The 57,384-nt window shown below is 72.8% G+C and carries 48 protein-coding genes (1 of these 48 cut by a window edge); 17 read left to right on the forward strand and 31 right to left on the reverse strand.

Translation table 11 applies throughout. The features are described from left to right. Window positions 1–11 precede the first annotated feature (11 nt). The 5 genes from ABT160_RS02090 to ABT160_RS02110 are packed head-to-tail and all read right to left on the reverse strand — an operon-like array spanning window position 12 to window position 4,688. Window positions 12–677 carry a potassium-transporting ATPase subunit C gene (locus ABT160_RS02090; RefSeq protein ID WP_351642351.1) on the reverse strand — a complete coding sequence of 222 codons (666 nt, stop codon included), beginning with the start codon at window positions 675–677 and terminating at the stop codon, window positions 12–14. Window positions 678–683: 6 nt separating this feature from the next. Further along, window positions 684–2,783 carry a potassium-transporting ATPase subunit KdpB gene (gene kdpB / locus ABT160_RS02095; RefSeq protein ID WP_351642353.1) on the reverse strand — a complete coding sequence of 700 codons (2,100 nt, stop codon included), beginning with the start codon at window positions 2,781–2,783 and terminating at the stop codon, window positions 684–686. Then, the gene (gene kdpA / locus ABT160_RS02100) at window positions 2,780–4,444 is read right to left on the reverse strand and encodes a potassium-transporting ATPase subunit KdpA (RefSeq protein WP_351642356.1); all 1,665 of its coding nucleotides are present in this window, start codon (window positions 4,442–4,444) and stop codon (window positions 2,780–2,782) included. The genes kdpB and kdpA overlap by 4 nt, the downstream gene beginning before the upstream one ends. An 8-nt stretch (window positions 4,445–4,452) precedes the next feature. Next, the gene (kdpF, locus tag ABT160_RS02105) at window positions 4,453–4,542 is read right to left on the reverse strand and encodes a K(+)-transporting ATPase subunit F (RefSeq protein ID WP_290111396.1); all 90 of its coding nucleotides are present in this window, start codon (window positions 4,540–4,542) and stop codon (window positions 4,453–4,455) included. Beyond that, window positions 4,539–4,688: a hypothetical protein gene (locus tag ABT160_RS02110; RefSeq protein ID WP_351642359.1), complete on the reverse strand. Its 150-nt coding sequence runs from the start codon at window positions 4,686–4,688 to the stop codon at window positions 4,539–4,541. The genes kdpF and ABT160_RS02110 overlap by 4 nt, the downstream gene beginning before the upstream one ends. 258 nt (window positions 4,689–4,946) lie before the next feature. On the opposite strand from ABT160_RS02110, the gene ABT160_RS02115 reads away from it, so the two are divergent. Further along, window positions 4,947–5,408, forward strand: coding sequence for an anthrone oxygenase family protein (locus tag ABT160_RS02115; protein WP_351642360.1), 462 nt, complete (start codon window positions 4,947–4,949; stop codon window positions 5,406–5,408). An 86-nt stretch (window positions 5,409–5,494) separates the two neighbouring features. Here the strand turns inward: ABT160_RS02115 and ABT160_RS02120 are convergent, their stop codons facing one another. Beyond that, complete coding sequence (locus ABT160_RS02120) at window positions 5,495–7,048, reverse strand: vWA domain-containing protein (RefSeq protein WP_351642363.1); 1,554 nt, start codon at window positions 7,046–7,048, stop codon at window positions 5,495–5,497. Window positions 7,049–7,446: 398 nt separating this feature from the next. Between ABT160_RS02120 and ABT160_RS02125 the strand changes: the two genes are divergently transcribed. Then, the gene (locus ABT160_RS02125; protein WP_351642366.1) at window positions 7,447–8,058 is read left to right on the forward strand and encodes a helix-turn-helix domain-containing protein; all 612 of its coding nucleotides are present in this window, start codon (window positions 7,447–7,449) and stop codon (window positions 8,056–8,058) included. A 29-nt stretch (window positions 8,059–8,087) separates the two neighbouring features. Here the strand turns inward: ABT160_RS02125 and ABT160_RS02130 are convergent, their stop codons facing one another. Both ABT160_RS02130 and ABT160_RS02135 read right to left on the reverse strand, forming a co-directional pair. Continuing rightward, window positions 8,088–8,945, reverse strand: coding sequence for an ABC transporter permease (locus ABT160_RS02130; protein ID WP_351642367.1), 858 nt, complete (start codon window positions 8,943–8,945; stop codon window positions 8,088–8,090). Further along, a complete protein-coding gene (locus tag ABT160_RS02135; protein WP_351642370.1) occupies window positions 8,942–11,734 on the reverse strand; it encodes an alpha/beta fold hydrolase in 2,793 nt (930 codons plus the stop codon). The genes ABT160_RS02130 and ABT160_RS02135 overlap by 4 nt, the downstream gene beginning before the upstream one ends. 132 nt (window positions 11,735–11,866) lie before the next feature. On the opposite strand from ABT160_RS02135, the gene ABT160_RS02140 reads away from it, so the two are divergent. After that, window positions 11,867–12,286: a GNAT family N-acetyltransferase gene (locus ABT160_RS02140; RefSeq protein ID WP_351642372.1), complete on the forward strand. Its 420-nt coding sequence runs from the start codon at window positions 11,867–11,869 to the stop codon at window positions 12,284–12,286. On the opposite strand, the gene ABT160_RS02145 is transcribed toward ABT160_RS02140, so the two are convergent. Then, complete coding sequence (locus ABT160_RS02145) at window positions 12,270–12,887, reverse strand: DUF4291 domain-containing protein (protein ID WP_351642373.1); 618 nt, start codon at window positions 12,885–12,887, stop codon at window positions 12,270–12,272. The genes ABT160_RS02140 and ABT160_RS02145 overlap by 17 nt on opposite strands. Window positions 12,888–13,051: 164 nt before the next feature. On the opposite strand from ABT160_RS02145, the gene ABT160_RS02150 reads away from it, so the two are divergent. After that, window positions 13,052–15,118 carry a restriction endonuclease gene (locus ABT160_RS02150; protein ID WP_351642375.1) on the forward strand — a complete coding sequence of 689 codons (2,067 nt, stop codon included), beginning with the start codon at window positions 13,052–13,054 and terminating at the stop codon, window positions 15,116–15,118. Here the strand turns inward: ABT160_RS02150 and ABT160_RS02155 are convergent. The 10 genes from ABT160_RS02155 to iolC all read right to left on the reverse strand — a co-directional run bounded on the left by ABT160_RS02155 (window position 15,097) and on the right by iolC (window position 23,712). Further along, complete coding sequence (locus tag ABT160_RS02155) at window positions 15,097–15,336, reverse strand: hypothetical protein (protein WP_351642376.1); 240 nt, start codon at window positions 15,334–15,336, stop codon at window positions 15,097–15,099. The genes ABT160_RS02150 and ABT160_RS02155 overlap by 22 nt on opposite strands. Next, on the reverse strand, window positions 15,336–15,524 hold the full coding sequence (locus tag ABT160_RS02160) for a hypothetical protein (protein ID WP_351642377.1): 189 nt from the start codon (window positions 15,522–15,524) through the stop codon (window positions 15,336–15,338). Before ABT160_RS02160 ends, ABT160_RS02155 begins: the two co-directional genes overlap by 1 nt. Window positions 15,525–15,596: 72 nt before the next feature. Continuing rightward, window positions 15,597–16,445, reverse strand: a complete 849-nt coding sequence (locus ABT160_RS02165; protein WP_351642379.1) for a helix-turn-helix domain-containing protein — start codon at window positions 16,443–16,445, stop codon at window positions 15,597–15,599. After that, a complete protein-coding gene (locus tag ABT160_RS02170; protein WP_351642380.1) occupies window positions 16,435–16,956 on the reverse strand; it encodes a DUF6879 family protein in 522 nt (173 codons plus the stop codon). Before ABT160_RS02170 ends, ABT160_RS02165 begins: the two co-directional genes overlap by 11 nt. Continuing rightward, window positions 16,940–17,146, reverse strand: a complete 207-nt coding sequence (locus ABT160_RS02175; RefSeq protein WP_351642383.1) for a hypothetical protein — start codon at window positions 17,144–17,146, stop codon at window positions 16,940–16,942. The genes ABT160_RS02170 and ABT160_RS02175 overlap by 17 nt, the downstream gene beginning before the upstream one ends. A 208-nt stretch (window positions 17,147–17,354) precedes the next feature. Then, window positions 17,355–18,857, reverse strand: coding sequence for a CoA-acylating methylmalonate-semialdehyde dehydrogenase (gene mmsA / locus ABT160_RS02180; RefSeq protein WP_351642384.1), 1,503 nt, complete (start codon window positions 18,855–18,857; stop codon window positions 17,355–17,357). Between the two features lie 73 nt (window positions 18,858–18,930). Beyond that, window positions 18,931–20,871, reverse strand: a complete 1,941-nt coding sequence (gene iolD / locus ABT160_RS02185) for a 3D-(3,5/4)-trihydroxycyclohexane-1,2-dione acylhydrolase (decyclizing) (protein ID WP_351642387.1) — start codon at window positions 20,869–20,871, stop codon at window positions 18,931–18,933. Then, on the reverse strand, window positions 20,868–21,731 hold the full coding sequence (iolB, locus tag ABT160_RS02190; protein ID WP_351643020.1) for a 5-deoxy-glucuronate isomerase: 864 nt from the start codon (window positions 21,729–21,731) through the stop codon (window positions 20,868–20,870). Before iolB ends, iolD begins: the two co-directional genes overlap by 4 nt. Window positions 21,732–21,802: 71 nt before the next feature. Continuing rightward, window positions 21,803–22,684 (reverse strand): Cgl0159 family (beta/alpha)8-fold protein, encoded by an 882-nt coding sequence (locus ABT160_RS02195; protein ID WP_351642389.1) that lies wholly within the window; start codon window positions 22,682–22,684, stop codon window positions 21,803–21,805. Further along, window positions 22,681–23,712, reverse strand: coding sequence for a 5-dehydro-2-deoxygluconokinase (gene iolC / locus ABT160_RS02200; RefSeq protein WP_351642390.1), 1,032 nt, complete (start codon window positions 23,710–23,712; stop codon window positions 22,681–22,683). The genes ABT160_RS02195 and iolC overlap by 4 nt, the downstream gene beginning before the upstream one ends. A 387-nt stretch (window positions 23,713–24,099) precedes the next feature. Here iolC and ABT160_RS02205 point away from each other — a divergent pair, with 387 nt between their 5' ends. The 5 genes from ABT160_RS02205 (at window position 24,100) to ABT160_RS02225 (ending at window position 29,504) form a co-directional block, all read left to right on the forward strand. Continuing rightward, entirely contained in the window at window positions 24,100–25,002 is a 903-nt protein-coding gene (locus tag ABT160_RS02205) for a sugar phosphate isomerase/epimerase family protein (protein ID WP_351642394.1), read from the forward strand. A 315-nt stretch (window positions 25,003–25,317) separates the two neighbouring features. Continuing rightward, a complete protein-coding gene (locus ABT160_RS02210; RefSeq protein WP_351642396.1) occupies window positions 25,318–25,518 on the forward strand; it encodes a helix-turn-helix transcriptional regulator in 201 nt (66 codons plus the stop codon). A 150-nt stretch (window positions 25,519–25,668) separates the two neighbouring features. Next, window positions 25,669–26,679 (forward strand): PrsW family intramembrane metalloprotease, encoded by a 1,011-nt coding sequence (locus ABT160_RS02215; RefSeq protein WP_351642398.1) that lies wholly within the window; start codon window positions 25,669–25,671, stop codon window positions 26,677–26,679. Between the two features lie 87 nt (window positions 26,680–26,766). Beyond that, complete coding sequence (locus ABT160_RS02220; RefSeq protein WP_351643022.1) at window positions 26,767–27,069, forward strand: heavy-metal-associated domain-containing protein; 303 nt, start codon at window positions 26,767–26,769, stop codon at window positions 27,067–27,069. A gap of 245 nt (window positions 27,070–27,314) precedes the next feature. Then, window positions 27,315–29,504, forward strand: coding sequence for a heavy metal translocating P-type ATPase (locus ABT160_RS02225; RefSeq protein WP_351643024.1), 2,190 nt, complete (start codon window positions 27,315–27,317; stop codon window positions 29,502–29,504). Window positions 29,505–30,059: 555 nt separating this feature from the next. On the opposite strand, the gene ABT160_RS02230 is transcribed toward ABT160_RS02225, so the two are convergent. Next, the gene (locus ABT160_RS02230; protein WP_351642399.1) at window positions 30,060–31,349 is read right to left on the reverse strand and encodes a citrate synthase; all 1,290 of its coding nucleotides are present in this window, start codon (window positions 31,347–31,349) and stop codon (window positions 30,060–30,062) included. Between the two features lie 180 nt (window positions 31,350–31,529). Continuing rightward, entirely contained in the window at window positions 31,530–33,746 is a 2,217-nt protein-coding gene (gene recD2, locus ABT160_RS02235) for an SF1B family DNA helicase RecD2 (RefSeq protein WP_351642402.1), read from the reverse strand. A gap of 308 nt (window positions 33,747–34,054) precedes the next feature. On the opposite strand from recD2, the gene ABT160_RS02240 reads away from it, so the two are divergent. Next, window positions 34,055–34,603, forward strand: coding sequence for a DUF937 domain-containing protein (locus ABT160_RS02240; protein WP_351642404.1), 549 nt, complete (start codon window positions 34,055–34,057; stop codon window positions 34,601–34,603). A gap of 57 nt (window positions 34,604–34,660) precedes the next feature. On the opposite strand, the gene ABT160_RS02245 is transcribed toward ABT160_RS02240, so the two are convergent. The 3 genes from ABT160_RS02245 to ABT160_RS02255 are packed head-to-tail and all read right to left on the reverse strand — an operon-like array spanning window position 34,661 to window position 37,745. Beyond that, window positions 34,661–35,443 carry a sugar phosphate isomerase/epimerase family protein gene (locus tag ABT160_RS02245; protein WP_351643027.1) on the reverse strand — a complete coding sequence of 261 codons (783 nt, stop codon included), beginning with the start codon at window positions 35,441–35,443 and terminating at the stop codon, window positions 34,661–34,663. Between the two features lie 41 nt (window positions 35,444–35,484). Further along, the gene (locus tag ABT160_RS02250; protein ID WP_351642405.1) at window positions 35,485–36,624 is read right to left on the reverse strand and encodes a dihydrodipicolinate synthase family protein; all 1,140 of its coding nucleotides are present in this window, start codon (window positions 36,622–36,624) and stop codon (window positions 35,485–35,487) included. Further along, complete coding sequence (locus ABT160_RS02255; protein WP_351643030.1) at window positions 36,621–37,745, reverse strand: Gfo/Idh/MocA family protein; 1,125 nt, start codon at window positions 37,743–37,745, stop codon at window positions 36,621–36,623. Before ABT160_RS02255 ends, ABT160_RS02250 begins: the two co-directional genes overlap by 4 nt. 165 nt (window positions 37,746–37,910) lie before the next feature. Between ABT160_RS02255 and ABT160_RS02260 the strand changes: the two genes are divergently transcribed. The 5 genes from ABT160_RS02260 (at window position 37,911) to ABT160_RS02280 (ending at window position 44,260) form a co-directional block, all read left to right on the forward strand. After that, complete coding sequence (locus tag ABT160_RS02260) at window positions 37,911–38,975, forward strand: LacI family DNA-binding transcriptional regulator (RefSeq protein WP_351642407.1); 1,065 nt, start codon at window positions 37,911–37,913, stop codon at window positions 38,973–38,975. Between the two features lie 238 nt (window positions 38,976–39,213). After that, the gene (locus ABT160_RS02265) at window positions 39,214–40,155 is read left to right on the forward strand and encodes a bifunctional helix-turn-helix transcriptional regulator/GNAT family N-acetyltransferase (RefSeq protein ID WP_351642409.1); all 942 of its coding nucleotides are present in this window, start codon (window positions 39,214–39,216) and stop codon (window positions 40,153–40,155) included. Further along, window positions 40,152–40,937, forward strand: coding sequence for a sugar phosphate isomerase/epimerase family protein (locus ABT160_RS02270; protein ID WP_351642411.1), 786 nt, complete (start codon window positions 40,152–40,154; stop codon window positions 40,935–40,937). Before ABT160_RS02265 ends, ABT160_RS02270 begins: the two co-directional genes overlap by 4 nt. Window positions 40,938–41,625: 688 nt before the next feature. Then, the gene (locus ABT160_RS02275; RefSeq protein ID WP_351642414.1) at window positions 41,626–43,443 is read left to right on the forward strand and encodes a glycoside hydrolase family 3 protein; all 1,818 of its coding nucleotides are present in this window, start codon (window positions 41,626–41,628) and stop codon (window positions 43,441–43,443) included. 211 nt (window positions 43,444–43,654) lie between these two features. Then, window positions 43,655–44,260 carry a hypothetical protein gene (locus ABT160_RS02280; protein ID WP_351642416.1) on the forward strand — a complete coding sequence of 202 codons (606 nt, stop codon included), beginning with the start codon at window positions 43,655–43,657 and terminating at the stop codon, window positions 44,258–44,260. Between the two features lie 40 nt (window positions 44,261–44,300). Here ABT160_RS02280 and ABT160_RS02285 read toward each other — a convergent pair whose 3' ends face one another. The 7 genes from ABT160_RS02285 to speB form a co-directional block, all read right to left on the reverse strand. Then, entirely contained in the window at window positions 44,301–45,770 is a 1,470-nt protein-coding gene (locus ABT160_RS02285) for a serine protease (RefSeq protein ID WP_351642419.1), read from the reverse strand. 201 nt (window positions 45,771–45,971) lie between these two features. Continuing rightward, window positions 45,972–46,376, reverse strand: coding sequence for a hypothetical protein (locus ABT160_RS02290; protein WP_351642421.1), 405 nt, complete (start codon window positions 46,374–46,376; stop codon window positions 45,972–45,974). A gap of 135 nt (window positions 46,377–46,511) precedes the next feature. Then, on the reverse strand, window positions 46,512–50,252 hold the full coding sequence (locus ABT160_RS02295; protein ID WP_351642423.1) for an ABC transporter ATP-binding protein: 3,741 nt from the start codon (window positions 50,250–50,252) through the stop codon (window positions 46,512–46,514). Window positions 50,253–50,366: 114 nt separating this feature from the next. Next, entirely contained in the window at window positions 50,367–51,341 is a 975-nt protein-coding gene (locus ABT160_RS02300) for a serine hydrolase (protein WP_502984149.1), read from the reverse strand. A 99-nt stretch (window positions 51,342–51,440) separates the two neighbouring features. After that, a complete protein-coding gene (locus tag ABT160_RS02305) occupies window positions 51,441–52,475 on the reverse strand; it encodes an esterase-like activity of phytase family protein (RefSeq protein WP_351642426.1) in 1,035 nt (344 codons plus the stop codon). Window positions 52,476–52,588: 113 nt separating this feature from the next. Continuing rightward, window positions 52,589–54,271, reverse strand: a complete 1,683-nt coding sequence (locus tag ABT160_RS02310; protein WP_351642429.1) for a thiamine pyrophosphate-binding protein — start codon at window positions 54,269–54,271, stop codon at window positions 52,589–52,591. Further along, window positions 54,268–55,239, reverse strand: coding sequence for an agmatinase (speB, locus tag ABT160_RS02315; protein WP_351642432.1), 972 nt, complete (start codon window positions 55,237–55,239; stop codon window positions 54,268–54,270). The genes ABT160_RS02310 and speB overlap by 4 nt, the downstream gene beginning before the upstream one ends. 270 nt (window positions 55,240–55,509) lie before the next feature. On the opposite strand from speB, the gene ABT160_RS02320 reads away from it, so the two are divergent. Both ABT160_RS02320 and ABT160_RS02325 read left to right on the forward strand, forming a co-directional pair. After that, on the forward strand, window positions 55,510–56,667 hold the full coding sequence (locus ABT160_RS02320) for an acyl-CoA dehydrogenase family protein (protein WP_351642434.1): 1,158 nt from the start codon (window positions 55,510–55,512) through the stop codon (window positions 56,665–56,667). Beyond that, on the forward strand, window positions 56,664–57,384 hold the 5' portion of the coding sequence (locus tag ABT160_RS02325; protein WP_351642436.1) for an acyl-CoA thioesterase. 149 nt of this gene lie beyond the right edge of the window; 721 of the gene's 870 nt are visible here — the first part of the coding sequence; it begins with the start codon at window positions 56,664–56,666; its stop codon lies beyond the right edge, outside the window. The genes ABT160_RS02320 and ABT160_RS02325 overlap by 4 nt, the downstream gene beginning before the upstream one ends.

Below are 57,384 nucleotides of genomic sequence, written 5' to 3' on the forward strand. Positions count from 1 at the left end.
CCCCCGCCGGCCTATCGGGCGAGCAGCGCCTTGAGGGCGATGTTCAGTTCCAGCACGTTGACCCGCGGTTCGCCGACGAAGCCGAGGGCGCGCCCTTCGGTGTGCTCCCGTACGAGCCGTTCGACCCGCGCCACGGGCAGTGCGTTGCGCTCGGCGACCCGGTGCACCTGGAGTTCGGCGTACCGCGGGGAGATGTGCGGGTCGAGGCCGGAGCCGGAGGAGGTGACGGCGTCGGCGGGGATCTCGGAGGGCCGTACGGTGAAGCCCTTGGTGGAGTTGTCCTTCACCACGGCCGTCCGGGCGTCGGTGACCCACTTGACGAGTTCTTCGTTGTCGCCCGCACGGTTGGTGGCGCCGGAGAGGATCAGCTTGTACCGCGTGTTGACGCTGTTGGCGCCCAGGCCGTTGGAGGGGCGGGGCTGGAACCACTTCAGGTCCGGCTCGGGCGTCTCCTGTCCGGCCTTGAGGGGCAGGTCGTAGCGCTGTCCGATGAGGGAGGAGCCGACGACCCTGCCGTCGGACTCCACCTCGGAGCCGTTGGCCTTGTCGTGGAAGAGTGCCTGGGCCGCGCCGGTGACGACGAGCGGGTAGAGCACGCCGCAGACGAGGGTCAGTACGAGCAGTGCGCGCAGTCCGGCGCCGATCAGCCGGGCGGTGCCCGCTACGGAGTTGTTCATCGTGGATCAGCCGATTCCGGGGATGAGGGAGAGGAGGAGGTCGATGACCTTGATGCCGACGAAGGGGGCCACCAGGCCGCCCAGGCCGTAGATCCCGAGGTTGCGGCGCAGCATCTTGTCGGCGCTGGTGGGCCGGTAGCGCACGCCCTTGAGGGCGAGCGGCACCAGGGCCACGATGATCAGCGCGTTGAAGATGACCGCGGAGAGGATCGCGGACTCGGGGGACGCGAGCCGCATGACGTTGAGCTTGTCCAGGGAGGGGTACGCGACCGCGAACATCGCCGGGATGATGGCGAAGTACTTGGCGACGTCGTTGGCGATCGAGAAGGTGGTCAGCGCGCCCCGGGTGATGAGCAGCTGCTTGCCGATCTCGACGATCTCGATGAGCTTGGTGGGGTTGGAGTCCAGGTCCACCATGTTCCCGGCCTCCTTGGCGGCCGAGGTGCCGGTGTTCATGGCGACGCCGACGTCCGCCTGGGCCAGCGCGGGCGCGTCGTTGGTGCCGTCGCCGGTCATCGCGACCAGCTTGCCGCCGGCCTGTTCCCGCTTGATGAGGGCCATCTTGTCCTCGGGGGTGGCCTCGGCGAGGAAGTCGTCGACGCCCGCCTCCTCGGCGATCGCCTTCGCGGTCAGCGGGTTGTCACCCGTGATCATGACGGTCTTGATGCCCATGCGGCGCAGTTCGTCGAACCGCTCGCGCATGCCCTCCTTGACGACGTCCTTGAGGTGGATCACGCCGAGGACCCGCGCGCCGTCCACGTCCTCCACGGCCACGAGCAGCGGAGTGCCGCCGGCCTGGGAGATCCGGTCGGTGAGCGCCTGGGCCTCCTCGGAGACGGTCCCGCCCCGTTCCTCGACCCAGGTGACCACGGCGGCGGTGGCGCCCTTGCGCACCTTGCGCCCGTCCACGTCCACGCCCGACATGCGGGTCTGTGCGGTGAAGGCGATCCACTCGGCGCCCGCCAGCTCGCCCTGGTGCCGCTCGCGCAGCCCGTAGGACTCCTTGGCCAGGACCACGATCGAGCGGCCCTCGGGCGTCTCGTCGGCGAGCGAGGAGAGCTGGGCGGCGTCGGCGACCTCGGCCGCGGTGGTGCCGCGCACGGGGACGAATTCGGCGGCCTGGCGGTTGCCGAGGGTGATGGTGCCGGTCTTGTCGAGGAGCAGCGTGGAGACGTCTCCCGCGGCCTCGACGGCCCGTCCCGACATCGCCAGTACGTTGCGCTGGACCAGGCGGTCCATGCCGGCGATGCCGATCGCGGAGAGCAGCGCGCCGATGGTGGTCGGGATGAGGCAGACCAGCAGGGCGGTGAGCACGATCAGGGACTGCCGGGCGCCCGCGTACACGGCGAACGGTTGGAGGGTGACCACGGCGAGCAGGAAGACGATCGTGAGGGACGCCAGGAGGATGTTGAGGGCGATCTCGTTGGGGGTCTTCTGCCGGGCGGCGCCCTCGACCAGGTTGATCATCCGGTCGATGAAGGTCTCGCCCGGCTTCGTGGTGATCTTGATGACGATCCGGTCGGACAGCACCTTCGTACCGCCGGTGACGGCCGAGCGGTCGCCGCCGGACTCGCGGATGACGGGCGCGGACTCGCCGGTGATCGCGGACTCGTCGACCGAGGCCACGCCCTCGACGACGTCGCCGTCGCCGGGGATGACGTCGCCCGCCTCGCACACCACCAGGTCGCCGATGCGCAGCTCGGTGCCGGGCACCCGCTCCTCGGTGGTACCGGTCAGGCGCCGGGCCACCGTGTCGGTCTTGGCCTTGCGCAGGGTGTCGGCCTGCGCCTTGCCGCGGCCCTCGGCGACCGCTTCCGCCAGGTTGGCGAAGAGCGTGGTCAGCCAGAGCCAGGCGGTGATCGCCCAGCCGAACCAGTCGCCGGGGTGCATCACCGCGAGGACGGTGGTGACCACCGAGCCGACCAGCACCACGAACATCACCGGGGACTTGACCATCACCCGGGGGTCCAGCTTCCTGGCCGCGTCCGGCAGCGACTTCAGCAGCTGCCGGGGGTCGAACAGGCCGCCGCCGACGCGTCCGGCACCGGGCTGCTGCCCGGCGGACGCGTCCGGGTGGGGCGCCCGGGTGGGGGTGAGGGTGCTCATGCTGCAAGCCCTTCGGCGAGCGGGCCCAGGGCGAGGGCCGGGAAGTAGGTGAGTCCGGTGATCACGATGATCGTGCCGACCAGCAGGCCCGCGAAGAGGGGCTTGTTGGTGCGCAGCGTTCCTGCGGTCTCGGGGACGGGCGTCTGCGAGGCCAGCGAACCGGCGAGCGCCAGCACGAAGACCATCGGCAGGAAGCGGCCCAGGAGCATGGCCAGGCCGATCGTGGTGTTGAACCACTGGGTGTCGGCGTTCAGGCCCGCGAAGGCGGAGCCGTTGTTGTTGGCGCCGGAGGTGTACGCGTACAGGATCTCGGAGAAGCCGTGCGCGCCGGAGTTGGTCATCGAGTGGACCGGGGTGGGCAGCGCCATGGCGGCGGCCGTGAAGCACAGCACCAGTGCCGGGGTGACCAGGATGTAGCAGGCGGCCAGCTTGATCTCGCGGGTGCCGATCTTCTTGCCCAGGTACTCCGGGGTGCGCCCGACCATCAGGCCGGCGATGAAGACCGCGATGACCGCCATGATCAGCATGCCGTAGAGGCCGGAGCCGACGCCGCCGGGCGCGATCTCGCCCAGCTGCATGCCGAGCAGCTGGATGCCGCCGCCGAAGCCGGTGTACGAGGAGTGGAAGCTGTTGACCGCGCCGGTGGAGGTGAGCGTGGTGGCCACCGAGAAGATCGCCGACCCGGCGATGCCGAAGCGGGTCTCCTTGCCCTCCATCGCGCCGCCGGCCAGCTCGAACGCCGGGCCGCGGCCCGCGAACTCGGTCCACATCATCAGGGCCGTGAAGCCCAGCCAGATGACGGCCATCGTGCCGAGGATCGCGTACCCCTGCTTGAGGGAGCCGACCATGCGCCCGAAGGTGCGGGTCATCGCGAACGGGATAACCAGGATCAGGAACACCTCGAAGAGGTTCGACAGGCCGCCCGGGTTCTCGAAGGGGTGGGCGCTGTTGGCGTTGAAGTACCCGCCGCCGTTGGTGCCCAGCTCCTTGATGACCTCCTGCGAGGCGACCGCGCCGCCGTTCCACTGCTGCGAGCCGCCCAGGAACTGGCCGACCTCGTGGATGCCCGCGAAGTTCTGGATCGCGCCGCAGGCGACCAGGACCAGCGCGCCGACCACCGAGACGGGCACGAGGATCCGTACGGTGCCGCGCACCAGGTCGGACCAGAAGTTGCCCAGCTCGCCGGTACGGGACCGGGCGAAGCCGCGGACCAGGGCGACGGCGACGGCCATGCCGACGGCCGCCGACACGAAGTTCTGCACCGCGAGGCCGCCGGTCTGCACGACATGGCCCATGGCCTGCTCGCCGTAGTAAGACTGCCAGTTGGTGTTGGCCACGAAGGACGCGGCCGTGTTGAACGCCTGGTCGGGGTCGATGGACGAGAAGCCCAGCGAGCCCGGCAGGCTCCCCTGCAGGCGCTGCAGCAGGTAGAGGAAGAGGACGCTCACGGCGGAGAAGGCCAGGACGCCGCGCAGGTAGGCGGGCCAGCGCATCTGGGTGTCCGGGTTCGCGCCGATGGCCTTGTAGATCCACTTCTCCGGGCGCAGGTGCTTCTCGGAGGAGTAGACCCGGGCCATGAAGTCGCCCAGGGGGCGGTAGGCGAGTGCCAGTGCCGCGACGAGCGCGAGCAGCTGGAGCAGGCCGGCGAGTACGGGGCTCATGGCGGTGCTCAGAACCTCTCCGGCTTGACGAGGGCGAGGACCAGATAGCCCAGCAGGGCGGCGGCCACGAGCAGGCCGACGACGTTCTCTGCGGTCACAGCTTCGCCACCCCCTTTGCGATGAGAGCCACCAGCGCGAACACCGCGACCGTGGTGACGACGAAGGCCAGGTCGGCCATCGTGAGCTCCTGTGTGAAGAACGGATTCTCGGACGAATCGAGGAAACCCCTTTTCGGCCAGGCCACCGCCGCTGTTAACGCCTCCCATACGGCACGCGGGGAGCTCTTTACGGGTCTCGTACGCGTGCGTGGCCGTGGGGCGGGCCGGAATCCGGGGGGCGGGTGGCTGCAAGCGTGCGCGCGCGTACCCGGGCGCGCGCTTCAGAGATCAGAGGGAGGTCACGTACATCCCAAGGAGCGGTAAAGCGCCAGCCTGTGGCTCAACATCAACCGGGCCCCATATCCCGGCTGCGGCAAGGGCGTTGACCCGCCATGATGGGCCGCATGCCCTCTCTCCTGCTCGGCCTCGCGGTCGTCTCCACCGGCCTCTACGCGGGCTTCATGCTCATCTTCATGAGCGGGATCATGCCCGCCCTGCGCAAGCTCACCGACCAGCAGTTCGTCGCCGCGATGTGCCGGATCAACGAGGAGGTGCCGCGCGGAGTGTTCGGCCTGTGCTTCCTGGCCCTGGTCGTCTTCCCCGCGGTCGCCCTCGCGGTGCCCGTGGACGGCCGCTCCGACACCCAGTTCTGGCTGATCGTGGCCGCGCTGGTGTGCGGGGTCCTGAACCACCTGGTGACCATCGCGGGCAACATCCCGCTGAACACCGCGCTGGCGCGCGCGGAGGGCGGCGACCCGAAGGCCGCGCGGGCGGCCTTCGAGGACCGCTGGAACCGCATCCACGCGGTGCGCACCCTGTTCATCGTCGCCTCCTTCGGGCTGATCACGGCGGCGACGCTGAACTAGCCCACGGCACGACGGCGGTACGGGTACGGGGTGGCGGCCCCGTACCCGTACCGCCGTCCGTACCGCCGCTCGTACGGGCCCCCGGCTCAGCCCTCGCCGCGGCGCAGCCGGTCGGCGCTGCGGATCGCGGTGGCCAGCTCCGCGACGCTCCTGGACTCACTGCTGCGGGCCACCGCGTCCGCGCGCTCGGCCAGCGCGCCGAGGCCGGGGGCGCCCGGCAGCTGCTCGCCGCCGCGCAGGGCATCCGCGAAGTACGCCGCGAGCGCGGTCACCTGCAGGCCCTCCTGGGCGTCCTGCCACGGCGCCCGGTCCACGGCCGCGGTCGCCACCTCCCCGGACACCTCGTGCGGGGCGCGGGTCTTCGGGTCGAGCCAGCGCACGGTCGCGGTGGCGAGGTGCCCGCTGGTGCCGGGGCGCCGCTTGACCGCGTACAGGGCGGTCACCGTGTGCCCGGGGCCGACCTCCCCGCCGTCGACCCGGTCGTCGCGGAAGTCCTCGTCGGCCACCTTGCGGTTCTCGTAGCCGATCAGCCGGAACGCCTGGACGGTCCGGCGGTCGAAGGCCACCTGGGCCTTGGCGTCGCGGGCGCGCAGCTCGATGTGGGCGGGCAGCTGGTCGACGAAGACCTTGCGGGCCTGGGCGTCGTCGGAGACGTACACGGTGTGCCCGTCGCCCTTGTCGGCGAGCTTCTCCATCAGCGCGTCCCCGTAGTCGCTGCCGACGCCGACGCCGAACAGCGTGATCCCGTACTCCTTCCGGGAGGAGTCGATGCGCCGCAGGATGCTCTCGGGCTCGGTGGCACCGGTGTTGGCGAGCGCGTCGGAGAGCAGCACCACGCGGTTGGTGGCGCCGCCGCGCCGGCCCTCGACGGCGGTGCGGTAGCCGGTCTCGACCCCGGCCTCCAGGTTGGTGGAGGACGACGTCTCCAGCGCCTCGACGGCGTCGCGGATCCGGGTGCGGTTGCCCTGGAGGCGGGTCATGGGCAGTTCGACGCGGGCCTGGTCGCTGAAGGTGACCAGGGCGAGGGAGTCGTCGTCGCGCAGCTGGTCGGTGAGCACGCCCAGCGAGCGCTTGACCAGGTCGAGGCGGCCCGGCTCACCCATCGAGCCGGAGACGTCGACGACGAAGGTGAGCGCGGCGGGCGGGCGTGCACCGGTGGTGTCGGCGGGGCGGGTGGCCAGGCCGACGCGCACCAGGGACCAGCCGTCGGCCGAGGTGCGGGCGCCGTCGACGGTGACGCTGAAGCCGTCGCCGCTGGGCCGCGGGTAGTCGCCCCGGAAGCTGTTGACGAACTCCTCGGGGCGCACGGTGTCCTTCTCCGGCAGCCGCCCGTCGGCCAGGGTGCGGCGGGCGTAGCCGTACGAGGCGGTGTCGACGTCCAGCGCGAACGTGGACAGGTAGTCGGCGGGCCGCGGCGACGCGGGCGGCTCCTGCTCGCCGTCGGCGGGCCCGGTGGCCTTCCCGCGGTTCGCGCCGCCGTCCGGCTGTGCGGGCAGCGGGTAGGCCCCGTCGGGGCGCGAGACGCCCCGCTCGCTGCTCTTGTCGCCGCTCGACCCATCGGCTCCGCAGCCGCTCAGCAGCAGCCCGCCGGCCAGCAGCGCGGCCACCAGGCCCGCGCGTCGCCTTCCGTCGCTCTTCATCCGGTCCCCCCGGGTGTGTGGTGCCGGTCCGGAACGTCCCCGAACACGGCACGCGTCAGCGGCACTTGTCCGTGCCACGCGTTCGGGTGGTCGTGGACCCTCCCTGCTCGCGGCACTCGTGAATGTGACGTCCGTGAGCGGCCCGTGGAGCAGACGAAGGAGTTGCGGAAGAGTCTCGATGTGGCAACGACGACAAAAATGGCAGGGACTCGCCATACCTAAAATCGGGGGTTGTCACCGTGCGCAATCACGTGAGTACATTGAGTTGCAACACGGTTCGTGGATGACGGGGGAGGTCGGCCGTGATGGGTGTTGTTCCGGGCTCCGTGCTCGGCCGTGCAGCGGGATTAGGGGTGTCGCCGGACGTACTGCGACCACCCGGCCAGACGGTACGGGGTGTGCGCCAGGTCAGTGCCGCGCTCGCCGGTCTGGTGGGTGCAGCGCAGCACGAGCTGCTGACGTTCGACGACCCGGGGGCGTCCTCGGGGCAGCAGATCCCGCAGCCCTTCCTGGAGTTCGCGAGTTCGTGCGCCAGGACCGCGGCGACGCAGTCGGGGACGGTGCGGCGGATCGTGCCGCGCCACGCGCTGAACCAGCTGCGGGGCCCCTTCGACCGCAGCCGCGCCCGGCTGACCGAGTCGATCCCGTTCAAGCTGGTGGTGGCGGACCGGGCGGTGGCGGCGGTGCCGCTCGATCTGGAACTCCACTACAACGGGCTGCTGTTGATCCGGGACCCGGTGATCGTCCAGGCCCTGGTCCACATGCACCAGCACTGCTGGGAGACCGGTGAGGAGCCGCCACCGGTGCACCCGCCCCCCGGCACCCTGCCCCCTCATCTGCGCCCGGTCCTCGACGCCCTGATCGCGGGCCTGACGGACGAGGCGGCGGCCTCCCGCCTGGGCATGTCGGGCCGCACCTACAGCCGCCGGGTCGGCGAGCTCCTCTCGGCCCTGGGCACCACCAGCCGCTTCAGAGCCGGCGCGGAGGCGATGAGACGGGGATGGACGTGAGGCCCGCGCCCGCCCGCCACCGAGCGCGCTCAGGACACGATGTCCTTGCGGGCGAACCCCCGGAACGCGAGGGCGATCAGCACCACCGCGCACGTCACCGACACCGCCGCCCCCTTCACCATCCCGCCCCACTCCAGCTGCGGCTGCAGCGCGTCCGCCCAGGCGAACTGCCAGTGCGCGGGCAGGAACTGGCGCCAGTCCCCGAGCGCCGTCACGGCGTCCAGGACGTTGCCGATGATGGTGAGGCCCACCGCACCGCCCACCGCTCCCAGCGGCGCGTCGGTCTTGGTGGACAGCCAGAACGCGAGCCCGGCCGTGACCAGCTGGGACACGAAGACGAACGCCACCGCGACGGCCAGCCGCGGCAGCGCCTCTCCCGCCGAGAGGGCCCCGCCCGTGGGCAGCTTCAGCGGCCCCCAGCCGTAGGCGACGGACCCCACCGCCAGGGCGACCAGCGGCAGCAGCACCATCGCCGCCGCGCTGAAGCCGAGCGCGACCACCAGCTTGGACCAGAGCAGCCGGGCCCGGGGTACGGGAGCGGCGAGCAGGTAGCGCAGCGAGGACCAGCTCGCCTCGGACGCCACGGTGTCGCCGCAGAAGAGGGCGACGGGCACTACGAGCAGGAAGCCCGCGGAGACGAACAGGCAGGTGGCGGCGAAGTTGGCGCCGGACGCGGTCGCGGTGTCCATCAGCGTGACGCGCCCGTCGGAGCGCCCGTCCGGGCTGCCGCCGATCGCGAAGGCGGCGACCAGGACGAAGGGCAGCGCGGTGAGGATCGCGGCCATCACCAGGGTGCGGCGGCGCTTCAGCTGGCGCAGGGCCTCGACGCGCAGGGGCAGGGTGCGCCGGGCCCGGTAGCCGGGCGCGGACTCGGCCAGGGCGGTCATGCGGAGCCTCCGATCAGGGTGAGGAACGCGTCCTCGAGGCGGCGGTGCGGGCCGACCCCGGTCAACGGGACGTCGAGGCGGACGAGTTCGGCGATGAGGGCGGTGGCGGTGGCGCCGTCCAGGCGGACGAGCAGTCCGTCCTCGGTGCGTACGGCCGAGGCGATGCCGGGCAGGGCGGCGACCTTCTCGACGACCGCGTCCCCGACCGGTTCGGCGAGCGTGACGAGCAGGGTGTCGCCCTCGCCGGTGATCTCGGCGACCGGGCCCGCCTGGACGAGCTGCCCCCGGTCCATGACCACGAGATGGGTGCAGGACTGTTCGACCTCGGAGAGGAGGTGGCTGGAGACGATGACGGTGCGGCCCTCGGCGGCGTAACGGATCATCACGTCGCGCATCTCGCGGATCTGCGGCGGGTCGAGGCCGTTGGTCGGCTCGTCGAGGATCAGCAGGTCCGGCAGGCCGAGCATGGCCTGGGCGATGGCGAGGCGCTGGCGCATGCCCTGGGAGTAGGTGCGCACCGCGCGGGACAGGGCACTGCCGAGGTTGGCGATGCGCAGGGCCTCGTCGATGTGGGCGTCCTCGGCCGGGCGGCCGGTGGACTTCCAGTACAGCTCCAGGTTGTCCCGCCCGGAGAGGTGCGGCAGGAAGCCGGCGCCCTCGACGAAGGCGCCGACCCGGGAGAGCACGGGTGCGCCGGGCCGGATGGCGTGCCCGAAGACGCGGATCTCGCCGGCGTCGGGGCGGATCAGGCCCATGAGCATGCGCAGGCTGGTGGTCTTCCCGGCGCCGTTGGGCCCGAGCAGACCGAGGACCTGGCCCTTCTCGACGCGGAAGGAGAGGTCGCGTACGGCGTAGCGGTCGCTGGACTTGGCGTACTTCTTGGTCAGTCCGGTGATCTGGAGGGGCACGTCGGCGAGTTCGGGGTCGGGTGCGGGGGCCGTGGTGCGGCGGCGCGCGGTGAGCAGCAGGGCCGCCGCGACGGCGAGGCCGGCGGCCGGCAGGCCCCACACCCACCAGGGCACGCCGGCGGCCTGGGTCGTCACGCCGGGCGCGGTCGGCACGGCGAGCGGTCCGGCGAGGGCGACGGTGTACGTGGTGGGGGCGGCCGGGGACGCGTAGCCGAGGTCCGTGGCGGACAGCACCAGGCGCAGCCGGTGCCCGGCCTCGACCTCGTGGTCGACGGCGGGCAGGGTGAGGGCGACCTCCTTGCCGTTCGCCGCGCCCTCGACGCGCACCGGGGCGACGAGCTGGGAGGGCAGCACCTGCTGGCGGCCGTCGGGGCCGACGTCGTAGACCTTGCCGAAGAGGACGGCCTCGCCGCTGCCGGAGGTGATCGTGGCGCGGACGGTCGGGGTGCCGGTGATCCGGGTGGTGGTGGTCAGCGGCGCGGAGTCGAAGCGCGCGTACTGGCCGGGGAAGTCGAGGGAGAGTCCGCCGACGCCGAGGGAGGAGAGCTGGGAGAGGCCGCCGCCGAGGCCGGGCACGGCGGAGACGGCGGGCGGCGCGGCGCCGGCCGGGTTGCGGAACGCCTGGGTCTGCGGCCGGCCGGTGAGGGCGAACTCCCGCGGGTCGTTGGTCAGCCCGGGGTAGCGGTCGCCGGTGGCGCCGCGCAGCAGGGCGCGCCCGTCGGTGGAGTCGATGCCGCCGCCCCGGCTGACCCGGAAGGCGGGCCCGGTGTCGGCGGTGTCGTCCTTCTTGAGGTAGCGGTCGAACCAGGCGGAGACGCGGCCCTGGACGCGGTCGGACTCCATGGTGCCGCCGTCGTGGCCGCCGGCGATCCAGTCGACGGCGACGGGCGCGCCGTTGGCGGCGATGGCCTTCGCCATGGCGTCGGCCTGGGACAGCGGGAAGAGCGAGTCGGACTGGCCCTGCACGATCAGCGCGGGGACCTTGATGCGGTCACCCACGGCGGAGGGGCTGCGGGCCTCCAGGAGCGCGCGGGCGGCGGCGTCGGGCTTGCCGCTGACGGCGACGCGTTCGTACATGGCGCACAGGTCGTCGGCGAACCGCCCGCAGGCGGAGGGTGCGGGGGCGGCCTTGGGGGCGCCCGGCCCGGGTGCGGCCTTGGGGGCGGGGGCGTTGCCGGGCCCCTGCCCGGTGCCGGGGGACGCGGCCCCGCCGGGGGTCGTCGCCCCGCCGGGCTGCTGCTCTCCCCCTCCCCCGGCCGCCTGCCCGCCGCCCGTCGCGTCGGTGGAGCCGGTGGAGAAGAAGATCCCGGCCCACAGCTTCTTGAAGACGCCGTCGGGGAAGAGGGCGTCGGCGAGGTTCCAGTAGGTGATCTGGGGCGCGATGGCGTCGACGCGGGGGTCGTACCCGGCGGCGAGCAGCGAGATGGCGCCGCCGTAGGAGGCGCCGGTGACGCCGACGCGCGGGTCGCCGGCCTTGTCCAGCAGCACCTCGGGGCGCGCGGCCAGCCAGTCGACGAGCCGGGAGACGTCCTTGACCTCGTACCGCGGGTCGTTGAGGCCGATCTTCCCGGTGGAGGCGCCGAAGCCGCGCGCGGACCAGGTGAGGACGGCGTAGCCGTCCCGGGCGAGGCGCTCGGCCTGGGCGCGGACGTCGTCCTTGCTGCCGCCGAAGCCGTGCCCGAGGAGCACGGCGGGGCGCCGGCCGGAGCCGCCGGAGGTGAAGTACGACGTGTCGACGCGGGCCCCGGGCATGTCGAGCACCCGGTCCTGGCGCTGCACGGGCGGCGGATCGTCCGAGGCGACGGCCGTCCAGGTGCCGGCGCCGGCCAGCACGGCGAGCGCGGCGGTGACGGCCGCCCACCGGGGAAGTCGGATCTGCATGCCTCGACCCTAAGCGGCCGGGGGGCGCGGCGCGGCTGCCGCCAGGCGGAAGTCGCCCGCCTCCCGGAGGATGACCCGCTACGGTCCCGTACGACGGACGCGGTACGAGTTCCCGATCCCAGGAGGATTCCGGTGGAGATCCGCCGAGCCACGAGCGTCAGTGAACTGACCGCGGCGCAGCACCTGTACGACGGCCCGGCCCGCGCGGAGTGGGCGGCTCGCTTCCTGGCGGCGCCGGGGCACCTGATGCTGATCGCGTACGTGGACGGCGCTTCGGTCGGCATGGTCTCGGGGATCGAGATGCTGCACCCGGACAAGGGCGCGGAGATGTGCCTGTACGAACTGTCGGTGGCCGAGGAGCACCGCCGCCGGGGCATCGGCCGGGCACTGACGGAGGCGCTGGCGCGGGTGGCGCGGGAGCGGGGGTGCTACGACATGTGGGTGGGCGTGGACACGGACAACGCCCCGGCACACGCGACGTACCGCGCGGCGGGGGCGGCGCCGGAGGGCGAGTTCTCGATGCTGACATGGGACTTCACCGGGGGGTCGTGAGCGAGGGGCCCTCGCCTCCCAGGTGGCCCAGGTCCGCCAGCGGGTACTCCCGCTCCTCGGGCAGCAGCCGCGCGGCGGCGTCGAGGTCTCCCGCGCTTACGAGCGCGTGGACCTGGTGGGCAAGCGGGGTGACGTCTCGGATGGACACGGTCCACTCGTCGGCGTACGCCCCGGCGGCCTCACCGGAGAGCCCGAGCTGGAGCGAGCGGTACGGGAGGGGCTGGAGCCTCAGGTCGCGCTCGGGGTCCCACTGGACGCGCGCCGGACTGCGCCTCAACTCCCGCTTCCAGGAGGCCTGGTCGGTGTGGAGCCCGCGCGCGTAGTGCGACAGGCAGGCGTTGTGCAGGGCCCAATCGAAGCCGGAGCGCCGGATCTCGACGGCGAGGACGGTCTCCTGGCCCTCCTTGGTGCCCCAGCCGCAGCGGTACATCATCCAGAGGAACGAGGGCTTGATCCAGGTCATCCGGTCCCGCTTCCACTCCTCGGGGAAGCGTCCGTCGCGGGCGGCGGGGAGGCCGATGGCGGGGCGGTAGGCCTGGTAGACGGTGAGAGTGTCGGCGGTGTGGAGCGCTCGGACCGCACGCTGGGGCTGGGCTTGCATGGGAACGAGTCTGGGGCAGGCGGCAGCTTTTGACGATTGGATATGCCTGCCGCGTTTCGATGGCTAAAGTCGATTCATTACGGCCGGTTACGACGCGGTTGTCCCGCTCGCCCGTCGTCGACCGATGTCCGGTGACCGGTGTCCTGGGGGAAGGACCAACACACATGAGTCGTCGTTCTACCGGTGTCGTGGGTGTGTGGGCCGAGATGCAGCGCCAGCAGCAGCGCCAGCTGGACGCGGAGGCCCGGCGGCGCAGGCAGGAGGAGCAGCTGGCGCGGGCCTACCAGCGGCGGGCCGCGCAGAGCCACCGGGAGTTCCGGCAGGCGGAGGCGCAGCGGCGCACCGCCGAGCTGGAGGCCCAAGTCACCGTGTTGCAGGGGTTGTTGGCGGCGGGGAGTCGTACGCCGCCGTTCCGGGCGACGGCGTTGCGCAGGACGGAGGACGTCCAGCCGTTCGCCCCCGGGGAGCTGGCGCGCCCGATACCCATGCCCCACCCCGACCAGTACCACCCGCAGAGCGGCGGCTGGACGGCGAGCCGCCGCGCGCAGGCGCAGGCCGAGGCGCGGGAGCGCTTCGAGCGGGACCGGGCCGCCGCGCAGGCGGCCGAGCACCGCCGGCAGCAGCAACTCGCTTCCTACGTACGGGACTACGAGCAGTGGGTGGCGTCCCAGCGGGCGGAGGTGCGCCGCCACAACGCCGGGGTGGACGCGGTGGTCGCGGGGGCCAGGAGCGGGGACCCCGAGGCGGTGGTGGAGTACTTCACGGCGGCGCTGTACGCGTCGGACGCCTGGCCGGAGAGCTTCCCGCGGCAGGTGTCGGCGGCGTACGACGCGGCGGCGCGGCAGCTGGTGCTCGACTGGGAGCTGCCCGGCTACGACGTGGTCCCCGAGGCGAAGGCCGTGCGGTACGTGTCGTCGCTGGACCAGGACAAGGAGTCGCCGCGCCCGGCGGGGCAGCGGCGGGCGCTGTACCGGGAGGTGGTGGCGCAGTGCGTGCTGCTCGCACTGCGCGAGGTGTTCACGGCGGACGGGCCGGGCGCGCTGGACTCCGTGGCGGTCAACGGCTTCGTGGACGAGCACGATCCGGTGACCGGACGGCGGGGCCGGATCGTGCTGGCGACGGTGATGACGGCGCGGGAGTCGTTCCACGAGCTGCACCTAGCGCAGGTGGAGCCGGTCAGCTGCCTGACCGACGGGCTGCGCGGGCAACTCTCGCCCCGGCCCGACCAGTTGGCGGCGGTACGGCCGGACCGGAGGCCCGACGAGGTCGGCGACCGCGCCCCGGCGACCGCCGGCGGCGGGGAGGAGCCGGACCTGTTCGCGATGGACCCGGTGGAGTTCGAGGGCCTGGTGGCGGAGCTGTTCCGGGCCATGGGGATGCGGGCGGTGACGACGCAGCGCTCGAACGACGGCGGCGTGGACGTGGCGGCGACGGACCCGACGCCGATCCGGGGCGGGAAGATCGTGGTGCAGGTGAAGCGGTACCGGAACACGGTGCCGCCGACCGCGGTGCGGGACCTGTACGGGACGGTGCAGGACGCGGGCGCCAACAAGGGTGTGCTCGTGACCACTTCGCGCTTCGGCCCGGGTTCGCGCACCTTCGCCAACGGCAAGCCGCTGGAGCTGGTCTCGGGGCCCGAGCTGGTGGACCTGCTGCACCGGCACGGCCTGCGCGGCCGCCTGGGCGACGGCCGCACGTCCACGCCCGCCGCCACCGCCGCCGCCCCGGCGGACCCGCCGCTGCCGGCCGAGTACAACGTCCTGGGCATGTCGTGGAGCGGGAGCGTGGCGCTGGACGTGTGCGCGCTGGTCTGTCGCGGGACGCGCGTCCTGAGCGACGACCACTTCGTGTTCTTCAACAACCACAGCACGCCGGACGGGAAGGTGCGGGCCCTGGCCCCGACTCCCCCGGACAAGGCGGCGATCTGCGTGGCCTTCGACGAACTGCCCTCCGCGGCGGACCGCTTCGTCCTGGTCGCGGCGATCGACCCGGAGGTCAACCCCGCGGCGGACCTCGCCGGCTTCACGGACGCCCGCATCCGGCTCCTGGACCCGGGCATGACGGAACTGGGCCAACTGGAGGTCTCCGACGGCCGCGCCGGCGAAACGGCCCTGGTCCTGGGCTCCTTCCGGCGCCGCCCCAACGGGGACTGGGACTTCGTCCTGGGCGGCCGGGGCTACCGGGGCGGCCTGGAGGAACTGGTGACGGACTACGGGATCGAGGTGGAGTGAGGCGGGGCGTCGGCCCTGTGCCGCAGGGCCTCCGCGACGGCCTCCGCGTGCTCGGCCCGCAGCACCCCGACGTGCACGAGGGGTACGCCCTGCCGGTGGACCTGCGCCCGTACGCCCCCGGGCCCGACGTCCACCCCGAGCGCGCCGAGAGCGCCCCGCAGGGCCCGGGAGGCATCATCGGCACGGGCCCAGGCGTCGCGCCAGGTCTGCATGTCCATCAGTGCTCCTGGTGGTTGCGGAGTTCGGCGGTGAGGTCGTTGCGGTCGCGATCAGTGGCGGCCTGCGCCAACTGGGTGTGGAGGGCAGTGCAGACGTGGCAGCCGGGGATGGGGATCGCTTCGAAGGGCCAGGGCTCGACAAGAAGCTCAACCGGCAGTTCCTGATGGGGCCTGGGGATGGAGTGCATGGCGTTCCCTTCGCTTCGACAAGCCCGAGCGGGCGAGTCGAGCGTCATCCCTGGAGTGATCGGGGTCTACTCCTATTGACCTTGTCGGGTAAAGCCCTCCGACCACTGCGCCAGAAGCGCTCGGCACGCACCACCAAAGACGGCGTACTCCTCGTAACGCTCGAAGTCGTCGCGGTAGGCCTTCACATCACGGTGATCCCGAAGGATGAGCGCTCCGGTGTGGGTCTCCACTTGGACGAGACGCCGGTCGTAAACGGTGAAGACGCTGAGAGGTGTCTCGGGGACAGGTTCGAGGCGTTCCAGGGGGATGACGCCCAGGCGGACGTTGGGAATGCGAGAGACTGAAACGAGACGGTCGACTTGCATGGCCATAGCGACAGGTGGGACGAGTGGCCAACGCACGGCCTGTTCCGTGAGCAGGAACGTGAAGTACTTGGACGTGTCCAAGAGGACCTGTTGACGCTCCAGTTTCTTCGCCACGGTCCTGGAGATGTCGCCGGAGACCCCCGCGAGGCTCGCACGCACATAGTCCGGCGTCGCCAGCAGACCCGTGATCATCATGGGGAGGAAGAAGCGGAACTCCGTCGTGATGGCGTCGATCCGCGCCAACTCGTCCTGCTTCTTGTCCAGTCCACGCCGCAGGGACGACCAGTCGTCCTGCCACTCGGTGAGGGCCGTACGCGCGATGACCAGTATTTTCGTCGCGACCGGGGTCTCGGTCCCGATGGCTTCGAGGATCGTCTCGACATCGACGATCGCCGGAGTCAGCTTGCCACCCTCGATGTTGCTGATCTTGGTCTGCGACATGTTGCATCTGCGGGCGAGCGCGGTCTGAGTGAGACCGGCTCGCTTCCGCTCGCTGCGCAAGGCTTCCGCTAGATCCGACTTCGAACGGTCCAGCGCCTCAGGCTCAAAGGTCAAGGCCCTTGACGTACTCCTCGAACGGGACCGACTCGGCAAGGGCGATGCGCTGGTACCGCAGGAACCGGGTGACGTCCCCTTCGAAGACCTCACGACCGATCTGCGTCCCGTCGGGCCCGTAGTGCATCAGCACGACCTCCGACCGGTCGAACATCCAGAAGTCCTGCACCCCTTCAAGGGGGTTGGGACGATCGGTCACGTCCAGGATACGGATGTCCTCCCCCGCCCACACATGGGGCCGGTAGTACATGAACTCGTATCGGAGGTAGTCCGTCAGCGGACGGGACACGACGTGGACGCGCCCCTTCGTCTTCCCTTCACGCCGCACCCGCTTGAGGTCCTCGGTGTAGTCGTCGCTGTAGGTGTACGGGTCGATCCGGTCGCCCGCCAGGAAAGCTTCGACGTCCTCCGCCTCTTCACGTACGCGGTACTCCGGCAGCACCTCCAATCGCCACGCTTCATCCTCGAACGTTTCGAACCTCGCTGCCCACTCGTCACCATCCAAGAGCACGGAACGCCTCCCTCAAGGTGGCTTCGGGGATTTCTACGAGCCCTTCGCCGAACGGCGGCTGGAACGTACGGGAGACAGCACCTTGAACGACGAAATTCCCCTCGACCGTCCGGTAGATGTTCGGGCAATCGTTCTTCTTGCACTCACCGGCACCAGAGCCGGTGAGTCGGGTCAGCTCCTCACGCGCCATGGAAAGAACCCCCTTGCCCCGGCCCCCGGCGGGCCGGATGAAGCGACCGTAGGAGCAAACGAAACAGCCTGTCCATGCGGCAACGCGAATATTGGCGTTGTCGGGTAAACGTCTCCACCTACGCCAAAGCCCCCGCCCCTCCCGTACCCCGGGAGGAGCAGGGGCTCCTGTCTGTCGACGGACGGTCAGCGCACCGTCACCGCAATACTCAGTGGTTCCTCGGGAACCCCAGGTCCACGCCCGTCGACGCCTCCGACGGGTCCGGCCAGCGGGTGGTGACGACCTTGCCGCGGGTGTAGAACTGCACGCCGTCGTTGCCGTACACGTGCAGGTCGCCGAAGAGGCTGTCCTTCCAGCCGCCGAAGCTGTGGTAGCCGACCGGCACCGGGATCGGGACGTTCACGCCGACCATGCCGGCCTGGACCTCCAGCTGGAAGCGGCGGGCGGCGCCGCCGTCGCGGGTGAAGATCGCGGTGCCGTTGCCGAAGGGCGAGGCGTTGATGAGGGCCAGGCCCTCCTCGTACGTGTCCGTGCGCAGGACGCACAGGACCGGGCCGAAGATCTCGTCCTGGTAGGCCTTGGCCGTGGTGGGGACGCGGTCCAGGAGGGAGAGGCCGATCCAGTGGCCGTTCTCGTGGCCCTCCACCGTGAGGCCGGTGCCGTCGAGGACGACCTCGCAGCCCTCCGCCGCCGCGCCCTCGACGTACGAGGCGACCTTGTCGCGGTGGGCGGCGGTGATCAGCGGGCCCATCTCGGAGGACGGGTCGGTGCCGGGGCCGATCTTGATCTTCTCGGCCCGCTCCTTGATCTTGGCGACGAGCTCGTCCGCGACCGAGCCCACCGCGACGATCGCCGAGATCGCCATGCAGCGCTCACCCGCGGAGCCGTACGCCGCCGAGACCGCCGCGTCCGCGGCCGCGTCCAGGTCGGCGTCCGGGAGGACCAGCATGTGGTTCTTGGCGCCGCCCAGCGCCTGGACGCGCTTGCCGTTGGCCGAGGCGGTCGCGTGGATGTGGCGGGCGATCGGGGTCGAGCCGACGAAGGAGACCGCCGCGACGTCCGGGTGCTCCAGGAGGCGGTCCACCGCCACCTTGTCGCCGTGCAGGACGTTGAAGACGCCGTCGGGCAGCCCCGCCTCGGCGAGCAGCTCGGCGATCTTCAGGGAGGCCGAGGGGTCCTTCTCGCTGGGCTTGAGCACGAAGGTGTTGCCGCACGCGATGGCGATCGGGAACATCCACATCGGCACCATGGCCGGGAAGTTGAACGGCGTGATGCCCGCCACGACGCCCACCGGCTGGCGGATGGCCGCCACGTCAACCCGGTTGGAGACCTGGGTGGACAGCTCGCCCTTCAGCTGCGTGGTGATCCCGCAGGCCAGGTCGACGATCTCCAGGCCGCGCGCCACCTCGCCCAGCGCGTCCGAGTGCACCTTGCCGTGCTCGGCGACGATCAGCTCCGCGATCGCGTCCCGGTTGGCGTCCAGCAGCGCGCGGAACTTGAACAGCACGGTGGTGCGCTGCGCCAGCGACGCGGTGCCCCAGGTCGCGAACGCGGCCTTCGCCGAGGCGACCGCCGCGTCGACCTCCTCCACCGAGGCCAGCGCGACCCGGGTGGTGACCTCGCCGGTCGCCGGGTCCGTCACCGGGCCCCAGTTGCCGGACGCGCCCTCGACGGCCTTGCCACCGATCCAGTGGTCGACGGTCTTCGTCATGTCGTACGTGCTCCTTCAGGAACGGTTGGGGACGGTTGGGGACGGTTGTGGACAGCTCCTGGAGCGGGCTGCGCTACAGGTGGCGGCGGCGGGCGGCGACGTTCCTGTCGTACTCCTCCCGGGCCCTGACCGCCGACGGCCTGGTCGCGGTCTCGGCCACGGGAACATCCCACCACGCCTGCGCCGGTGGCGCGCCCGACACTGTGTCTGCGGTTTCGGTCTCCGCGTAGACACATGTGGGAACGGTCGAGGCCCGCGCCTCGGCGAAGGCTTCGCGCAGGTCACGAATGGTTTTGGCGCGCAGCACGCGCATCCCGAGGGAGGCCGCGTTGGCGGCCAGGTCCACCGGCAGCGGCGCCCCCTCGGCCGTGCGGAACGCCGTGCCGAGCCGCTCCGCGCCCACCGCCTCTGACAGCCCGCCGATCGACGCGTACCCGTGGTTCTGCACGATCACCACCTTGATCGGCACCCCCTCGCGCACGGCCGTGACCAGTTCCGTCGGGTTCATCAGGTACGTACCGTCGCCGACGAGCGCCCACACCGGCCGGCCCGGCGCCGCGAGCGCCACCCCGATGGCGGCCGGGATCTCGTAGCCCATGCACGAGTACCCGTACTCGACGTGGTACTGGTCCCGGGACCGGGCCCGCCACAGCTTGTGCAGGTCCCCGGGGAGCGACCCGGCCGCGTTGACCACCACGTCGTCCCCGTCCACCACCGCGTCCAGGGCGCCGAGCAGCTGCGCCTGGGTGGGGCGCGCGTCCGGGTCGGGCGCCGCGAACGCCGCGTCGACGCGGTGCTCCCAGCGCTCCTTGTCGTCGGTGTACTCGGTCTCGTACGCGGGGGACACGTGGTGGTCCCCCAGGGCCCCGGTGAGCGCCCGGAGGGCGGTGCGGGCGTCGGCGACGACCGTGCGCGCCGCCATCTTGTGGGCGTCGAGGCCGGTGATGTTGAGGCCGAGGAAGCGGACGCCGGGGGCGGTGAAGAGGGTGGAGGAGGCGGTGGTGAAGTCCGTCCAGCGGGTGCCGACGCCGATCACCAGGTCGGCGGTGCGGGCCAGTTCGGCGGCGGTGGCGGTGCCGGTGTGGCCGATGCCGCCGACGTCGGCCGGGTGGTCGTGGCGCAGCGCGCCCTTGCCCGCCTGGGTGGCGGCGACCGGGATGCCGGTGGCGTCCGCCAGGTCGCGCAGGGCGTCCTCCGCCTCGCTGTGCCGCACCCCGCCGCCCGCGACGAGCAGCGGGCGCCGGGCGGCGCGCACCAGCCGTACGGCCTCGTCGAGTTCGGCCGGGTCGGGCGCGGGGCGGCGCACCGTCCAGACCCGGTCGGCGAAGAACTCCGCCGGCCAGTCGTACGCCTCCGCCTGCACGTCCTGCGGCAGCGCCAGCGTGACGGCGCCGGTGGCGGCCGGGTCGGTCAGCACCCGCATCGCGGCGAGCGCGGCCGGGACGAGGGCCTCGGGGCGGTGGACCCGGTCGAAGTACGCGGAGACGGGCCGCAGGCAGTCGTTGACCGACACGTCGCCCGCGTAGGGCACTTCGAGCTGCTGGAGTACCGGGTCGGCGGGGCGTCCGGCGAAGGTGTCGCCGGGCAGCAGCAGCACGGGCAGGCGGTTGACGGTGGCGAGGGCCGCGCCAGTGACCAGGTTGGTGGCGCCGGGGCCGATGGAGGTGGTGACGGCGTGCGCGGACAGCCTGCGGGACTGGCGCGCGTAGCCGACGGCCGCGTGGACCATGGCCTGTTCGTTGCGCCCCTGGACGTACGGCATGACGTCGGCGTGCTCGACGAGCGCCTGGCCGACGCCCGCCACGTTGCCGTGCCCGAAGATCCCCCAGGTGGCCGCGACGAGCCGCTGCCGCCGCCCGTCCCGCTCGGTGTACTGGGCGGCCAGGAAGCGGACCAGGGCCTGCGCGACGGTGAGCCGGACGGGGGCGGGGGCGGGAGTGGCATCAAGCACGGGGGTGGCGCCGGAGGCGGGGGACGTGGGGGCGGCGTCGGGGCCGGGGGGCCGGGCGGTCATCGGTATCCCTCCGTGTGGTCGGGGTGGAAGCAGATCCTCCACTCGCGTTCGGCGCCGGGGCCCGCCATCACGTTCAGGTAGTACATGGCGTGTCCCGGCGCGGCGATCGACGGGCCGTGCCAGCCGTCCGGCACGAGCACCGCGTCCCCGTCGCGCACCTCGGCCAGCAGGTCGGCGCCGCCCGGGCGGGACGGGGAGATCCGCTGGTAGCCGGTGCCGTGGTCGCCGTCGATCTCGTAGTAGTAGATCTCCTCCAGCTCGGACTCGACGCCGGGTCGGTGCTCGTCGTGCTTGTGCGGCGGCCAGGACGACCAGTGGCCGCCGGGGGTGACCACCTCGACGGCGATCAGCCGGTCGCAGGCGAACGCGTCGGCCGAGGCGAAGTTGCGCACCAGGCGCGCGCAGGTGCCGCTGCCGCGCTCCTCGACGGGTACCTCCGGCGCGGGGCCGTAGCGGGCGGGGAGTCGTCGCCCGCACTTCGCTCCTGCCAGGGCGAAGCGACCTCCCGCGCCGGAGGCGATCTGGGCCCGGGCGTCCCGGGGCAGGTAGGCGAAGTCGCTGACTCCGCCGAACACCCCTTTCCTGCCCAGGAGTTCGAAGACCTCGCCGTCCACCCGCACCGTACAGCCGCCGGTGAGCGGAAGCACGATCCATTCGGATTCCGCGGTGTCGAGTACGTGCTCCTGCCCCGGGGCGAGTTCGAGGACGCGCAGGGCACTGTGGGTCCAGCCGGCCCGCTCGGGCGCGATGTCGAGGGCGTAGGGGGCACGGGCGGCCTCACCGGCGCGGAGGTGGAGCCGGGGTGCGGGGGCGTTCACGGGTGCGTGGGCGTTGTTCGTGGGTGCGGGGGCGTCGTTCATGGGTGCGGGGGCGTTCACGGGTCCTCCGTCAGGGGCGTTCACGGGTCCTCCGTACGGAACGGGTGCTCGGGTCACAGCAGTCCCACCGCCGTGTCCACCGCCGCGGCCACGTCCCCGTCGCGCGGGTACAGCAGCGAGCGGCCCGCCACCAGGCCCTGGACGGTGGGCAGTCGGAGCGCGCCGCGCCACTTCTCGTAGGTGGCGTCCTGGTCGTCCCCGGTGTCGCCGCCGAGCAGCACGGCCGGCAGCGTGGAGGCGGCGAGGGCGCGGTCCATGTCGTCGGGGTTCTCGGTGACCGGGACCTTCAGCCAGGTGTACGCGGACGTGCCGGCCAGGCCCGAGGCGATGGCGATGGCCGTGCTGACGGCCGGGGCGCTCAGGTCGTTGGCGACCCGGCCGCCGTGGCGGCGGCACAGGAACGGCTCGACGAACACCGGGAGGCGGTGCGCGGCCATCTCGTCCACGGTCCGGGCGGCGGCGTGCAGGGTGGCGAGGGAGCCGGGGTCGTCGTAGTCGATGCGCAGCAGCAGCTTGCCCGCGTCGAAGCCGGAGCGGGCGAGGTCCTGCGCGCGGTGGCCGGTGAAGCGGTCGTCCAGCTCGAAGGCGGCGCCAGCCAGGCCGCCCCGGTTCATGGAGCCCATGACGACCTTGCCCTCCAGGGCGCCGAGCAGCAGCAGGTCGTCCAGGACGTCGGCGGTGGCCAGGACCCCGTCGACGCCCGGGCGGGACAGCGCGAGGCAGACGCGTTCGAGCAGGTCGAGCCGGTTGGCCATGGCGAGCGGACGGTCCCCGACGCCGAGGGCGCCGCGCCCGGGGTGGTCGGCGGCCACGATCATCAGCCGCCCGCCGTCCCCCAGGAGCGGCCGCCTGCGCCGCCGGGCGGCCGCCTCCGCGACGGCCTCGGGGTGCCGGGTGCGGACGGCGACCAGGTGGGCGAGGTCGACCCGGGTCACGGGTGGTCCTGGTGGGGGGTGCCGGAACTTACGGGGCTGGTGGGGCCGGTGGGGCTTACGTGGCCGGGGCCACCGGGCCCGGTCGGGCGCTCCGGCTCCGGCTCCGGGAGGTCTCCCCGTACCACCGCGTCCACCTCCGCCGGGTACGGCATGGCCGAGGAGCAGGCCAGGCGGGTGGCGACGAGGGCGCCGGCCGCATTGGCGTACCGCATCACGCGTCCGGTGTCCCAGCCGGCGAGCAGCCCGTGCACCAGGGCCCCGCCGAACGCGTCGCCCGCGCCGAGGCCGTTGACCACCTCCACCGGCACCGGGGGCACCTCCACGGCCACCCCGTCGCGGGCCATGGCCAGCACCCCCTTCGGCCCCTGCTTGACCACGGCGAGCTCCACCCCGGCGGCGAGCAGGGCCCGCGCGGCGGCGGCCGGGTCGCGCTCACCGGTCGCGACCTCGCACTCGTCCAGGTTGCCGACGGCGACGGTCGCGTGGCGCAGGGCCGCGCGGTAGTGCGGGCGCGCCTGTCCTGGATCGGACCAGAACACCGGCCGCCAGTCCAGGTCGAGCACGGTCGTCCCGCTCCTCGCCCGGTGCGCCAGGGCGGCCAGGGTCGCGGTCCGGCTCGGCTCGGCGCACAGGCCGGTGCCGGTCGCCCAGAAGACCCGGGCCGCGCGGATCGCCGCGAGGTCGAGCTCCTCGGTACGGATCTCCAGGTCGGGGGCCTTGGGCAGGCGGTAGAAGTACAGCGGGAAGTCGTCGGGCGGGAAGACCTCGCAGAAGGTGACCGGGGTCGGGTACGCGGCGACGGGCGCCACCCAGCGGTCGTCGACCCCGAACTCCCGCAGCGCCTGGTGCAGATAGGCGCCGAACGGGTCGTCGCCGGTGCGGGTCACCACGGCGGTGCGGCGGCCGAGCCGGGCGGCGGCGACGGCGACGTTGGAGGCGGAGCCGCCGAGGAACTTGCCGAACGTCTCCACCCGCGCGAGCGGCACCCCGGTCTGGAGCGGATAGAGGTCGACGCCGATGCGGCCCATGGTGATCAGGTCGTACGCGTCCGGGGCAGGCGCCCGGGAGTCCGGGGCAGGAACCCGGGAATCCGAGGCAAGAGCCCGGGAATCCGGGGCAGGGTCCCGCGCTGGCACGTACGGGTCAGGGTCCCGTGCACGCACGTCCGGGCCGGGGTCTCGTGCAGGCGCATCCGGGTCGGGGTCCCGGGCGTGCGCGTCCGGGCCGCCCGCCCCCGTCGCCTGGTCCGTCGCACCCTCGCGAGTCATGCGCGCCCTCCCGTGCGTCCTGCGTCCCGCGTCCGGCTCCCAGGTCTAGCCTCCCCGCCCACCCCTGTCAACGTTTTGTCCTTACATTCGGACCATCTCTCCCCCGATGCCTTGACACCCGATTTGCCCGGCCGCGAGCCTGGCCCCATGACCACCGATCTGTCCCGCATCCGCATCGGTTCCGCCCCGGACTCCTGGGGCGTCTGGTTCCCCGACGACCCCCGCCAGGTGCCCTGGCGGCGCTTCCTCGACGAGGTGGCCGAGGCCGGCTACGAGTGGATCGAGCTCGGACCGTACGGCTACCTGCCCACCGACCCGGCCGTCCTCGCCGAGGAGACCGGGCGGCGCGGCCTGAAGGTCTCCGCCGGGACCGTGTTCACCGGCCTGCACCACGGCCCGGGCGTCTGGGACCGCACCTGGGCGCACGTCGCCGAGAACGCGGCCCTGGCCTCCGCGCTCGGCGCCGCGCACCTCGTCGTCATCCCGTCGTTCTGGCGCGACGACAAGACCGGCGAGGTCCTGGAGAGCAGCACGCTCGACGCCGGGCAGTGGCACCAACTCGCCACCCAGACCGAACGGCTGGCCCGCGAGGTGCGCGAGAGGTACGGGCTGCGGGTCGTCGTCCACCCGCACGCGGACACCCACGTCGACACCGAGGAGAACGTGGCCCGCTTCCTGGACGCCACCGACCCCGACCTGGTCTCGCTCTGCCTGGACACCGGCCACTACGCGTACTGCGGCGGCGACAGCGTCAAGCTCATCGAGACGTACGGCGAGCGCATCGGCTACCTCCACCTCAAGCAGGTCGACCCCGAGGTGCTGGCCGGAGTGACGGCGGAGCAGGTCCCGTTCGGCCCCGCCGTGGCCCGGGGCGTGATGTGCGAGCCGCCGCACGGGGTGCCCGCCCTGGAGCCGGTGCTCGCGGCGGCCGCGGGGCTGGACGCGGACCTGTTCGCGATCGTCGAGCAGGACATGTACCCGTGCGAGCCGGACCGCCCGCTGCCCATCGCCGTACGGACCCGCCGCTTCCTGCGCTCCTGCGGGGCGTGACCCGCGCGGAAGCACACGGCCCTCGCGGGGCCCGGTCCGATCAGCGGACCGGGCCCCGCTCCCGTACCACCTCGCCACCGGCTCCGCCGGCTCCCTCGCGCACCACCCCATGTGCCGCTTTCATCACGGCAGTTACACCGTTGTCACGCATTTCTCCATTACGCGGGTTTTCCGTCACAGGCGATCGACAGACCCTCCCCTGTCGTCACTCTCCGTCGTTCACGGGGCAGAGGCTTCAGTGATCACCAAGCGCAGATCGCGGCCCCCCGGCGGCTCCCCCGGCCGCCGTCGCGACGCGCGCAGGGAGGTACCACCATGACGGACACGAGGCTCTGGTCGTACAAGGAGATCGCCGCTCACATCCGGGTGCAGCCGGACACCGTCCGCTCCTACCGCAAGCACGGACTCCTCCCGCCGCCGGACCACGTGGAGGGCGGGAAGCCCTACTGGTACGCGGACACCATCCGCGGCTGGGTGGCCAGCCGCCCGGGCAACAGAGGGCGCAACCGGGACTGAGGGCACCGAACCGGATCCGGTGCCGACCAGCCGGATCCGGTGCCGCCCACCACCACCCCAGACACGACTTAATGGGACACAAGCTCCCAATTCTCCTAGGCTTTCCTCCGCACAGGCAGCCCCCACGGCCGTCCCACGGAGGGATCCCGAGTGACCCAGCACGCCGCCCCGTCACCGTCCGCGCCGCCGCCCCCGGCCTCGCCCGCGTCCGAGCTCCGCCCCGGCCTGTGGCGGCGCTGCCTGTGGGGCGGGATCGCCCTGTGGGTGCTGACCCTGGTGGTCACGTACGCCACCGAGAACACCACCCTGCTGCCCACGCTGATCCTGCTCGGCAGCTTCCTGGTCCCCGTGGTCTTCGTCCTGTGGGCGTACGAGCGCGAGCACGCGAGCTTCGGGATCAACCTGATCCTGGGGGCCTTCCTGGTCGGCGGCATCCTCGGCGTGCTGGGCGCGTCGGTGATGGAGTACTACCTGCTGCACCCGTCGGTCTGGATCTTCGTCGGCGTCGGGCTGATCGAGGAGGCCGTGAAGCTGGCGGCGCTGGTGTTCGTGGTGCGGCGCCGCCCGCGGATCCGCGGCCTGCGCGCGGGCCTGGTGCTCGGCGCCACCGTCGGCTTCGGCTTCGCCGCCTTCGAGAGCGCGGGGTACGCCTTCAACGCCGCCGTCACCATGAAGGGCATCGACCTGCGCTCCCTGGTCGAGACGGAGATCCTGCGCGGCGTCCTCGCGCCGTTCGGGCACGGCCTGTGGACGGCCATCGCGGGCGGCGTCCTGATGGCGCACCGCCGCCCCGACGGCCGCTTCCGGTTCGCCGGGCCGGTCGTCGCGGCGTACCTCGGCGTCGCCCTGCTGCACGCGCTCTGGGACTCGATGCACGGCATCGCGGTCTACCTGGTGGCCCTGCTGACCACCAGCGACCTCCAGCGCCAGCTCTTCGCGCAGGGGTACATCCCGGAGCCGACCGGTCAGCAGGAGCACCTGTTCACGCTGTTCTCGGTGGGCGGGCTGATCCTCATCACCCTGATCGCGCTCGCGTGGTTGCGCTCGCTGGCGCGGAGCACCCGCCCCGGGGGCACGGGAGCCGGCCGGGGCGGCCGGGGTCCGGGCTCCGGTGATCCGGGCGGGGCCGGGGCGGAGGGCGTTGGCATTCATACCCCCTAGGGGTATACAGTACGAGTGTCAGGGCGCCACGGCGTCCCCGCGACCCCCTGGCGCACCATGAACGCGTACACCACCGAGGAGAACGCCATGACCTCCGACACGAAGGCCGAGCTCCCCCAGGCCACCGGCTCCTGCTGCTCGCCCAGCGGCTCCTGTCACGACGCGGGCGACGCCGGCCAGGGCGCCGGGGTGACCACCGTCTACCAGGTCAAGGGCATGACGTGCGGCCACTGCGAAGGTGCGGTGAGCAGCGAGATCTCCGAGCTCCCCGGTGTGACCTCGGTGAAGGCCGTGGCCTCCACCGGTCAGGTGACCGTCGTCTCCGAAGCCGCACTCGACGAGGCCGCGGTGCGCGCCGCCGTCGACGAGGCGGGCTACGAGCTGGTCTGAGCCCCGCGCACGACCACCCGGGCCGGGCCCGCACCGTCTCGACGGTCGGCCCGGCCCCCGCCTTTTTTGGAAGCCACATGTCCCAGCACACACCGGAGCCCGGTCCCGGGCACCACACCGCCGAGCGCGCCGCGCGGCTCGCCACCGAGGACACCGCGCGGCCCGCCCCCGCCGAACGTGCCGCCGAGGCCGCCGCCCAGCCCGCCCTCGCCGAGTTCGCCACCACCGAACTCCTCATCGGCGGGATGACCTGCGCCTCCTGCGCGGCCCGCGTCGAGAAGAAGCTCAACCGCATGGACGGCGTCACGGCGACCGTCAACTACGCGACGGAGAAGGCCCGGATCTCCCACCCGGACGAGGTACCCGTCAGCGACCTGATCGCCACCGTCGTGAAGACCGGCTACACCGCCGAGGAACCCGCGCCCCCCGAGCCGGAGCCCGAGCCCGAGGGCGCCGCCGCCGACCGGGGCGAGCGTGCCGACGGGTCCGAAGAGACCGCCGGGCTGCGGCAGCGGCTCACCGTCTCCGCGCTGCTCGCCGCGCCCGTGGTGCTGCTCGCGATGGTCCCCGCCCTGCAGTTCGACAACTGGCAGTGGCTCTCCCTCACCCTCGCCGCCCCCGTCGTCGTCTGGGGAGGCCTGCCCTTCCACCGGGCCGCCTGGACCAACCTGCGGCACGGCGCCGCCACCATGGACACGCTGGTCTCGGTCGGCACCTCCGCGGCCTTCCTGTGGTCGCTGTGGGCGCTCTTCCTGGGCGACGCGGGCATGCCGGGCATGCGCCACGGCTTCGACCTGACCGTCTCGCGCGGCCACGGCGCCTCCACGATCTACCTGGAGGTCGCCGCGGGCGTCATCGTCTTCATCCTGCTCGGCCGCTACCTGGAGGCCCGCGCCAAGCGCCGCTCCGGCGCCGCGCTGCGGGCCCTGATGCACCTGGGCGCCAAGGACGTCGCCGTACTGCGCGGCGGTACGGAGACGCGCGTCCCGGTCGGCGAACTGCGGGTCGGCGACCGCTTCGTCGTACGCCCCGGGGAGAAGGTCGCCACCGACGGCACCGTCGTCGAAGGCTCCTCCGCCGTCGACGCCTCCATGCTCACCGGCGAGTCCGTGCCCGTCGAGGTCGCGGTCGGCGACCCCGTCACGGGCGCCACCCTGAACGCCGGCGGACGCCTCGTCGTCGAAGCCACCCGCATCGGCTCCGACACCCAACTCGCCCGCATGGCACGCCTGGTGGAGGACGCCCAGAACGGCAAGGCCGAGGTGCAGCGGCTCGCCGACCGGATCTCCGCCGTCTTCGTGCCGGTCGTCCTGCTGATCGCGTTGGGCACCCTGGTCGGCTGGCTCCTCGCGACGGACGACGTCACCGCGGCCTTCACCGCCGCCGTGGCGGTGCTGATCATCGCCTGCCCGTGCGCCCTGGGCCTGGCCACCCCGACCGCGCTGATGGTCGGCACGGGACGCGGCGCCCAGCTCGGCATCCTCATCAAGGGCCCCGAGGTCCTGGAGAGCACCCGCACGGTCGACACCGTCGTCCTCGACAAGACCGGGACCGTGACCACCGGCCGGATGGAACTGGCCAAGGCGTACCCGGCCGGGGGCACCGACGAGTCCGAACTGCTGCGCCTGGCGGGCGCCCTGGAGGACGCCTCCGAGCACCCGGTCGCCCGCGCGGTGGCCGCCGGTGCGCGCGAACGGCTCGGCGCGCTGCCGCCCGTGGAGGGCTTCGAGAACGTGCCGGGCCTGGGCGTACGGGGCGTGGTCGAGGGCCGCCGGGTGGTGGCCGGGCGCCCCGCCCTGCTCGCCCGCGACGGCATCGCGCCGCCCCCGCTGCCGGAGGACCTGGCGGGCAGCGCCGTGGCGGTCGCCTGGGACGGCGAGGCGCGGGGCGTGCTCATCGTGGCCGACGCGGTCAAGGAGACCAGCGCGGAGGCGGTGCGGCGGCTGCGCGACCTGGGGCTGCGGCCCGTGCTGCTGACCGGCGACCACGAGGCCGTGGCCCGGTCCGTGGCGGCGGAGGTCGGCATCGACGAGGTGATCGCCGAGGTGCTGCCCGAGGACAAGGCCGACGTGGTGCGGCGCCTGCAGCGCGAGGGCCACACGGTGGCCATGGTCGGCGACGGGGTCAACGACGCGGCGGCCCTGGCCGTGGCGGACCTGGGGCTGTCCATGGGCACGGGGACGGACGCGGCGATCGAGGCCGGCGACCTGACCCTGGTCCGCGGCGACCTGCGGGTCGCGGCGGACGCCATCCGGCTCTCCCGGCGGACCCTGGCCACCATCAAGGGCAACCTCTTCTGGGCCTTCGGCTACAACGTGGCCGCGCTGCCGCTCGCGGCGGCGGGCCTGCTGAACCCGATGATCGCCGGACTCGCGATGGCTTTGTCATCCGTTTTCGTCGTAACGAACAGTTTGCGACTCAGGACGTTCACGTGAATTTTCGTTCACGTGACCCACAGGACCTTCACAAGGAGACCTAGATCACAGATATTTGGGGGTAACCATCTGGGCTGCTCGCGAGTCTAAGTGGGCGATGCCAAGAACGTCTTGGGGGACGTTCATGGGATGTCTTGGGGGACGTCCCAGGCAAGCGTTGGCCGGGGCACGTGCACCGGGGAGCTTTGAGCGGCCCTCCCGTGCGTACGTACCCCGGCAGACCGCGCAGGAGCTTTCTGGCCACCGGCGCCGTTCAGGCGGCACCGGGCTGAACGCCCGGCCCGGATCCCGTGGGGGGAATCCGCTCCGGGACATGGAAGCGCCCCGTGCGCCGACCCGTGGGGGGATCGGCGACGGGGCGCTTCCTCTTTTGTTTTTGGGCTCGGTTCGCCGCCGGGCGCTTAAGCCGTTGTCGGGTGGACGGACGTGCTCGGCGGCTCGTACCTCGCCGCCTGCGCGCGACCGTCCACCCGACAACGACGCGCCCTTTGGCTCACTCGCCGGGTCTTACGGGGAGTGAGCGGGGCGCGCGTCAGCAGGTGCCCAGGGGGTGGGTCAGCGGGACTCGACCGGGACGAAGTCGCGCTCCACGACACCCGTGTAGATCTGGCGCGGGCGGCCGATGCGGGATCCCGGCTCCTTGATCATCTCGTGCCACTGGGCGATCCAGCCGGGCAGCCGGCCGAGCGCGAACAGCACGGTGAACATCTCCGTCGGGAAGCCCATCGCGCGGTAGATCAGGCCCGTGTAGAAGTCCACGTTCGGGTAGAGCTTGCGCTCGACGAAGTAGTCGTCGGAGAGCGCGTGCTCCTCCAGCTTCAGGGCGATGTCCAGCAGCTCGTCGGACTTGCCGAGGGCCGAGAGGACGTCGTGCGCGGCGGCCTTGATGATCTTGGCGCGCGGGTCGAAGTTCTTGTAGACCCGGTGGCCGAAGCCCATCAGGCGGACGCCGTCCTCCTTGTTCTTCACCTTGCGGATGAAGGTGTCGACGTCGCCGCCGCTGGCCGCGATGCCCTCCAGCATCTCCAGCACCGACTGGTTGGCGCCGCCGTGCAGCGGGCCCCACAGGGCGGAGATGCCCGCGGAGATCGACGCGAACATGTTGGCCTGCGACGAGCCCACCAGGCGCACCGTGGACGTCGAACAGTTCTGCTCGTGGTCCGCGTGCAGGATCAGCAGCTTGTCGAGGGCCGCGACCACGACCGGGTCGAGCTCGTACTCCTGCGCGGGGACCGAGAAGGTCATGCGCAGGAAGTTCTCCACGTACCCGAGGTCGTTGCGCGGGTAGACGAAGGGGTGGCCGATCGACTTCTTGTACGCGTACGCCGCGATCGTCGGCAGCTTGGCGAGCAGCCGGATCGTGGAGAGGTGGCGCTGCTTCTCGTCGAACGGGTTGTGGCTGTCCTGGTAGAACGTCGACAGCGCGCTGACGACCGACGACAGCATGGCCATCGGGTGCGCGTCACGGGGGAAGCCGTCGAAGAACCGCTTGACGTCCTCGTGCAGCAGCGTGTGCTGGGTGATCTCGTTCTTGAAGGTCGACAGCTCGTCGACCTGCGGCAGCTCGCCGTTGATCAGGAGGTACGCCACCTCGACGAAGCTGGAGCGCTCGGCCAGCTGCTCGATGGGGTAACCGCGGTAGCGCAGGATGCCCTGCTCGCCGTCCAGGTAGGTGATCGCCGATTTGTACGCGGCCGTGTTGCCGTAGCCGCTGTCCAGGGTCACCAGACCGGTCTGGGCTCGGAGCTTCGCGATGTCGAAGCCCTGGTCGCCGACGGTGCTCTCGACCACCGGGTAGGTGTATTCACCGTCCGCGTACCGCAGTACTACAGAGTTGTCGCTCACGTCATCCCTCACCGACGTAGTGCCTCTTCTTCGAGGTGCCCTGACTGCCTCTAACCATCCCCCATTCGGCGCAGGTCTGTGCACTCGGGGTCGGCCAAGGGGCCCATTGGCGGCACTGAGTGCCGCCAACCTGCTCATCCTGCCCCCTTCGCCCTGGTTCCGAAAGACCTAGGTGATGTTTCACACCAACCCGCCCTCTGTCAGCCGGTGATCGAGTGCGGTAAAGCGTCTGCCTGCGGAAACGGTGCGCACCGCCTGGCCTATCGCCTTGCGGGATCCGACCAGGACGACCAGCTTCTTCGCACGTGTGACGGCCGTGTAGAGCAGGTTGCGCTGGAGCATCATCCACGCCCCCGTGGTGACCGGGATCACCACGGCCGGGTACTCGCTGCCCTGGGAGCGGTGGATCGTGACGGCGTACGCGTGGGCCAGCTCGTCGAGCTCGTCGAACTCGTACGGCACCTCCTCGTCCTCGTCCGTCAGCACCGTCAGGCGCTGCTCGTCCTGGTCGAGCGAGGTGACCACGCCGACCGTGCCGTTGAAGACACCGTTGCGGCCCTTCTCGTAATTGTTCCGGATCTGGGTGACCTTGTCGCCGACCCGGAACACCCGGCCGCCGAAGCGCTTCTCGGGCAGGTCCGGGCGGCCGGGCGTGACCGCCTGCTGGAGCAGCCCGTTGAGCGTGCCCGCGCCGGCCGGACCGCGGTGCATGGGAGCCAGGACCTGGATGTCGCGGCGCGGGTCGAGGCCGAACTTGGCGGGAATGCGACGGGCCGCCACGTCCACGGTGAGCCGTCCGGCCTCCTCGGTGTCCTCCTCCACGAAGAGGAAGAAGTCGCTCAGGCCCTGGGTGATGGGCTGCGTACCGGAGTTGATGCGGTGGGCGTTGGTGACCACGCCGGACTGCTGGGCCTGCCGGAAGATCCGGGTCAGCCGCACCGAGGGGACGGGGCTGTCGGGGGCGAGCAGGTCGCTGAGCACCTCGCCCGCGCCCACGGACGGCAGCTGGTCCACGTCCCCGACCAGCAGCAGGTGCGCCCCCGGGGCGACCGCCTTGACCAGCTTGTTGGCCAGCAGCAGGTCCAGCATGGACGCCTCGTCGACCACGACCAGGTCCGCGTCGAGCGGCCGGTCCCGGTCGTACGCCGCGTCGCCGCCCGGCTTCAGCTCCAGGAGCCGGTGCACGGTGGAGGCCTCGGTGCCGGTCAGCTCGGCGAGGCGCTTGGCGGCGCGGCCGGTGGGGGCGGCGAGCACGACCTTGGCCTTCCTCGCGCGGGCCAGCTCCACGACGGAGCGGACCGTGAAGGACTTGCCGCAGCCGGGGCCGCCGGTGAGCACGGCGACCTTGCGGGTGAGGGCGAGCTTGACGGCCGCCTCCTGCTCGGGGGCCAGCTTGGCGCCGGTGTGCCCGGCCAGCCAGGACAGCGCCCGGTCCCAGTCCACCTCCTGGAAGGCGGGCAGCCGGTCCTGGTCGGTGCGCAGCAGCCGGGTGAGCTGGGCGGAGAGCGAGATCTCGGCGCGGTGGAAGGGGACCAGGTAGACGGCGGTGTGCGGCTCTCCCCCGTCGGCGCCGGGGACCTTCTCCCGTACGACCCCCTCCTCCTCGGCGGCCAGCTCGCCGAGCGAGTCGATCACCAGGCCCGTGTCCACCTGGAGCAGCTTGACCGCGTCGGCGATCAGCCGCTCCTCGGGCAGGAAGCAGTGCCCCTGGTCGGTGGACTGCGACAGGGCGTACTGCAGTCCGGCCTTCACGCGCTCCGGGCTGTCGTGCGGGATGCCCACGGACTGGGCGATCTTGTCGGCGGTCAGGAAGCCGATGCCCCACACGTCGGCGGCCAGGCGGTATGGCTGGTTCTTCACCACGGAGATCGAGGCGTCCCCGTACTGCTTGTAGACGCGCACCGCGATCGAGGTGGACACCTGCACGGTCTGGAGGAAGAGCATGACCTCCTTGATCGACTTCTGCTCCTCCCAGGCCGCGGCGATCTTCTTGGTGCGCTTGGGACCCAGGCCCGGCACCTCGATCAGGCGCTTGGGGTCCTCCTCGATGATCTGCAGCGTGTCCAGGCCGAAGTGCTGGGTGATCCGGTCGGCGAAGACCGGTCCGATGCCCTTGACCAGGCCGGAGCCCAGGTAGCGGCGGATGCCCTGGATCGTGGCGGGCAGCAGTGTCGTGTAGTTGTCGACGGTGAACTGCTTGCCGTACTGCGGGTGGGAGCCCCAGCGGCCCTCCATCCGCAGCGACTCCCCCGGCTGGGCGCCGAGCAGCGAGCCGACCACCGTGAGGAGGTCGCCGGCGCCGCGGCCGGTGTCGACCCGGGCGATCGTGTACCCGTTCTCCTCGTTGGCGTAGGTGATCCGCTCCAGAACGCCTTCGACCACTGCCTGATTGGACATGGCACGACGTTACCGGCGGGGTCCGACATCGTGTGCGGCCTGTGGAAAACGCCGACGGCCGCCCTGTGGAAAACCACGGGACGGCCGTCGCGTCGCTGGTCGGACGCGCTTTGGGGGTCCGGTCGCGGACCGGACCCCACGCGCTCCCCCCTCCAGCCAGGGCTTCCCGATCCCCCCAGATCCACCCCCCGGAAGCCCTGATGCCAAGTACGACCGCCGTCACCCCGGAAGGGTTGCACGGCTGCGGGCAGTTATTTTTCCGGAATCTCGAAGTGCCGACAGAACGGGGCAGACGTAGCTTTTCGGGTATGAGCGAAGATTCCTTCCACGACGACGTACTCAACGAGCTCGGGGACGACAAGCTCCAGGAGATCGCGGGCCTGCTCGGCACCGACGCCGACGGCGCCAAGGAGATGGTCGGGGACTCGGTCTCCGCGCTCGCCGGGAGCTTCGAGGACAACGAGGCGGAGGTCCGCGAGGCGGCCGCCGCCGCTCCGGAGGCGCCCGCGGCCCCCGAGGCCCCGGACGGGGCGGGCCCGCTCCAGGGCGTCGCCGCCTTCGGCGGCATGGGCGGCATGCTCAGCGGCGGTCTGATGGGCGGCGTGCTCTCCAAGCTCACCAAGCCGGCCGCCAGCGCGGTCGCCAAGCGCACCGGGCTGCCGGAGGCCACGGTCGGCAAGGTCTTCGAGGTGCTGATCCCGGTGGTCCTCGCCGTGGTCACCAAGCGCGCCGCCTCCAAGGGCGCCCCGGGGGCCGCGGCCGGCACCGGCACCGGACAGGCGGCCGGCGGCGCGGGCGGCCTGGGCGGCCTCGGCGACCTGCTGGGGTCGATCCTGGGCAACGGGAAGAAGGCCTAGGCGTACTCGCGGGTCGGAGGCCGGGCGCCGGGGCCCGGGCAAGCCGGGCCCCGGCGGTTACAGGACGTGCTCGGTGTAGCGCGCGGCCGTCTCCGCGAGCACCTCACGCCCCTCCCTGGCCCACAGTCCTTCGTTGAACAGCTCCACCTCCACCGGCCCGGTGTAGCCCGCCGCGTCGACGAGCCGGCGCCAGGCGCGCAGGTCCACGCAGCCGTCGCCGAGCTGCCCCCGGCCGTTCAGCACCCCGGCGGGCAGCGGCACGGTCCAGTCGGCGAGCTGGAACGAGGCGATGCGCCCGGCCCGGCCGGCCCGGGCGACGGCGGCCGGGGCCAGGTCGTCCCACCACACGTGGTACGTGTCCACCACCACGCCCACCTGTTCCGCGGGGAACCGCTCCGCGATCTCCAGGGCCTGGTCGAGCGTGGAGACCGCGCACCGGTCCGCCGCGTACATCGGGTGCAGCGGCTCGACGGCCAGCCGCACCCCGCGCTCCCCGGCGTACGGGGCGAGGCGCGCGATGCCGTCGGCGATCGTGGCCCGCGCGTCCGCCAGGTCCCGGCCGCCGGGCGCGAGGCCGCCGGAGACCAGGACGAGGGTGTCCGTGCCCAGGGCGGCGGCCTCGTCGACGGCATCCCTGTTGTCCGCGTCGCTCCGCGGGCCCCGGGTGAAGAAGCCGCCCCGGCACAGCGTGGTGACGGCGAGCCCCGCGTCCCGTACGAGCTTCGCCGCGGCCTCCACCCCGTACGCGCGCACCGGGTCGCGCCACAGGCCGACGCCCGGGACCCCGAGCTCCACACACGCGGTGACGAGCGCGGGCAGGGACAGCTGCCGGACGGTCATCTGGTTGACGCTGAAGCGCGCCAGGGGGTCGGGCGTGCGGTTCACCGGGCCACTCCGTACACGTGCAGCAGGGACCTCATCCGGGACGCGGCGAGGTCGGGGTCGGGGAACAGCCCCAGGGTGTCCGCCAGTCGGTACGCCTTCGCCAGGTGCGGCAGCGGGCGCGCCGACTGCAGGCCGCCCGCCATGGCGAAGTGCTCCTGGTGGCCGGCCAGCCAGGCCAGGAACACCACGCCGGTCTTGTAGTAGCGGGTCGGCGCCTCGAAGAGCAGCCGGGCCAGCTCCACCGTCGGGTCGAGCAGTTCCCTGAAGCCCTTGGCGTCGCCGGTGTCGAGCACGCGTACCGCGTGCGCGGCCAGCGGGCCCAGCGGGTCGAAGACGCCCAGCAGCGCGTGGCTGAAGCCGTGGTCGTCACCGGCGATCAGCTCCGGGTAGTGGAAGTCGTCGCCCGTGTAGCAGCGCACTCCCCTGGGCAGGCGGCGGCGCAGTGCCACCTCCCGCTCGGCGTCCAGCAGCGAGATCTTGACGCCGTCGACCTTGTCGGGGTGCTCCCTGACCACCTCGAGGAACGTCTCCGTGGCCGCGTCGAGGTCGTCCGCCCCCCAGTAGCCGCGCAGGGCCGGGTCGAACACCGGGCCGAGCCAGTGCAGCAGCACGGGCTCCGACGCCTGCCGCAGCAGGTGCCCGTACGTCCGCAGGTAGTCCTCCGGTCCGCGTGCGACGGCGGCCAGCGCGCGCGAGGCCATCAGGATCGCGCGGGACCCGGTCTCCTCGACCAGGGCCAGCTGTTCCTCGTACGCGGCGCGCACCGCGTCGAGCGTGGCGGGGCCGGTGAGCTGGTCGGTGCCGACGCCGCAGGCGATCAGCCCGCCGGTGGCCCGTGCCTCGGCGGCCGAGCGGCGGATCAGCTCCGCCGCCCCTGACCAGTCGAGGCCCATCCCCCGCTGTGCGGTGTCCATGGCCTCGGCGACCCCGAGGCCGTGCGACCAGAGGTGGCGCCGGAACGCCAGGGTGGCGTCCCAGTCGACGGCGGCCGGGCCGTCCGGGGAGACGTCCGCGCGCGGGTCGACGACGACGTGCGCCGCCGCGTAGACCGTGCGGGAGGCGGGCGCGGGGCCCGGAGGGAGGGCGAGCGGCGCCGTACGGGGCGTGTACGGGCCCTCGGGGAGCGGCAGGGTCACAGCGCCAGCTCCGGGACCTCGTAACGGCGCCCCTCCGCCGAGGACTTGAGGCCCAGCTCGGCGAGCTGCACGCCACGCGCGCCCGCGAGGAGGTCCCAGTGGTAGGGCTCGCCCCGCGCGACGTGGCGCAGGAAGAGCTCCCACTGCGCCTTGAAGCCGTTGCCGAACTCGGTGTTGTCGGGGACCTCCTGCCACTGGTCGCGGAAGGAGAAGGTGGCCGGCAGGTCGGGGTTCCAGACCGGGCGCGGGGTGGCGGAGCGGTGCTGGACGCGGCAGTTGCGCAGGCCCGCGACGGCGGAGCCGTGGGTGCCGTCGACCTGGAACTCCACCAGCTCGTCGCGGTGGACGCGGACCGCCCAGGAGGAGTTGATCTGTGCGACGGCGCCGCCCTCCAGCTGGAAGATGCCGTACGCGGCGTCGTCGGCGGTCGCCTGGTAGGGCTTTCCGCGCTCGTCCCAGCGCTGCGGGATGTGCGTGGTCACGTGCGCCTGTACGGAGGTGACCCGGCCGAACAGCTCGTGCAGCACGTACTCCCAGTGCGGGAACATGTCGACCACGATCCCGCCGCCGTCCTCGGCGCGGTAGTTCCAGCTGGGGCGCTGGGCGTCCTGCCAGTCGCCCTCGAAGACCCAGTAGCCGAACTCCCCGCGCACGGACAGGATCTCGCCGAAGAAGCCGCCCTCGATCAGGCGCTTCAGCTTGAGCAGGCCCGGAAGGAAGATCTTGTCCTGCACGACGCCGTGGCGGATCTCGGCCTCGCGCGCGAGGCGGGCCAGTTCGAGGGCGCCGTCGAGGTCGGTGGCGGTGGGCTTCTCCGCGTAGACGTGCTTGCCGGCGGCTATCGCCTTCCTGATCGCGTCCACGCGCGCGGAGGTCACCTGCGCGTCGAAGTACACGTCCACGTCCGGGTCGGACAGCACGCCGTCCAGATCGGTGGTCCACGCGGTCAGGCCGTGCCGCTCGGCCAGGTCCCGCAGGGCGTCCTCGCGGCGGCCCACGAGCACCGGTTCGGGCCAGAGGACCTCGCCGTCGCCGAGGTCGACCCCGCCCTGCTCGCGGATGGCCAGGATCGAGCGGACCAGGTGCTGTCGGTAACCCATGCGCCCCGTCACGCCGTTCATGGCGATGCGCACTGTCCTGCGTGTCGCTGTCACGTAGGTCCTCCCCAGGTTTTGCGACGTGTTCCCTCGATAGGGGCGTAGCAAGCGCTTTCTATACGCTATGACGCTAGCCTGCGGACAACATCCCGTACAAGGGATGCGGCCCCAACTCATCGGAGGAACGCGATGACAGTCACCCTGGCGGATGTGGCGGCGCGCGCCCGGGTGTCCCCGGCCACCGTCTCCCGTGTGCTGAACGGCAATTACCCGGTGGCGGCGGCCACCCGCGAGCGCGTGCTGCGGGCTGTCGACGAGCTGGACTACGTGCTGAACGGGCCCGCGAGTTCACTCGCCGCGGCCACGTCCGACCTGGTCGGCATCCTCGTCAACGACATCGCCGACCCGTTCTTCGGGATCATGGCCGGAGCGGCCCAGTCGGCGATCGGCGAGGGCCAGACGGGGCGGGCCGGCGGGGAGAAGCTGGCCGTCGTGTGCAACACGGCCGGGGACCCCGCGCGCGAACTCACCTACCTGACCCTGCTCCAGCGCCAGCGCGCGGCGGCCGTGATCCTCACCGGCGGCGCGCTCGAGGACCCGGAGCACATCGACGCGATGGCCACGAAGCTCGGCAGGCTCTCCGACGCGGGGACCCGCATCGTGCTGTGCGGGCGGCCCCCGATGTCCGGGGACTCCATCGCCGCGGCGCTGACCTTCGACAACCGGGGCGGCGGGCGGCGGTTGACCGAGCACCTGATCGCGCTCGGCCACAGGAGAATCGGTTATGTGGCGGGCCCCAAGGAGCGCACGACCACCCGGCACCGCCTGGAGGGCCACCTCGACGCGATGGCGGCGGCGGGCGTCAAGGAGGACCCGGAGCGCCAGGAGCGGCTGACGGTCCACGGCTCGTACGACCGGCGCTCGGGGTACGACGCCACCCAGGAGCTGCTGCGCCGCGACCCGGACCTGACCGCGATCGTGGCGGCCAACGACACGGTGGCGCTCGGCGCTTGCGCGGCCCTGCGGGACCAGGGCCTGCGCATCCCGCAGGACGTGTCGGTGGCCGGCTTCGACGACCTGCCGTTCGCGATCGACGCGGTCCCGGCCCTGACCACGGTGCGGCTGCCGCTGCACGAGGCGGGGGCGCGGGCGGGCCGCCTGGCGATGGGCAAGGAGACGCCGCCGCCGGGCGGGATCGCGACGATCACCGCGGAACTGATGGTGCGGGAGTCGACGGGGGCGCCTCGGGGGTAGGGGGCCGGGCTGGGAGCTCTGGGAAGCCTGGGGGCCCTGGGAGCTCTGCGGGGCCGGCGGGGCCCGTGAGGCGGGCGGGGTTCAGGGGGCTGGTGCGGCCCAAGAGGCCGGTGGGACTTCGGTGTTCTACCGGGGTGCGGAATCCCGGTTCAGGCAATCGATCACTCGTACGAGCGATTGCCGGGGTCGGGGCCGCCTCGGTACTTTTGACTCAGTCAAGGGAATCCCGGAGCGGACCATGACCATCCAGGAAATCAGAGCCTTCACCCGCTTCTACACCAACCTCATCGGCACTCTCGACCACGACCGGCACCTCAACTCCCCCTATACGCACACCGAATCCCGACTCCTCTACGAACTGGCCCACTCGCCCCGCACCGACGCCGCTGACCTGCGCATCGAACTCTCGCTGGATGCCGGGTACTTGAGTCGGCTGCTCACCAAGTTCGAGAGGGGCGGCCTGGTCGAGCGGGCGCCGTCCGACCTCGACTCGCGGCGCCAGCGCATCACCCTCACCCCGCGGGGGCGCGAGGCCGCCTCGATCCTCGACGAGCGCTCGCGCACGGCCGTCGGCGCGCTCCTGGACGGCATACCGCCGCAGGAGCACCCCCGGCTCACCGACGCCCTTCGCACCGTGCGGGAGATACTCGGACGCCCCCGGTCCGGGGACGGCGACACCGCCCTGCTGCGCGAGCCCGGCGCCGGGGAGCTCGGGTGGATGGTGCAGCGGCACGGCGCGCTGTACGCGGCGGAGTACGGGTGGAACGCCGACTTCGAGGGCCTGGTCGCCCGGCTCGTCGCCGACTTCGCCCAGGACCACGACCCGCACCTGGAGCGCGTGTGGATCGCGGAGCTCGACGGGCGGCCCGTCGGCTCGGTGATGTGCGTGCGCGACGGGGCCCCGGCCACGGCGCGGTTGCGGCTGCTGCTCGTCGAGCCGGAGGCGCGGGGCCGGGGGCTGGGTGCCCGGCTGGTGGACGAGGCCACGGATTTCGCCCGGGAAGTGGGGTACCGGGAGGTGGTGCTGTGGACGGCCGACGTCCTCGGCGCCGCCCGGAAGGTCTACCAGCGGGCCGGCTTCACCCTGGTCGCCGAGCGGCCGCACCGGGCGTACGGCGCGGACCTCGTCGGACAGGACTGGCGGCTCAGCCTCGCGGAAAGAAGGACGGTCGATCGATGAAGTACGCGTTCTCCACCCTCGGCGTCCCCGGCATGCCCGTCGCGGACGTGGCCGCCCTCGCGGCCGACACCGGCTACCAGGGAGTCGAGTTGCGCGCCCACCACGAGGAGCCGGTCCACCCGGGGCTCGGGGCGGCGGACCGGGACGCGGTGGTGCGGGAGTTCGCGCGGGCGGACGTCGCGGTGCTCACGGTCGCGGGGTACGCGAAGGTGGCCGCGCCGGGCGACGACGTGCCGGTCCTGGAGGAGCTGGGCGAGCTGCTGCTCCTCGCGCGGGACCTTGGGGCGCCGTACGTGCGGGTCTTCCCGGGCGGGGAGCCGGGCGAGGACGAGCGGTGCGACGCGGTGGCGGCGCGGCGGCTGGGGGCGGCTGCCGAGATGGCGGCGGGCCTGGGCGTGCGGATCCTGCTGGAGACGCACGACTCGCACCGCACGGGAGTGGCCGTGTCCCGGGTCCTGGGGGCAGTGGGGCACCGGCAGGCGGGCGCGCTGTGGGACGTGATGCACCCGTGGCTCGGGAAGGAGGAGCCGGAGACGACGTATCTGGCCCTGGCCCCGTTCCTGGGGTACGTGCAGGTGAAGGACGTCGCCTCGCGGGAGGACCTGACACCGCTGCCGCTGGGCGCCGGGGTGCTGCCCCTGCGGGAGTGCCTGGAGCTGGCGGGGCCCGGGGGCTGGGTGTGCTGGGAGTACGAGAAGCGCTGGCACCCGGGGGCCCTGGACCTGCCACCCCTGCTCCGGGCGGGCCGCGAGCACCTGGACGCCCTGACGACGGGGGCCTGAGCCGGAGGGGGCGGTGGGGCGGTGGGGCGGGGCGAGGGCTCCGATACGGGAGCCCCGCCCCCGGAGGCCCGGAGGCGGGAACCCCGGGGGTGGGGTGGGCGTCCAAGGGGGGTGCTGGCGGAGAGTCTCCGTGGCGCGGTGTCGGCCCTCGCTACTGGCGCGATCGCTGACTCCCCTCTCCAGCCGCCCGCGGCCGGCAGCACACCGTCACCGGTGCGCCCCTGTACCAAGCGCCGGTGACGGGCCCCGCGACCAGCTCCCGGACCGATCGCCGCGCACTGATCGCCGCGCACTGATCGCCCCGCGCCGATCGCCCTGGCCCGGTCGCCCCGCACCGGTCGCCTTGGCCCGGTCGCCCCGCACCGGTCGCCTTGGCCCGGTCGCCCCGTACCGGTCGTCCTGGCCCGGTCGCCGCGCACCGGTCGTCCTGGCCCGGCGGGACCGTACGTCGGCTGACCTGCTCGACGAGTGCTCCCGCCCGTGCGTCGGCCGTACCGCTCAGCGACCCTTTCCCGTCACCCGCCCCAACTCCCCTGCTTGCGCGACCCCTTGACCTGGCAGTTACTTTCCGGATATTCGTGCCTCGCGGAAGTTTCTTTCACGCGCACGCCCCCAACCCATCCCCAATCCCATCGCCCCAACCCCCCACCCCCAACCCCCACACCCCGCACGGCCGGAAGGAGCACCAGTGCACCACCGCGCCACCTCCAGACGGACTTTCCTCACTGCGACCGCCGCGACCGCCGCCACCGCCGCCGCCATCGGCACCGCCCCCGCCCACGCCGAGTCCGTGCGGGACCGGGATGCCCGGCTCCGGGGGCTCATCGGCCGGATGAGCCTTGAGGAGAAGGTCGGCCAGCTCTTCGTGATGCGGGTCTACGGGCACTCCGCCACCGCTCCCGACCAGGCCGACGTCGACGCCAACCTCAAGGAGATCGGCGTCCGCACCGCCGCCGAGCTCGTCGCCCGCTACCACGTGGGCGGGATCATCTACTTCGCGTGGGCCCACAACACCCGTGATCCGCACCAGATAGCCGACCTGTCGAACGGCATCCAGGCGGCGGGCCTCGCGCAGCCCGTCCCCGTACCGCTGCTGATATCCACCGACCAGGAGCACGGCATCGTCTGCCGGGTCGGCGAGCCCGCCACGTTGATGCCCGGGGCCATGGCGCTCGGGGCGGGCGGCTCCGCGACCGGGGCGCGCGAGGCGGCCAGGATCGCGGGGGCGGAGCTGGCCGCGATCGGGATCCGGCAGAACTACGCGCCGGTCGCGGACGTCAACGTGAACCCGGCGAACCCGGTGATCGGGGTCCGTTCGTTCGGCGCCGACCCGGCGGCGGTCGCGGGACTGGTCACCGCCCAGGTGCGGGGCTACCAGGGCGGGGGTGTGGCCGCCACCGCCAAGCACTTCCCCGGGCACGGGGACACGGCCACGGACAGCCACTACGGGCTGCCGGTGATCACGCACAGCGGGGAGCAGTGGGCGGAGCTGGACGCCCCGCCGTTCCGGGCGGCCGTCGCGGCGGGCATCGACTCGATCATGACCGCGCACATCGTGGTCCCCGCGCTCGACCCCAGCGAGGACCCGGCGACCCTCTCGCGCCCGATCCTCACCGGCGTCCTGCGCGAACAGCTGGGCTACGACGGGGTGGTGGTGACCGACTCGCTCGGGATGGAGGGGGTGCGCACCAAGTACGGCGACGACCGCGTCCCGGTGCTCGCGCTCAAGGCGGGCGCGGACCAGTTGCTCAACCCGCCTGACCTGGCGGTCGCCTGGAACGCGGTGCTGGCCGCGGTCAAGGGCGACGAGCTGACCGAGGCCCGCCTGGAGGAGTCGGTCCTGCGGATCCTGCGGCTGAAGGAGCGCAGGGGCCTCTTCCGGGCCCCGTACGTCACCCACCGGGGCGTGGACCGGGAGGTGGGCACCCGGGCGCACCTGGCCGCCGCCGACCGCATCGCCGAGGGCACGACCACGCTGCTGCTCAACGACGGCGGGCTGCTGCCGCTCAGCCGCCGACGGCAGCGGAACGTGCTGGTGGTGGGCGCCGACCCGGCCTCCCCCTCGGGCACCACCGGACCCCCGACCGCCACCCTGGGCCAGGCCCTCTCCGAACTCGGCTTCACCACCACGGTGTTGTCGACCGGGACCGCGCCGGGCACCGCGGTGATCGACGCGGCGGTCGCGGCGGCGGCCGGGAAGGACGCGGTGGTCGTGGGCACCTACAACGTCACGGCGACCAGCTCCCAGCGCACCCTGGTGGCCCGGCTCGCGGCGACGGGGGTACCGGTGGTGACGGTGGCGATCCGCAACCCGTACGACGTGGCGCAACTACGGGGCCACCGGGCGGCGTTGGCGGCGTACTCGTGGACGGACGTGGAGCTGCGGGCCGCGGCCCGGGTCATCGCGGGCCGGGCGCGGCCACGGGGGCGGCTGCCCGTGCCGGTGCAGCGCGCGGACGCCCCGGGGACGGTGCTGTACCCGATCGGGTACGGGCTGCGCTACTAGGGTCTGTCTTCACTGGGACCTGTCTTCACTGGGGCCTGTCTTCGAAGTCCCGCCTGGCGGGTGGCGAAAGATCCCGTCTTCACCCTCCCCGTCTTCTCCCTTCCCCCGGACCCGCCGTACCTCCGTTACGTCCCCCCGTGCCTGGTGCGCGCCCGCTCCCCCGGGCCACGCTGGGCACGGGGAACGACGCGACGGGGTACGGGGGTGCGCCATGCGGGGGCGGGACGTCATGGGGGTGGTGTGCGCCGTGCTGCTCGCCGGGGGCGGCGTGGCCTGCCAGCGGGCGGCGGACGGCGGTGGCGGGGCGACCCCGGGGCCGTCGGGTTCGTCGTCGCCCGGCTACGGGGCGGTGTTCCTGGACGCCGGCGAGTGCGGCACGGCCGGGCCGGAGTACCGCGAGGTGCCGTGCGGCAGCGAGAAGGCCGCGGCCAAGGTGCTGGCCCGGCACGCGGGCGCCCCGGCCGCCGACGACCACGGCGCCTCGTGCCCGGCCCCGACGGACTTCGTGCTGCACGTCACCGGCGCCGGCGCCAGGGCCCGCGGGTACGCCTGCATGCGCAACCTGGAGCCGCCGCACCCCGGTGATCCGGGGCGCGGCGGCGGTCCGCGCACGCGCGTGGGCGACTGCGTCCGGCGGGCGGGCGCGGGCCGGGTCGAGGAGACGGCCTGCGACGGTCCGGCCGGGGGCGCGCCGCGCTACGAGGTGGTGGCGGCGGTGCGCTCCCGGGCCGGGTGTCCGTCGGCCACGGACCTCTTCGTGGACCTGGGACCTGTCCTGGGCGGCAGCAGCCCGGTCGGCTGTGCGCGGCGCCGCTGAACATGCCACGGGAACACGGGGCGTTCAGCGGCGCGGCGTACTACGGCCGCAGCCTCAGCTCCCCTTCCTTGGCCTCGCGCTTGTCCAGGCGGGCGTCGAACGGCGCGAGCGGGCGGGCCAGTTCGGGGCTGCTCTGGACGGCGGCCGGGGCGACGTCCGCCCAGGCGAGGATCCGGGCCGTGGCGCGGTCGCGCTCGGCGGGGACCAGGGCGGAGACGGTGGCGCCGTGGTTGGCGCCGGGCGCCGCGTAGACGTAGCTGTCGCGCGAGCCCGCGCCGACGCGGAACCGCTCGGCGCCCCACGGGTCGTTGGCGCCGTACACGAAGATCATGCGCTGGGCGTTGTGGCGGACCCAGGTGTCCACGTCGCGCATCACCCACGGCTTGAAGCGGGGCAGCGGCACCTCGCGCGGCACGAAGCTGGACGGCGGCAGGTAGCCGTACCGGGTGAGGCCCTTGAGGTGCGGGAGCTCGATGGTGGGCGCGCCGAGCTCGGTGGCCGCCTGGTAGTAGTACGGGGTGTAGCCCTCAAGGCCCTGGTCGGTGTAGGCGGACCAGCCCGAGTAGGCGTCGATGGTGTCGTAGACGGCCTGGTCGGAGGCGGTCTTCGCGTCCGGGACGTCCGCGCACTCGGACTCCAGGTGGTACTGCCAGAAGCCCCAGACGAAGTCGAGGACCACGGCCTCGTACGCCTTGTCGAGGGTGCCGACGGTGCGGAAGGTGGCGCCGTTGGCGTCGGCCCAGGCCCGGTACTTGGCCTGGAGCGGGGTGCGGCGGACCAGGGCCTCGCGCTGGAGGGCGTTGAGCCGGTCGCGGCACTCCTTGGTGCCGACGGTCTCGAAGAAGCGGTCGTACGCCGAGTCCTCGTCGTTGACCACGTCGTTGGGCGCGACGTAGGCGACGACGCCGTCCATGTCGCGCGGGTAGAAGCGCTCGTAGTAGGTGGCGGTCATGCCGCCCTTGGAGATGCCGGTCGCCAGCCACTTGCGGTCGTAGATCCGCTTGAGGGCGGCGAAGATGCGGTGCTGGTCGCTGGCGGCCTGCCAGATGTCGAGCTTGGACCAGTCGGCGGGCTGCGGGCGGGACGGCGTGAAGTAGCGGTACTCCATGGAGACCTGGTTGCCGTCGACGATCTGGGTGGGCTCGCGGCGGCTGGGGTTGGTGCTGACGCCGTAGCCGCTGGTGTAGAAGACGGTGGGGCGCGAGGTGTCCTTGTGCAGCACGGTGAGGCGCTGCTGGAAGGTGCCGGCCCACGGCCGGTGGTGGTCGACGGGCTGGGTGTAGTTCAGGACGAAGAAGCGGTAGCCCGGGTACGGCTTCTCCTGGATCAGGCTCATCCCCGGGATCGCCAGGATGCGGTCCTTGATGTCCGTGCCGGTGGCCGCTCCGGCCGCCGTGGTGGCCCCGGTCCCGGCCGTGTCGTGCGGTACGGCGGCGGTGGCCGCCCCTGCCGTGCTCACGGTGCCCAGGAGCACCACGAACGCCAGCAGCCATCTCAGCGCGCTGCGCATGCGCCCTCCCCTTCGGTTCGCGTCGGTCGCGGCGTGAACCTAGCGGGGCCAACGGGCGTGTCGCCAGACCTGGTTGAGACGGGTGTGACGAGAAAGGACCGGCCCGGAGCGGGCCGGTCGCGCCTCCGCGGCCCTCAGCCGGCCCTCCGTGGCCCTCCGCGGCCCACAGCAGCTATCCACGGCCAGCGCCCTCAGCGCCCCTCAGCGGCAGAGGATCCAGCCCGTGGAGACCTTGGCGCCGGCGATGGAGCCCGAGGCGCGGACGCAGCGGTTGAGGGCGTAGGCGGTGACGGGCCCGGCCTGCTGGACGAACTTTCCGCTGTCGACGACCGGCCGGCCGCCGCGCGGCTGGAGCGAGACGGACATGGCCCGGCGCGCGCCGGGCTTCTTGGCGATGGTGAGCGCGCAGGCGTGGGTGCGGTTCTTGTACACGCGCAGCTCACCGGTGGCGAACGTGACCGTCTTGGCGGGCCGTCCGCTGCACACGGAGGCCGCGTCGGCCCGTGGCGTCCCGGGTCCGGACAGCGTGAGCGCGCCCGCGGCGACCACCACCGCGAGCGCGTGCGCGACGGTGCGCGCGCCTGCCCTGCCGACCTGTCCGAACACGTGAGCCCCCTCCGGCCACTGGAGCGTACATGCGTACGACGCAGCCGGGCTCCGCACGGTTGCGTCGCCCGGCTGTCGTAAGGCTGCCCGTCCGGGGGCGGGAGCAGTAGGCGCTTTCGCGCCCGGCGGGTGGCGTCAGGCCGCCGCGGGCTCCTCCTCGCCGATGAAGGTCCGCCACAGGGTGGCGTAGCGCCCGTCCAGGGCGAGCAGTTCGTCGTGCGTACCGTCCTCGGCGACCCGGCCGCCGTCCATCACCACGACCCGGTCCGCGCGGGCGGCCGTGGTCAGGCGGTGGGCGACGACCAGCGTGGTGCGGCGCCCGGCGAGCCGGTCGGTGGCCGCGTTGACCTGGGCCTCGGTGGCCAGGTCGAGGGCGGCGGTGGCCTCGTCCAGGAGCAGCACGTCGGGGTCGACGAGCTCGGCGCGGGCGAGCGCGATCAGCTGGCGCTGGCCGGCCGAGAGGTTGCGGCCCCGCTCGGCGACCTCGTGCAGGTAGCCGCCGTCCAGGGTGGCGATCATGTCGTGGGCGCCGACCGAGCGGGCCGCGGCCTCCACCTCGGCGTCGCTCGCCCCGGGGCGCCCGTAGGCGATGGCGTCGCGGACGGTGCCGGGGAAGAGGTAGGCCTCCTGGGGCACCACCCCGAGGCGGCGGCGGTACGCGGTGAGGTCCAGGTCGCGCAGGTCGGTGCCGTCGGCGGTGACCCGGCCCGACGTCGGGTCGTAGAACCGGGCGACCAGCTTGACCAGGGTCGACTTGCCCGCGCCGGTCTCGCCGACGAAGGCGACCGTCTGGCCGGCGGGTATCCGCAGGTCGATGCCGCTGAGCGCGGTCTCCTCGCCGTCGTCGGCGCGGTAGGCGAAGTCGACGCCCTCGAAGGCGATCTCGCCGCGCAGCGACAGCACGTCCAGCGGGCGGGGCGCCTCCTCGGTGGAGGTGGGCTCGCGCAGCAGCTCCTGCATCCGGCCGAGCGAGACGGCGGCCTGCTGGTAGCCGTCGAAGACCTGGGAGAGCTGCTGGACCGGCTGGAAGAACAGGTCGATGTAGAGCAGGTAGGCCACCAGCGCGCCGGTCGTCAGGGTGCCCGCGTCGACCCGGCCCGCGCCCACGATCAGCACGGCGGCCGAGGCCACCGAGGAGAGCAGCTGGACGAACGGGAAGTAGACCGAGATCAGCCACTGGCCGCGCACCCGGGCCTGCCGGTAGGAGTCGCTGCGCTCGCGGAAGCGGACCGCGCCGGTGTGCTCGCGGCGGAAGGCCTGCACGATCCGCAGGCCGCTGACGGACTCCTGGAGGTCGGCGTTGACCACGCTGATCCGCTCGCGGGCCAGCTCGTAGGCGCGCTGGCTGGAACGGCGGAAGAAGTACGTGCCGATGACCAGCACCGGCAGCGTGGCGAAGACGACCAGGGCCAGCTGCACGTCGATGACGACCAGGGCGACCATGATGCCGAGGAAGGTGACGACCGAGACGAACGCGGTGACCAGGCCGGTCTGCAGGAACGTGGACAGGGCGTCGACGTCCGTGGTCATCCGGGTCATGATGCGCCCGGTCAGCTCGCGCTCGTAGTAGTCCAGGCCGAGCCGCTGGAGCTGGGCGAAGATCTTCAGCCGCAGCGCGTAGAGCACCCGCTCGCCGGTGCGGCCGGTCATCCGGGTCTCCCCGGTCTGCGCGGCCCACTGCACGACCACGGTGAGCAGGGCCAGACCGGAGGCGGCCCACACCGCGCCCAGGGCCGCCCGCTCCACGCCCTCGTCGATGCCGTGCCGGATCAGTACGGGCAGCAGCAGGCCCATGCCCGCGTCCACGGCCACCAGCAGCAGCGAGAACAGCAGCGGCAGCCCGAAGCCGCGCAGCAGCCTGCGCAGCCCGTAGGACTCCTCGGGCGTCACCGCGCGGGCCTCGTCCACCTCGGGGGTGTCGGCGGCGGGCGGCAGGGCCGCCAGCTGGACGCGCAGCTCCGGGGAGGCCCCCTCGGTGTCGGCCTCGGCCGGGTCGGGGCGCTCGCCGCGCACCCACAGGGCGGGCGTGACGCCGTGCTCGGCGTCGAACTCGGCGTCCAGCTCCTGGCGCAGCGAGCGGTCCTCGGCGGGCTCGGCGGCGGGCTCCGCGCGGCCGGGCGAGACGCCGCCCAGCTCGTCGGGGTCGGTGAGCAGCCGCCGGTAGAGGGCGGAGTCGCGCTCCAGCTCCTCGTGGGTGCCGATGGCGGCGAGCCGGCCGCCGTCCAGGACGGCGATCCGGTCGGCCAGGCCCAGGGTGGAGCGGCGGTGGGCGATGAGCAGGGTGGTGCGCCCGGCCATCACCGAGCGCAGCGCCTCGTGGATCTCGTGCTCCACGCGCGCGTCGACGGCGGAGGTGGCGTCGTCGAGCAGCAGCAGGCGCGGGTCGGCGAGGATGGCGCGGGCCAGGGCGACGCGCTGGCGCTGGCCGCCGGAGAGGCTGAGGCCGTGCTCGCCGACCTTGGTGTCGTAGCCCTCGGGCAGGCGGGCGACGAAGTCGTGGGCGCGGGCGGCGCGGGCGGCGGTCTCGATCTGCTCCTGGGTGGCGTCGGGGTGGCCGTACGCGATGTTGGCGCGGATGCTCTCGGAGAACAGGAAGCTGTCCTCGGGGACCAGGCCGACGGCGGCCCGCAGCGAGGCGAGGGTCAGCTCGCGCACGTCGTGCCCGCCGACCAGGACGGCGCCGTGGGAGACGTCGTAGAAGCGCGGCAGGAGCAGCGAGACGGTGGACTTCCCGCTGCCGGAGGCGCCGACCACGGCGACGGTCTCGCCGGGGGCGATGGTCAGCGAGAAGCCGTCGAGGACGGGCTGCCCCTCCTCGTACCCGAAGGTGACGTCGTCGAACTCGACGCCCGCGGGGGCGTCCGCCGGGAGCTCCTTGGTGCCGTCCTCGATGCTGGGCTCGGTGTCGACCAGCTCCAGGACCCGCTCGACGCCGGCCCGGGCCTGCTGGCCGACGGTGAGGACCACGGCGAGCATCCGGACCGGTCCGACGAGCTGGGCGAGGTAGGTGGAGAAGGCGACGAAGGTGCCCAGGGTGATCTGGCCGCGGGTGGCCAGCCAGCCGCCGAGGGCGAGCATGGCGACCTGGCCGAGGGCGGGGACGGCCTGCAGGGCGGGGGTGTAGCGGGAGTTCAGCCGGATGGTGCGCAGCCGCCCGGCGAACAGCTTGCGGCCGGCCTCGCGCAGCTTGCCGGTCTCCTGCTCCTCCTGGCCGAAGCCCTTGACGACGCGGACGCCGGAGACGGCGCCCTCGACGACGCCCGCGACGGTGCCGGCCTGCTGCTGGGCGTACCAGGTGGCGGGGTGGAGGCGGGTGCGGCTGCGCTTGGCGATGAACCACAGCGCGGGGGCCACGGCGAGGGCGACCAGGGTGAGCGGCAGCGAGAGCCACGCCATGATCACCAGGGACATGACGAAGAGCAGGACGTTCCCGATGGTCATCGGGAGCATGAAGAGCAGGCCCTGGATCAGCTGGAGGTCGCTGGTGGCGCGGCCGACGACCTGGCCGGTGGACAGCTCGTCCTGGCGGCGCCCGTCGAGCCGGGCGAGGGTGTCGTACATGTCGGTGCGCAGGTCGTGCTGGACGTCGAGCGCGAGCCGGCCGCCGTAGTAGCGGCGGACGTAGGTGAGGCCGTAGACGAGGACGGCCGCGGCTATCAGCAGGCCGGTCCAGACGGCCAGGGAGCGGGTGTGGGAGCCGATCACGTCGTCGATGACGACCTTGGTGATCAGCGGGACCAGGGCCATCACGGCCATGCCCGCGAGGGAGGACCCCAGGGCGAGCAGTACGTTCGTCCGGTAACGCCAGGCGTATCCGGAGAGCCGTCGTGCCCACCCCTGCTCGGTCCGAGCCCGCTCTGTTCGAGCCGCCGCCACGTGGTGCCTCCCGTTCCCTGCATTCTCTGCCGGAAGGCACCAACGCGGCCGACGTGGGATTTCATCCCGCCGCAACAAAACCCGGCCTTTGGTCCCGGGTCGCGGCGGGCGGTCCTAGGACCCGGTGGCCGGGGCCGTGACCAGCGGGACGGCCGCGGTCTCGGGCGTGGCCGGGAGCGCGCCCTGCGGGGCGGCCGGCGGCACGAAGGCCTGCTGCGGCGCGGCCGTGGGGTTGAGGTCGCGGTGGACGACGCGGGCGATCGCCTGGATGGCGTTCACTCCGTCGTTCATCGTCCTGTTGTCCTGGGTGAGGACGTTCAGGTGGTACGGCGGGCGGCCCTTGTAGCCGGTGAAGGCGCCGATGCTGTGCACCCGCCAGCCGTGGGTGGCGCGGGACAGCCAGCCGTTCTTGACCTGGACGGCGACGTCGGCGGGGGCGCCCGCGGGGGTGCCCCAGCGCTGGTCCTTGACGACGGCGCGCATGAGGGTGAGCTGGTACTGCCGGTTGGCCTCGGTGAACAGGCCGGTCGGCGTGATCAGCCGGCCCAGCAGGACCGACTCGTCGCGCGAGGTGATCTGGGTCAGGCCCCAGTAGCCGTCGGCGCCGGGCACGGTCTGGGTCATGCCGGCCGCGGTCAGGAACGTCTTGACCTTGGCGACGCCCAGCTGCTTCCACAGCTTGCTGGTGGCGTTGTTGTCCGACTTGGTGATCATGGCCGTGGCCAGGCTCTTCTCGGTGCTCGTCAGCGAGCGCTTGTGCTTCTGCGCGTCGAGCAGCAGCGCACCGAGCACGGTCGCCTTCACCACGCTGGCCGAGTCGTACTTCACGGTGGCGCGGTAGGAGCAGCTGGTGCCCGTCTTGCGGTCGTACAGGGCCAGCGAGATGGAGGGGGTGCGGCCCTTGAGGGCGGCGGTGATGTCCGTGGTCAGCTTGGCGGCGAGCCCGGGCGTCGTCGACACGCAGCTGACCGCGGGAGCGGCCGCGGCAGCCGGTGCGGTGGCGGCGGGGAGGCCCGGTATGAGGGCCCCGACGGCGAGGGCCGCGCCGAGGCCGGCGCGGCCCCGGCGGGTTCTGAAGAGTCGATTCACGCCTCGATTGACTCACCAAGGGCGAAATGGTTGTACGGAGTTGGGGGCGCTGGTACGGGACTGTTGCAGACGGCACCCACCGGGGCGCGCGAACCGGCCCTAGGCGCGCGGAAGTTTCACCACGAAACGGTAGAAACGGGTCGTCTGGGCGGGGTTCTGGTTGTCGTCGCTGGCGAGCAGCAGCCGCAGGCCGCCGTCCGGGGTGCGGCCGGTGACCGCCATCGCCTCGATGTTGTCGAGCAGCGGGTTGGGCTGGGGCTGCTTGGCGGTGGCGCCGAGGGACGGGCAGTCCACCAGGTCGGCGAGGAGGGTCTTGCGGACCAGCCGCACCTCGGGCTGTCCGGTCAGCCGCTCCACGGCGCGGACGTCGGTGGCGCGGCGCAGGTCGGCGAGGTAGAGCCGGACGGTGTTGCCGACACCCGCGGTGAAGCCGCGCTCCAGGACGAGCAGCCGGCCGTCGCCGGTGGCGGTGGTCTCGCTGATGCCCAGGCTCGGGTCGGCCTGGTAGCCGTACTGGGCGGCGAGGCGGCCGTCGCGCCAGGTCTGGATCCGGTTGACGGTGTCGCCGGAGAGGGGGGCCTCCATGGCGGCGACGACGGTGCGGCCGTCGGGCTGGACGGCCAGGCCCTCGAAGGTGGCGTTGGGGTAGGCCCGCCCGGCGGGGGCGACGAGGAGGGCGTCGGGCACGGGAAGCCGCCCGGTGATGCGCCCGGCGCGGTCGTAGCGCCGCACCGAGGGCTCGGTCTCGGAGCTGACCAGGAACTGGCCGTCGTACAGCGCGGCCAGGCCCTCGGAGTCGAGTTCCGCGCCCTTCTCGTCGGCGAGCGTGGTCACCGCGAGCGGCGCGAGGGAGGCGGGGTCCAGCGTGAAGAGCTGGGAGCGGTCGGAGAGGGCGGCGATCCGGCCGCGGGTGTCGACGGCGAGGCCGGAGAAGTTGCCGACGAACGCGGACTGGAACTGCGTCTTGTCGAGGGCGTCGGAGAAGCTCTCGATGCCCGCGTACGGCGAGCAGGGGTGGGCCGGGGACGGGTGGCGCGGCGCGGCGTGGACGGGCGCGGCGGCGAGCGTCGCGGTGAGGGCCGCCGCCGCGGCGAGGACGGCGGTCGCTCTCGTACGTATGCCGGTTGAGGTCATGGGGGCCACGCTAGGCACCCGGAGGGGCTCGTGGGGCACAGTCCGGGTGAAGAGCTCCTACAGGTCCGGTCGAGGACGCGCGCGCTCCGGCGCGCGCCCCCGGATCCGCGCCCTCACAGGTGCGTCGGCTCGAACATGCGCAGCAGGGCGGGCAGGACGACGACCGAAGGCCCGGGCGTGGCCAGGGCCTTGGCGAGGTCCGCGGCGAGGGCGTCCGGCGTGGTGCGCACGGCGGGCACGCCGAAGGACCCGGCGAGCGCGACGAAGTCGGGGCGGACCAGCTCGGTGCCGGTGGTCTCGCCGAAGGACTCGGTCATGTACTCGCGCAGGATGCCGTAGCCGCCGTCGTCGACGATCAGCCAGGTCACGTCGGAGCCGTACTGCTTCGCGGTGGCCAGCTCGGCCAGCGAGTACATGGCGCCGCCGTCGCCGGAGACCGCGAGGACGGGGACGGACGGGTCGGCCGCCGCGGCGCCGAGGGCGGCCGGGAAGGCGTAGCCCAGGCCGCCGGCGCCCTGGGCGGAGTGCATGGTGTTGGGGCGGCGGGCGTCGAAGGCGGACCAGGCCCAGTAGGACAGGATCGTCATGTCCCAGAAGCTGGGCGAGGCGTCGGGCAGGGCGGTGCGCACGGCGGCGACGACGTCCTGCTCCAGGGTGAGGCCCTGGGCGTCGATGCGGCGGCGCACCCGGTCAAGGACGGCGGCCACCCGCTCCGGGGCGCCGGGGTCGGGGCGCTCGGTGACGGTCTCCAGGAGCGCGGTGAGGGCGAGCCGGGCGTCGGCGTGGATGCCGAGCGCCGGGTAGTTGGCCTCCAGCTTGCCGAGGTCGGCCTCGATCTGGACGACCCGGCCGCGCGGGGCGAACGTGCGGTAGTGGGAGGAGAGTTCGCCGAGTCCCGAGCCGACGACGAGCAGGACGTCGGCGTCCTCCAGGAAGTCGGTGGTGTGCCGGTCCTCCAGCCAGGACTGCAGGGACAGCGGGTGGTGCCAGGGGAAGGCACCCTTGCCGCCGAAGGTGGTGACCACGGGCGCGTTCAGCGCCTCGGCCAGGGCGCGCAGCTTGCCGGAGGCGTCGGCGCGCACCACGCCGCCGCCCGCGACGATGACCGGGCGCTCGGCCCGGGAGAGCAGGTCGGCGGCGACGGCGGTGAGCTCGGGGCGCGGGACCAGGTCCTCGGGGAAGGCGTCCGGGGCTGTCACGACGGGCACCTGGGCGGGGGCCGTGAGCACGTCCTGGGGGATCTCCAGCCAGACCGGGCCGTGCGGCGCGGTGAGCGCGGAGCGCCAGGCCTCGGCGACGGCGGAGGGGATCTGCGAGGAGGTGCGGGCGATGTGCACGGACTTGACGACGTCGCGGAACGAGGCCTGCTGGTCGCGCAGTTCGTGCAGGTAGCCGTGGCGCCCGCCGCCGAGCCCGGCGGCCGGGACCTGGCTGGCGATGGCGAGGACGGGCGCGGAGGCGGCGGCCGCCTCCTGGAGCGCGGCGAGCGAGGTGAGCGCGCCGGGCCCGGTGGAGAGGAGCAGCGGGGCGGCCTCGCCGGTGATCCGGCCGTAGGCGTCGGCGGCGAAGCCCGCGTTGTTCTCGACCCGCAGGCCGACGTAGCGCAGCGAGGAGCGGCGTACGGCGTCGAAGAGGGCGAGGGCGTGCTGGCCGGGCAGGCCGAACGCGGTGGTCGCGCCGAGCCCGGCCAGCGTCTCCACGACCAGGTCCCCGCCGGTGCGCCCGGGCGGCGGGTTGAGCGCGGCCTCGGTCTGTGCGGCGGTGGGGCGGAGCACCAGGTCGTGGTCGTGGGTCACTTGGTCCGGGCCTCCGCGATCTGGCGCGACATGATGGTGGTGAGCTCGTACGCCGTGTGGGACGCGGCCACCGAGGTGATCTCCGCGTGATCGTACGCAGGGGCGACCTCGACGACGTCGGCGGAGACCAGGTTGCAGGAGGCCAGGCCGCGCAGGATCTCCAGGAGCTCGCGGGAGGTCATGCCGCCCGCCTCGGGGGTGCCGGTGCCGGGCGCGTGGGCCGGGTCGAGGCAGTCGATGTCGATGGAGATGTACAGCGGGCGGTCGCCGATGCGCTGGCGCAGCTGGTCGGCGACCTCGTCGGCGCCGCGCCGGTAGACGTCGGCGGAGGTGACGATGCCGAAGCCCATCTTCTCGTCGTCGGTGAGGTCCTGCTTGCCGTACAGCGGGCCGCGGGTGCCGACGTGGGAGAGCGCCTCGGTGTCGAGGATGCCCTCCTCCACCGCGCGGCGGAACGGGGTGCCGTGGGTGTACTCGGCGCCGAAGTAGGTGTCCCAGGTGTCCAGGTGCGCGTCGAAGTGGAGCAGCGCGACGGGCCCGTGCTTCTTGGCGACCGAGCGCAGCAGCGGCAGGGCGATGGTGTGGTCGCCGCCGAGGGTCATCAGGCGGGCGCCGGTGCCGAGGAGGTCGTCGGCGGCGGCCTCGATGGTGTCGACGGCCTCGTTGATGTTGAACGGGTTGACCGCGATGTCACCGCCGTCGGCGACCTGGGCCAGCGCGAACGGCGAGGCGTCCTGGGCGGGGTTGTAGGGGCGCAGCAGCCGGGAGGCCTCGCGGATGGCGTTGCCGCCGAAGCGGGCGCCGGGCCGGTAGGAGACGCCGGAGTCGAAGGGCACGCCGACCACGGCGACGTCGGCGGTGCCGACCTCGTCGAGGCGGGGCAGCCGGGCGAAGGTGGCGGGTCCGGCGTACCGGGGGATCCGGGACGAGTCGATCGGACCGCGGGGCGTGGTGGGCTCGCTGCTCATGGTCCCGAGCGTAGGCAGGGCTGCGGATTTCGCACATGTACGTTCCCGAGGGCGGCGGCGGCCCTTTTGGCCGCGGCGTACAGGTGGCGTCGCCGCGCCCGTACGCCCGCGGCGGCACGTACGTACGCCCGCTCCGGTCACGTCCGTACGCCCGCGGTGGCGGCCGGGCCCGTGGCCACGCACTCTGGACAGGGCCGGTGACCGCCGGGTAACTTCTAGCCCCACCACCCTGAGCAAGCGCTTAGACAGAGCCGACCAAGGAGGGCGTCCGTGCGCCGCACCGTATTCGACGAGGACCACGAGGCGTTCCGGGACACCATCCGGGCCTTCATCGAGGCCGAGGTCGTGCCCGTCTACGACGAGTGGCTGGCGGCCGGACAGGCCCCGCGCGACTTCTACTACAAGCTCGCCGAGCTGGGCGTCTTCGGGATCCGCGTCGAGGAGGAGTTCGGCGGCGCGGGCATCGAGTCGCACAAGTTCGAGGCGGTCATGTACGAGGAGACGGCCCGCGCGGGCGTCACCTTCGGCGGCTCCGGCGTGCACGTGCTGCTCGGCCTGCCCTACATCCAGATGCTCGCCACCGACGAGCAGAAGAAGCGCTTCCTGCCGAAGTTCGTCTCCGGCGAGGAGATGTGGGCGCTCGCCATGACCGAGCCGGGCACCGGCTCCGACGTGGCCGGCATGAAGACCACCGCCAAGCTCTCCGAGGACGGCACGCACTACGTCCTCAACGGCGCCAAGACCTTCATCACCGGCGGCGTGCACGCCGACCGCGTCATCGTCTGCGCCCGCACCTCCGCGCCGCGCGAGGACGACCGGCGCTTCGGCATCTCGCTCTTCGCCGTGGACACCAAGGCCGAGGGCTACTCCATCGGGCGCAAGCTGGACAAGCTGGGCCTGAAGGTCTCCGACACCGCCGAGCTGGCGTTCGTCGACGTCAAGGTCCCGGTCGAGGACCTGCTCGGCGAGGAGAACAAGGGCTTCCACTACCTGGGCCACAACCTGGCCTCCGAGCGCTGGGGCATCGCCTTCGGCGCCTACGCCCAGGCCAAGGCCGCCGTCCGGTTCGCCAAGGCCTACGTCCAGGACCGCACCGTCTTCGGCAAGCCCGTCGCCGCCTTCCAGAACACCAAGTTCGAGCTGGCCGCCTGCCAGGCCGAGGTGGACGCCGCCGAGGCCGTCGCCGACCGCTCGCTGGAGGCCCTGGACGCGGGCGAGCTGACCCCGGCCGAGGCCGCCTCCGCCAAGCTGTTCTGCACCGAGGTCGCGCACCGCGTGATCGACCGCTGCCTCCAGCTGCACGGCGGCTACGGCTTCATGAACGAGTACCCGATCGCCCGCCTGTACGCGGACAACCGGGTCAACCGGATCTACGGCGGCACCAGCGAGGTCATGAAGATGATCATCGCCAAGGACATGGGTCTGTGACCGAAGCGCACACCGCGCTGGACGGCCTGCTCGGTCTGCTCGACCTGGAGCGGATCGAGCAGGACTACTTCCGGGGTGCGTCCCGCTCCGCCGTGGTCCCCCGCGTCTTCGGCGGCCAGGTGGCCGCCCAGGCGCTGGTGGCGGCGGGGCGGACGGTCCCGCAGGACCGCACGGCCCACTCGCTGCACGCGTACTTCCTGCGGCCGGGCGACCCCGGCGCGCCGATCGTGTACACCGTGGACCGGATCCGCGACGGCCGCTCCTTCACCACCCGCCGGGTGGTGGCCGTCCAGCACGGCCAGCCGATCTTCCACCTCTCGGCGTCCTTCCAGACGTACGAGGAGGGCCTGGAGCACCAGGCGGAGATGCCCCCGGCGCCGGACCCGGACACCCTGCCGACGGCCGCCGAGACGCTCCCCCGCCACCTGCCCGCCGACGTGGCCGAGCGGCTGGTCAAGGCCCGCGCCGCGGTCGACCTGCGGTACGTGGAGACACCGCCGTGGGGCAGCGTCGGGCAGCCGCGCGAACCACGCTCGCAGGTGTGGTTCCGTACCAACGGCAAACTGGCCGACGACCCGCTGCTGCACGTGTGCCTGGCCACCTACGTCTCCGACATGACCCTGCTGGACTCGGTGCTGCTCGCGCACGGCCGGGGCGGCTGGGCCGTGGGCGACGTGGTGGGCGCCTCGCTGGACCACGCCATGTGGTTCCACCGGC

Origin of the sequence: Streptomyces sp. NPDC001941 (assembly GCF_040296945.1) — a bacterium.
GTDB lineage: Bacteria > Actinomycetota > Actinomycetes > Streptomycetales > Streptomycetaceae > Streptomyces.

Coding starts and splice junctions, on each gene's coding strand:
- ABT160_RS02090 (WP_351642351.1), bottom strand. CDS start 677: ATGAACAACTCCGTAGCGGGCACCGCCCGGCTGATCGGCGCCGGACTG.
- kdpB (WP_351642353.1), bottom strand. CDS start 2,783: ATGAGCACCCTCACCCCCACCCGGGCGCCCCACCCGGACGCGTCCGCC.
- kdpA (WP_351642356.1), bottom strand. CDS start 4,444: ATGAGCCCCGTACTCGCCGGCCTGCTCCAGCTGCTCGCGCTCGTCGCG.
- ABT160_RS02115 (WP_351642360.1), top strand. CDS start 4,947: ATGCCCTCTCTCCTGCTCGGCCTCGCGGTCGTCTCCACCGGCCTCTAC.
- ABT160_RS02120 (WP_351642363.1), bottom strand. CDS start 7,048: ATGAAGAGCGACGGAAGGCGACGCGCGGGCCTGGTGGCCGCGCTGCTG.
- ABT160_RS02130 (WP_351642367.1), bottom strand. CDS start 8,945: ATGACCGCCCTGGCCGAGTCCGCGCCCGGCTACCGGGCCCGGCGCACC.
- ABT160_RS02135 (WP_351642370.1), bottom strand. CDS start 11,734: ATGCAGATCCGACTTCCCCGGTGGGCGGCCGTCACCGCCGCGCTCGCC.
- ABT160_RS02145 (WP_351642373.1), bottom strand. CDS start 12,887: ATGCAAGCCCAGCCCCAGCGTGCGGTCCGAGCGCTCCACACCGCCGAC.
- ABT160_RS02150 (WP_351642375.1), top strand. CDS start 13,052: ATGAGTCGTCGTTCTACCGGTGTCGTGGGTGTGTGGGCCGAGATGCAG.
- ABT160_RS02155 (WP_351642376.1), bottom strand. CDS start 15,336: ATGGACATGCAGACCTGGCGCGACGCCTGGGCCCGTGCCGATGATGCC.
- ABT160_RS02160 (WP_351642377.1), bottom strand. CDS start 15,524: ATGCACTCCATCCCCAGGCCCCATCAGGAACTGCCGGTTGAGCTTCTT.
- ABT160_RS02175 (WP_351642383.1), bottom strand. CDS start 17,146: ATGGCGCGTGAGGAGCTGACCCGACTCACCGGCTCTGGTGCCGGTGAG.
- mmsA (WP_351642384.1), bottom strand. CDS start 18,857: ATGACGAAGACCGTCGACCACTGGATCGGTGGCAAGGCCGTCGAGGGC.
- iolD (WP_351642387.1), bottom strand. CDS start 20,871: ATGACCGCCCGGCCCCCCGGCCCCGACGCCGCCCCCACGTCCCCCGCC.
- iolB (WP_351643020.1), bottom strand. CDS start 21,731: ATGAACGACGCCCCCGCACCCACGAACAACGCCCACGCACCCGTGAAC.
- iolC (WP_351642390.1), bottom strand. CDS start 23,712: ATGGGCCGCATCGGCGTCGACCTCTATCCGCTCCAGACCGGGGTGCCG.
- ABT160_RS02205 (WP_351642394.1), top strand. CDS start 24,100: ATGACCACCGATCTGTCCCGCATCCGCATCGGTTCCGCCCCGGACTCC.
- ABT160_RS02210 (WP_351642396.1), top strand. CDS start 25,318: ATGACGGACACGAGGCTCTGGTCGTACAAGGAGATCGCCGCTCACATC.
- ABT160_RS02220 (WP_351643022.1), top strand. CDS start 26,767: ATGACCTCCGACACGAAGGCCGAGCTCCCCCAGGCCACCGGCTCCTGC.
- ABT160_RS02225 (WP_351643024.1), top strand. CDS start 27,315: ATGACCTGCGCCTCCTGCGCGGCCCGCGTCGAGAAGAAGCTCAACCGC.
- recD2 (WP_351642402.1), bottom strand. CDS start 33,746: ATGTCCAATCAGGCAGTGGTCGAAGGCGTTCTGGAGCGGATCACCTAC.
- ABT160_RS02240 (WP_351642404.1), top strand. CDS start 34,055: ATGAGCGAAGATTCCTTCCACGACGACGTACTCAACGAGCTCGGGGAC.
- ABT160_RS02245 (WP_351643027.1), bottom strand. CDS start 35,443: ATGACCGTCCGGCAGCTGTCCCTGCCCGCGCTCGTCACCGCGTGTGTG.
- ABT160_RS02255 (WP_351643030.1), bottom strand. CDS start 37,745: ATGAACGGCGTGACGGGGCGCATGGGTTACCGACAGCACCTGGTCCGC.
- ABT160_RS02260 (WP_351642407.1), top strand. CDS start 37,911: ATGACAGTCACCCTGGCGGATGTGGCGGCGCGCGCCCGGGTGTCCCCG.
- ABT160_RS02265 (WP_351642409.1), top strand. CDS start 39,214: ATGACCATCCAGGAAATCAGAGCCTTCACCCGCTTCTACACCAACCTC.
- ABT160_RS02270 (WP_351642411.1), top strand. CDS start 40,152: ATGAAGTACGCGTTCTCCACCCTCGGCGTCCCCGGCATGCCCGTCGCG.
- ABT160_RS02280 (WP_351642416.1), top strand. CDS start 43,655: ATGCGGGGGCGGGACGTCATGGGGGTGGTGTGCGCCGTGCTGCTCGCC.
- ABT160_RS02285 (WP_351642419.1), bottom strand. CDS start 45,770: ATGCGCAGCGCGCTGAGATGGCTGCTGGCGTTCGTGGTGCTCCTGGGC.
- ABT160_RS02305 (WP_351642426.1), bottom strand. CDS start 52,475: ATGACCTCAACCGGCATACGTACGAGAGCGACCGCCGTCCTCGCCGCG.
- speB (WP_351642432.1), bottom strand. CDS start 55,239: ATGAGCAGCGAGCCCACCACGCCCCGCGGTCCGATCGACTCGTCCCGG.